51 protein-coding genes, 1 pseudogene and 1 riboswitch (1 of these 53 running past the window's edge) are annotated in these 57671 nt (G+C 46.1%); of the genes and pseudogenes, 13 read left to right on the top strand and 39 right to left on the bottom strand.

Translation table 11 applies throughout. The features are described from left to right. The coding region (locus ACNAZ4_RS10025; RefSeq protein ID WP_415813528.1) for an IS3 family transposase at positions 1-76 on the top strand (76 nt) is incomplete at its 5' end. A gap of 66 nt (positions 77-142) precedes the next feature. On the opposite strand, the gene ACNAZ4_RS10030 is transcribed toward ACNAZ4_RS10025, so the two are convergent. From ACNAZ4_RS10030 to ACNAZ4_RS10055, 6 genes are all read right to left on the bottom strand, one after another. Next, a complete protein-coding gene (locus tag ACNAZ4_RS10030) occupies positions 143-796 on the bottom strand; it encodes a DsbA family oxidoreductase (protein ID WP_415814486.1) in 654 nt (217 codons plus the stop codon). 150 nt (positions 797-946) lie between these two features. Beyond that, entirely contained in the window at positions 947-1399 is a 453-nt protein-coding gene (locus ACNAZ4_RS10035) for a GNAT family N-acetyltransferase (RefSeq protein WP_415814203.1), read from the bottom strand. 115 nt (positions 1400-1514) lie between these two features. Further along, complete coding sequence (locus tag ACNAZ4_RS10040; protein WP_415814204.1) at positions 1515-2363, bottom strand: STAS domain-containing protein; 849 nt, start codon at positions 2361-2363, stop codon at positions 1515-1517. A gap of 180 nt (positions 2364-2543) precedes the next feature. Then, entirely contained in the window at positions 2544-3158 is a 615-nt protein-coding gene (locus tag ACNAZ4_RS10045) for a serine/threonine-protein kinase (RefSeq protein ID WP_415814205.1), read from the bottom strand. A 54-nt stretch (positions 3159-3212) separates the two neighbouring features. Further along, entirely contained in the window at positions 3213-3605 is a 393-nt protein-coding gene (locus ACNAZ4_RS10050) for a sporulation protein (RefSeq protein WP_415814206.1), read from the bottom strand. Positions 3606-4379: 774 nt separating this feature from the next. After that, the gene (locus ACNAZ4_RS10055) at positions 4380-5225 is read right to left on the bottom strand and encodes a pirin family protein (protein WP_415814208.1); all 846 of its coding nucleotides are present in this window, start codon (positions 5223-5225) and stop codon (positions 4380-4382) included. 193 nt (positions 5226-5418) lie between these two features. After that, positions 5419-5463: riboswitch (PreQ1 riboswitch) on the top strand. Between the two features lie 5 nt (positions 5464-5468). On the opposite strand from ACNAZ4_RS10055, the gene ACNAZ4_RS10060 reads away from it, so the two are divergent. Continuing rightward, entirely contained in the window at positions 5469-5954 is a 486-nt protein-coding gene (locus ACNAZ4_RS10060) for a QueT transporter family protein (protein WP_415814209.1), read from the top strand. 248 nt (positions 5955-6202) lie between these two features. Here the strand turns inward: ACNAZ4_RS10060 and ACNAZ4_RS10065 are convergent, their stop codons facing one another. Further along, positions 6203-6514 (bottom strand): PAS domain-containing protein, encoded by a 312-nt coding sequence (locus tag ACNAZ4_RS10065; RefSeq protein WP_415814211.1) that lies wholly within the window; start codon positions 6512-6514, stop codon positions 6203-6205. Beyond that, positions 6489-6647, bottom strand: a complete 159-nt coding sequence (locus tag ACNAZ4_RS10070) for a hypothetical protein (RefSeq protein WP_415814212.1) — start codon at positions 6645-6647, stop codon at positions 6489-6491. Before ACNAZ4_RS10070 ends, ACNAZ4_RS10065 begins: the two co-directional genes overlap by 26 nt. 397 nt (positions 6648-7044) lie before the next feature. On the opposite strand from ACNAZ4_RS10070, the gene ACNAZ4_RS10075 reads away from it, so the two are divergent. Further along, the gene (locus ACNAZ4_RS10075) at positions 7045-10107 is read left to right on the top strand and encodes an efflux RND transporter permease subunit (RefSeq protein ID WP_415814214.1); all 3063 of its coding nucleotides are present in this window, start codon (positions 7045-7047) and stop codon (positions 10105-10107) included. Between the two features lie 76 nt (positions 10108-10183). Here the strand turns inward: ACNAZ4_RS10075 and ACNAZ4_RS10080 are convergent, their stop codons facing one another. From ACNAZ4_RS10080 to ACNAZ4_RS10090, 3 genes are all read right to left on the bottom strand, one after another. Beyond that, positions 10184-12202, bottom strand: a complete 2019-nt coding sequence (locus ACNAZ4_RS10080) for a phospholipase D-like domain-containing protein (protein WP_415814215.1) — start codon at positions 12200-12202, stop codon at positions 10184-10186. Positions 12203-12436: 234 nt separating this feature from the next. Continuing rightward, positions 12437-13543 carry an MBL fold metallo-hydrolase gene (locus tag ACNAZ4_RS10085; protein ID WP_415814217.1) on the bottom strand — a complete coding sequence of 369 codons (1107 nt, stop codon included), beginning with the start codon at positions 13541-13543 and terminating at the stop codon, positions 12437-12439. Between the two features lie 27 nt (positions 13544-13570). Next, positions 13571-14227, bottom strand: a complete 657-nt coding sequence (locus ACNAZ4_RS10090; RefSeq protein ID WP_415814219.1) for an oxidoreductase — start codon at positions 14225-14227, stop codon at positions 13571-13573. 174 nt (positions 14228-14401) lie between these two features. Here ACNAZ4_RS10090 and ACNAZ4_RS10095 point away from each other — a divergent pair, with 174 nt between their 5' ends. Further along, positions 14402-16180 (top strand): DegV family protein, encoded by a 1779-nt coding sequence (locus ACNAZ4_RS10095; protein WP_415814220.1) that lies wholly within the window; start codon positions 14402-14404, stop codon positions 16178-16180. 2 nt (positions 16181-16182) lie between these two features. Further along, positions 16183-16965 (top strand): DUF1295 domain-containing protein, encoded by a 783-nt coding sequence (locus ACNAZ4_RS10100; protein WP_415814221.1) that lies wholly within the window; start codon positions 16183-16185, stop codon positions 16963-16965. Between the two features lie 123 nt (positions 16966-17088). On the opposite strand, the gene ACNAZ4_RS10105 is transcribed toward ACNAZ4_RS10100, so the two are convergent. From ACNAZ4_RS10105 to ACNAZ4_RS10135, 7 genes are all read right to left on the bottom strand, one after another. Next, positions 17089-17481 (bottom strand): DUF2177 family protein, encoded by a 393-nt coding sequence (locus ACNAZ4_RS10105; protein WP_415814222.1) that lies wholly within the window; start codon positions 17479-17481, stop codon positions 17089-17091. A 142-nt stretch (positions 17482-17623) separates the two neighbouring features. Then, on the bottom strand, positions 17624-19231 hold the full coding sequence (locus ACNAZ4_RS10110; RefSeq protein WP_415814223.1) for an FMN-binding glutamate synthase family protein: 1608 nt from the start codon (positions 19229-19231) through the stop codon (positions 17624-17626). Positions 19232-19246: 15 nt separating this feature from the next. After that, entirely contained in the window at positions 19247-19876 is a 630-nt protein-coding gene (locus ACNAZ4_RS10115) for an NAD(P)H-binding protein (protein WP_415814224.1), read from the bottom strand. 121 nt (positions 19877-19997) lie between these two features. Next, positions 19998-22073 carry a catalase gene (locus ACNAZ4_RS10120; RefSeq protein ID WP_415814225.1) on the bottom strand — a complete coding sequence of 692 codons (2076 nt, stop codon included), beginning with the start codon at positions 22071-22073 and terminating at the stop codon, positions 19998-20000. 456 nt (positions 22074-22529) lie between these two features. Further along, positions 22530-23033, bottom strand: coding sequence for a ferritin (locus ACNAZ4_RS10125; RefSeq protein WP_415814226.1), 504 nt, complete (start codon positions 23031-23033; stop codon positions 22530-22532). 179 nt (positions 23034-23212) lie between these two features. Then, the gene (locus ACNAZ4_RS10130) at positions 23213-25000 is read right to left on the bottom strand and encodes a YhgE/Pip domain-containing protein (protein WP_415814227.1); all 1788 of its coding nucleotides are present in this window, start codon (positions 24998-25000) and stop codon (positions 23213-23215) included. 2 nt (positions 25001-25002) lie between these two features. Beyond that, positions 25003-27060 carry an efflux RND transporter permease subunit gene (locus tag ACNAZ4_RS10135; protein ID WP_415814228.1) on the bottom strand — a complete coding sequence of 686 codons (2058 nt, stop codon included), beginning with the start codon at positions 27058-27060 and terminating at the stop codon, positions 25003-25005. A gap of 154 nt (positions 27061-27214) precedes the next feature. Here ACNAZ4_RS10135 and ACNAZ4_RS10140 point away from each other — a divergent pair, with 154 nt between their 5' ends. Continuing rightward, on the top strand, positions 27215-27769 hold the full coding sequence (locus ACNAZ4_RS10140) for a TetR/AcrR family transcriptional regulator (RefSeq protein WP_415814229.1): 555 nt from the start codon (positions 27215-27217) through the stop codon (positions 27767-27769). Positions 27770-27801: 32 nt separating this feature from the next. On the opposite strand, the gene rlmD is transcribed toward ACNAZ4_RS10140, so the two are convergent. Both rlmD and ACNAZ4_RS10150 read right to left on the bottom strand, forming a co-directional pair. Next, a complete protein-coding gene (gene rlmD / locus ACNAZ4_RS10145) occupies positions 27802-29277 on the bottom strand; it encodes a 23S rRNA (uracil(1939)-C(5))-methyltransferase RlmD (protein ID WP_415814231.1) in 1476 nt (491 codons plus the stop codon). Positions 29278-29292: 15 nt separating this feature from the next. Next, positions 29293-30153, bottom strand: a complete 861-nt coding sequence (locus ACNAZ4_RS10150; RefSeq protein ID WP_415814232.1) for a DNA-3-methyladenine glycosylase family protein — start codon at positions 30151-30153, stop codon at positions 29293-29295. Positions 30154-30258: 105 nt separating this feature from the next. Here ACNAZ4_RS10150 and ACNAZ4_RS10155 point away from each other — a divergent pair, with 105 nt between their 5' ends. Then, on the top strand, positions 30259-30513 hold the full coding sequence (locus tag ACNAZ4_RS10155) for a hypothetical protein (RefSeq protein ID WP_415814233.1): 255 nt from the start codon (positions 30259-30261) through the stop codon (positions 30511-30513). A 19-nt stretch (positions 30514-30532) separates the two neighbouring features. On the opposite strand, the gene pdaA is transcribed toward ACNAZ4_RS10155, so the two are convergent. From pdaA to ACNAZ4_RS10170, 3 genes are all read right to left on the bottom strand, one after another. Beyond that, positions 30533-31342 carry a delta-lactam-biosynthetic de-N-acetylase gene (gene pdaA / locus ACNAZ4_RS10160; protein WP_415814234.1) on the bottom strand — a complete coding sequence of 270 codons (810 nt, stop codon included), beginning with the start codon at positions 31340-31342 and terminating at the stop codon, positions 30533-30535. 160 nt (positions 31343-31502) lie between these two features. Beyond that, positions 31503-33056, bottom strand: coding sequence for a fumarate hydratase (locus tag ACNAZ4_RS10165; RefSeq protein WP_415814235.1), 1554 nt, complete (start codon positions 33054-33056; stop codon positions 31503-31505). A gap of 500 nt (positions 33057-33556) precedes the next feature. After that, positions 33557-33742 (bottom strand): SE1561 family protein, encoded by a 186-nt coding sequence (locus ACNAZ4_RS10170; RefSeq protein ID WP_415814237.1) that lies wholly within the window; start codon positions 33740-33742, stop codon positions 33557-33559. A gap of 183 nt (positions 33743-33925) precedes the next feature. Between ACNAZ4_RS10170 and ACNAZ4_RS10175 the strand changes: the two genes are divergently transcribed. Then, positions 33926-34429: a DUF421 domain-containing protein gene (locus ACNAZ4_RS10175; RefSeq protein ID WP_415814238.1), complete on the top strand. Its 504-nt coding sequence runs from the start codon at positions 33926-33928 to the stop codon at positions 34427-34429. 40 nt (positions 34430-34469) lie between these two features. On the opposite strand, the gene ggt is transcribed toward ACNAZ4_RS10175, so the two are convergent. From ggt to ACNAZ4_RS10205, 6 genes and pseudogenes are all read right to left on the bottom strand, one after another. Beyond that, positions 34470-36155 (bottom strand): gamma-glutamyltransferase, encoded by a 1686-nt coding sequence (ggt, locus tag ACNAZ4_RS10180; RefSeq protein ID WP_415814240.1) that lies wholly within the window; start codon positions 36153-36155, stop codon positions 34470-34472. Between the two features lie 135 nt (positions 36156-36290). After that, a complete protein-coding gene (locus tag ACNAZ4_RS10185) occupies positions 36291-37067 on the bottom strand; it encodes a YtxH domain-containing protein (protein WP_415814242.1) in 777 nt (258 codons plus the stop codon). 410 nt (positions 37068-37477) lie between these two features. Further along, entirely contained in the window at positions 37478-38311 is an 834-nt protein-coding gene (locus ACNAZ4_RS10190) for a YfkD famly protein (protein ID WP_415814243.1), read from the bottom strand. A 126-nt stretch (positions 38312-38437) separates the two neighbouring features. Continuing rightward, the gene (locus tag ACNAZ4_RS10195; RefSeq protein ID WP_415814244.1) at positions 38438-39055 is read right to left on the bottom strand and encodes a YczE/YyaS/YitT family protein; all 618 of its coding nucleotides are present in this window, start codon (positions 39053-39055) and stop codon (positions 38438-38440) included. A 335-nt stretch (positions 39056-39390) separates the two neighbouring features. Further along, positions 39391-40458: pseudogene (cax, locus tag ACNAZ4_RS10200) on the bottom strand (calcium/proton exchanger); the annotation flags it as partial. Positions 40459-40551: 93 nt separating this feature from the next. Further along, a complete protein-coding gene (locus tag ACNAZ4_RS10205) occupies positions 40552-40935 on the bottom strand; it encodes an OsmC family protein (protein WP_415814245.1) in 384 nt (127 codons plus the stop codon). A gap of 148 nt (positions 40936-41083) precedes the next feature. Between ACNAZ4_RS10205 and ACNAZ4_RS10210 the strand changes: the two genes are divergently transcribed. Continuing rightward, positions 41084-42262, top strand: a complete 1179-nt coding sequence (locus ACNAZ4_RS10210; protein WP_415814246.1) for an MFS transporter — start codon at positions 41084-41086, stop codon at positions 42260-42262. 15 nt (positions 42263-42277) lie between these two features. On the opposite strand, the gene ACNAZ4_RS10215 is transcribed toward ACNAZ4_RS10210, so the two are convergent. Continuing rightward, a complete protein-coding gene (locus tag ACNAZ4_RS10215) occupies positions 42278-43216 on the bottom strand; it encodes a DMT family transporter (RefSeq protein ID WP_415814248.1) in 939 nt (312 codons plus the stop codon). A gap of 171 nt (positions 43217-43387) precedes the next feature. Between ACNAZ4_RS10215 and ACNAZ4_RS10220 the strand changes: the two genes are divergently transcribed. Further along, entirely contained in the window at positions 43388-45328 is a 1941-nt protein-coding gene (locus tag ACNAZ4_RS10220) for a heavy metal translocating P-type ATPase (protein ID WP_415814249.1), read from the top strand. 451 nt (positions 45329-45779) lie between these two features. Here the strand turns inward: ACNAZ4_RS10220 and ACNAZ4_RS10225 are convergent, their stop codons facing one another. Together ACNAZ4_RS10225 and ACNAZ4_RS10230 are read right to left on the bottom strand one after the other, a co-directional pair. Beyond that, positions 45780-46595, bottom strand: coding sequence for a YihY/virulence factor BrkB family protein (locus ACNAZ4_RS10225; RefSeq protein ID WP_415814250.1), 816 nt, complete (start codon positions 46593-46595; stop codon positions 45780-45782). Between the two features lie 41 nt (positions 46596-46636). Continuing rightward, positions 46637-46999 (bottom strand): YtxH domain-containing protein, encoded by a 363-nt coding sequence (locus tag ACNAZ4_RS10230; protein WP_415814251.1) that lies wholly within the window; start codon positions 46997-46999, stop codon positions 46637-46639. Between the two features lie 292 nt (positions 47000-47291). Between ACNAZ4_RS10230 and ACNAZ4_RS10235 the strand changes: the two genes are divergently transcribed. From ACNAZ4_RS10235 to ACNAZ4_RS10245, 3 genes are all read left to right on the top strand, one after another. Beyond that, entirely contained in the window at positions 47292-48647 is a 1356-nt protein-coding gene (locus ACNAZ4_RS10235) for an alanine/glycine:cation symporter family protein (protein ID WP_415814252.1), read from the top strand. 95 nt (positions 48648-48742) lie between these two features. Then, entirely contained in the window at positions 48743-48967 is a 225-nt protein-coding gene (locus tag ACNAZ4_RS10240; protein ID WP_214707596.1) for a DUF1128 domain-containing protein, read from the top strand. Between the two features lie 134 nt (positions 48968-49101). Then, positions 49102-49416: a hypothetical protein gene (locus ACNAZ4_RS10245; protein WP_415814253.1), complete on the top strand. Its 315-nt coding sequence runs from the start codon at positions 49102-49104 to the stop codon at positions 49414-49416. A gap of 388 nt (positions 49417-49804) precedes the next feature. Here the strand turns inward: ACNAZ4_RS10245 and ACNAZ4_RS10250 are convergent, their stop codons facing one another. The 7 genes from ACNAZ4_RS10250 to ACNAZ4_RS10280 all read right to left on the bottom strand — a co-directional run. Further along, positions 49805-50386, bottom strand: a complete 582-nt coding sequence (locus ACNAZ4_RS10250) for a molecular chaperone TorD family protein (protein WP_415814254.1) — start codon at positions 50384-50386, stop codon at positions 49805-49807. Positions 50387-50438: 52 nt separating this feature from the next. Next, positions 50439-53537: a molybdopterin-dependent oxidoreductase gene (locus tag ACNAZ4_RS10255; protein ID WP_415814255.1), complete on the bottom strand. Its 3099-nt coding sequence runs from the start codon at positions 53535-53537 to the stop codon at positions 50439-50441. Next, on the bottom strand, positions 53527-54819 hold the full coding sequence (nrfD, locus tag ACNAZ4_RS10260; protein WP_415814256.1) for an NrfD/PsrC family molybdoenzyme membrane anchor subunit: 1293 nt from the start codon (positions 54817-54819) through the stop codon (positions 53527-53529). Before nrfD ends, ACNAZ4_RS10255 begins: the two co-directional genes overlap by 11 nt. A 12-nt stretch (positions 54820-54831) precedes the next feature. Beyond that, positions 54832-55719, bottom strand: a complete 888-nt coding sequence (locus ACNAZ4_RS10265) for a 4Fe-4S dicluster domain-containing protein (RefSeq protein ID WP_415814258.1) — start codon at positions 55717-55719, stop codon at positions 54832-54834. A 24-nt stretch (positions 55720-55743) separates the two neighbouring features. Beyond that, a complete protein-coding gene (gene tatA / locus ACNAZ4_RS10270) occupies positions 55744-55944 on the bottom strand; it encodes a twin-arginine translocase TatA/TatE family subunit (protein WP_125480352.1) in 201 nt (66 codons plus the stop codon). A 374-nt stretch (positions 55945-56318) separates the two neighbouring features. Continuing rightward, positions 56319-57296: an NERD domain-containing protein gene (locus ACNAZ4_RS10275; protein WP_415814259.1), complete on the bottom strand. Its 978-nt coding sequence runs from the start codon at positions 57294-57296 to the stop codon at positions 56319-56321. A gap of 237 nt (positions 57297-57533) precedes the next feature. Next, on the bottom strand, positions 57534-57671 hold the final stretch of the coding sequence (locus ACNAZ4_RS10280; protein ID WP_415814260.1) for a sigma-54-dependent transcriptional regulator. It continues 1203 nt past the right edge of the window; only the last 138 of its 1341 coding nucleotides appear in the window; its start codon lies beyond the right edge, outside the window; it ends in the stop codon at positions 57534-57536.

A 57671-nucleotide genomic window follows, 5' to 3' on the forward strand; every position in this document is an offset into this window, starting at 1 on the left:
CTTTTATAATCATGAACGTTACCAAAAAAGATTAAACGGCCTTAGCCCTTTAGAATACAGGGCTAAAGCCGCTTAGATTGTTTTTATTATTTCCACTGTCTACTTGACGGGGAGCAGTTCACACCGACTAGTTCTTTTTTGACTATTTCTTTGGAATTTCACAACCATCGTCATCACAAATCATACCATCATCGTTGTTCAGAACGGTGATTTCGCTCTCGGTGATGACTTTTTTCAATGACTGGACGATGACATCAGTTGATTGTGCGCCAGTAATCGCATACTTCTTATTAATCAGGAAGAATGGCACACCTGTGATGCCGTACTGCTGGCCAGTGCTTTCATCGGCGCGGACTTCTTCGGCCATTTCATCGCTGGCAAGCATTTTGGCTGCAGCGCTCCCGTCGAGCCCAACTTCCGCTGCGAGTTCCGCCAATGTTCCATGGTCACCAATATGCCTGGATTCGGTAAAGTAGGCACGCAATAGCCTTTCCGTCATCTCAGCCATTAACCCATACTTTTTCGCGAACATCGTCAGGCGATGGGCATCGAAGGTATTTGTTAGTACCAGCGTATCGATATTATATTCCAGACCGGATTCCTTCGCCATCTGCACCATATTTTGCGTACTTGCTTTTGCCTGGGCAATGCTCATCCCGTATTTCTTCGAGAGAGCTTCATACATGTTATAATCTATATCCCGCTTCATGTTCGGATCAAGCTCGAAGCAGCGGTACGTTACTTCTATCGGGTGGTCGATCTGTTTAATAGCGTCATCCAGACGCCTTTTGCCAATATAGCAGAATGGTCAAGCAAAGTCCGTCCACATTTCAATCTGCATTCCGGATCCCTCCTGTTGTTTAATTCACACTATAGTATAGGTGTTAATCTAGCAAAAAACACGAAATAAGACTCGGCAAAATAAAAACCATACCACTGCCGGCCCTTATTCGATTTCATATACCAGCCAGTCAGACTGCTTCCCGCCCATTTTATCGTACAACCCCTGGGCAGCAAGGTTATCCTTACCCGTTTCCCATGTCATATAGGCAAAATCATTCTCCCTTATAAAGGCCAGGCATTTTTTAAAAAGCTGCTCACCCGCTTTCTCTCCTCTGGCAGTTTCTTTGATGAACAAATCATTCAGGATCGCTGCGCGTTTAACCTGCAACGTGCTGAAAGTAAAATACAAGGTGGCAAACCCCAGCAGTTGTCCTTCTTTCTCCGCAACAAACTGCAATCCCGTTTCAGGATGCTCTAACAGGTGACGAATCAGGTTTTTCAGTTCAGTTTCATCAGGCATTGGTTTTTTGTAAAAATCGACAATGTATTGAACCATCAGATCGAATAACTCTGGTGTATCTTTTTCTTCCGCATTACGTAAAATCAGCTCAGCCATATTCTATTCCCCCAGTCACACTTTTTCTCAAGGCTACTTTCCATTTCTCTTTTTGAAGAGGAAAATCCTTCTATCTGATTCAACAAAAAAAGCTGCCGAGGCAGCTTTTCAATCATTATACATTCTGTAAGTGCTGGATTTCCTTGAAGGCCTGATGAAGATTTGATTTCACCATGATTCCTTCTAAATTCAATCCTAGTGTCACCATCGTATGGGCGACTTCAGGGCGAATGCCGGTCATAATCGTTTTTACGCCAACAAGGGCAAGGGCGCTGATGACTTTAAACAGCTGATCAGCAACCATTGTATCGACGATCATGACACCGGAGACATCAAAAATCAGGTGGGTCAGCTTTAACTTTACAGCCTGCTCCAGTGTCTCTTCCATCAATAGCTGAGCTCTTTCTGTGTCAACATTCCCGACAAGAGGCAGTACCCCTACGCCAGGCATTAATGGGACAACTGGCACTGAAAGCTCAAGCAAAGCCGTTTTTGCATTCTCAAGGCTCTGTTGATGTGCTTCAACAAATGTGAGGCTGAAGCTGTAGATCGCATGATCCATCAATGGGTCAATAACATCCAATACCTCAAAGAAGACAGCAGCAGGCATATCCTTGGCTTCTTCTCTAATCGCTTTCCAGATATGTTCCCGATAATAGGTTGTATCTTTTAACGCTTCATCAAGAGAGGCACCCAGCTTGTAAATATATTCACCGGTTTCTTGTCCCCAGTTTGTCAGTTTATCGAATACTCTCTTAGGCTCTTCATGCTCGATCAAAGCTTCGCCGAACAGTTCAACGAAATTTGCCCTGACTTCAAGGATTTGCTGTTCAATTCTACCAAGATCATATTTCTGCGCTTCCGTCAAAACGGCATCAGAATACCTGTCTTCGTGAACAGACTTTGCGATTTGATGCTTCCTGCTGATAATGGCTTCCCCTAATGCTTGCAGTTCTTTAGTCATTACGATTCCTCCATATGTTCTATGACGATGATCGTCTATATATCCAAACTCATATAATTTAAATTACACTGTTATAAACCATCATAACGCAGGATAGGAAAACAGGACAAGTTTTTGAGCCTGCAGCTGATGCCGGTATATTTCCTTTATGTAATTTTTAAAAAAGGATTACAGCCACGATTAGTTAATAGATGGAAGCAATCCTTTTTTGTAGAAGAAAGCAATCAAATCCATGGCTCGTTGCGGCAATTTCCGAGGAAAGCGTTCATGCATGTAAAATTTATAAAATGCCGTCTTCAAGTCCTTCCACTGTGAACAGTCCTTCGATTGCCGAAATCGCGCCACATCAATGAGCTTGATATTATTATCTGGCGTGATGATGATGTTCCTCAGATGGATATCGGACGGGTTGAGGCCATTTTCCCGTGCAACTTTCAGGGCGTGGTCAACTTCCTCAATATGATCTGGAGAGATGGTCCTTCCATTTACCAGACATTGATAGAGCGTCAAGCCACGAACATAATCGATGACCAGATAATTACTCCCTGAACCATGAAGATTAGGGAAAAACCTGCTTCCAGCAAGCTGCTCATACACTGCTGCCTCTTCTGCCGCAACTCTGTGGAACTCCGGAAAGAAAACCTTCAAGACCAAGTCCGTTCCGCTGATCAAGAATGCGAAAGCACTTCGACCCTCCCCGATCAGCTTAAGTCTTGGGTCCTTATGAACCAAAACTGTTTTTGATCCCCGCACTAAATAAACAACACTATTTGCAAGATATTCGTATTGGTTCATTCTTTCTGCTCCTTCCTTAAAATCCTGTGTTGTCCTGAATTCCCGTGTTTCCGTTCATTTTTTCACAACCTTAATCATATCTTCATCCCAGCTTTCTATTCCCTGCTTGAAAACGAGCTTTGTCTTGAAGTGATAAGAAATATGCTTATTCGAGAGGGGAACATCTGTTGGGAGCTGGAATGTGAATGGAACCTCATCATCCCCGTCAGGTTGGATTCTCGTCTTTACATCGATAAATATTTTATCCAATACAGCTTCTTGTTCTGTCTTCAAATCCACCATGACAAGACCGCATTCAATTTGCTGCAGTTCCTGGGCAACCGTCCCGCCCTTGATCAAAAACTTCCCATGCACAGGATCGCCCGGGGTTAGGACATCCTTCTTCAAAACCAGATCAATCTGGGCGGATCCTACTCCAAACAGTGACATATACTTTCTTAATAACATTCTGTTCCTCCCTATTGGTAACTTTTTTGATTCATCGTGCGTTGACTCAGTTCTGATCAACTGGCTGCCTGGATATTCACTCCAATACAATTACACTCCGATATTTCACTTTATGTTAAAAGACAGCAATTGCGTCCAGATGCTTTATAAAAAGGTTCCTATCATCAAAATTTTTCGCCTCTACTACCTTATGTGACCGAACTTTTCCCATTGGTGCTTTTTCGGTCACATATTCCCTTTTTATGTGACCGAACTCTTCCCGCGGCACTTTTTCGGGCACATATTCCCTCTTTATGTGACCGAACTCTTCCCGTTGGTGCTTTTACGGGCACATATTCCTTCTTTATGTGACCGAACTCTTCCCGTTGGTGCTTTTTCGGGCACATATTCCTTCTTTATGTGACCGAACTCTTCCCGTCGGCACTTTTTCGGGCACATATTCCCTCTTTATGTGACCGAACTCTTCCACTCGGCGGCTTTTCGGGCACATATAAGACGGAATCGCTTTAGCTCAACCAAAAAACCAATAAAAAAACCTTCACCTGATTTGGTGAAGGTAATAAAACAATAAAAGACCTTCACCATGTTTGGCAAAGGTCTTGCTAACAACGATTGTTGCCAACAAAGCCGGGAGTGACCTCCGTAATGACGACTCTGTTGTAAAAGCTACTCCCCTTTAGGAGAACTATTCATTTGTATGTCTTCATGATACACGACAAATCGGGCTGCCGTCAAAAGATATCAGACGGAAAACGGATCTTCCTCCTGTCAAACTCACTTCGCCTCCACGCCGAATTTGCCTTCCTGGTAATCGCGGTATGCCTGGCGGATTTCCTCCATTGAATTCATGACGAATGGGCCGGAGGCAACGACTTCCTCTTTGATTGGCTTGCCGGAGTAGACCAAAACTCTTGAGCGCTTATTCGCTTTCAAAGTCAACCCGCTTAAGCCCTCCCCGCCATCATTGAAGGTCAAGATTGCTGCTGAGGATTTTTTTAGGTTGACCTCGCTTTCACCAGCTATCAGATCACCTGAAAGAATATACAGGAAAGCATTATGTCCTTCTGGCAGTTCATAGGTGAACTCTGCACCCTCTGTCAGGCGAATTTCAGATAAAGCAAAAGGCACCAATGGTTCCAGCGGTCCCTTTACATCGGCTGTTTCTCCTGAGTAAACCTTTAGCGTGCCACCCTCGAATGCAACAACAGGCGCCTCTTCGGTATAAACATTCTGATAGGAGGTGGTGGTCCCCTTCAGCTCTCCTGGCAAATTCAGCCATAATTGCAGTGTATGGGCAATATCTTGATCCACCGCCTCTTCAGCATGTCTTGCTCCGCTGCCGGCGTTCATGTACTGGATGTCCCCAGCTTCAAGAATGCTGTGGCCTCCATGATTGTCGATATGTTCCAGTCTTCCGTCGATGACATACGTAATCGTCTGGAAGCCGCGATGTGGATGATCAGAAAAGGTTCCGCGCTTGAACCAGTCCTCCGCCATTAGAATGAACGGATCCAATTCCCGCCAGTCCTGCGGGTTCAGCACGAGCCCTGCCTGCACATGCGGCATGCCCCTCTCTTCATATTGAACGGTCCAATGCTTCTTTATATCTCTTTTAAACACGACTAACAACCCCTTTGCAGTTTACCTTCCCAGTTTCATTAAATTATACCAACCCAATGAAATATTTTAAAACAAAGATACTTTAAATCGAGATAATTCTATCCTTACCTTAGCACAAGTCTCAAACTAGTATTCTAGAAAAATTCTATTGTGAGAAGGTTTTTCATCCTATATAATATACAATTGGCTTTTAAATATCGTGGTTCGTAACCATCCCACGTAAAAAAACTAGGAGAGATGAAAATGAATACGAGAACGATTGTCCGAAACGGGATTCTGGCTGCGTTGTATATCGCCGTTTCTGCTGTCATCCAGCCATTCGGCTTTACGAATGTACAATTCCGCGTATCGGAAATGTTCAACCACCTGATTGTTTTTAACAGAAAGTATTTCTTCGGAATTGTATTAGGTGTGTTTCTAACTAACCTGCTTTTTTCCCCGTTGATCGCCTATGACCTTGTGTTTGGCGTTGGCCAGTCAGTGATTTCTTTATTGATTACGATTTTCACTGCTAAATATATCAAAAATATCATCGGCCGGATGATTGTGAATACATTGGTGTTCACCTTCACGATGTTCCTGATTGCGCTTGAATTGAATCTCGCTTTCCAGATGCCGTTCTGGTTCACATGGCTGACAACAGCCGCAGGTGAATTCACCGTAATGGCTGTCGGCATTCCTGTGATGCTTGCCATCCATAAGCGCGTCAACCTGGGAAAATTAGTATAACCGAACAAACCGCATGGGTTCAATCCATGCGGTTTTTATATGGATGCAGTCCATTCTTTCCTTTTAGTTATCCTTTGCACTGACCTGCTGTCTATATATGTACAAACTCTTTTTTTCGTCTTTTTTCCTTATACATTCTCGCATCAGCCATCGCCATCATCTCTTCCATCCTGCCCGCAGATGCACTAGTGCATGCATAACCAATCGATAAGCCAATTGGGCTATTTCGGTTTTGCTTATTATACAGGTCAATCGAGGATCGAATTCCCCTGGACGGCGATCAGCTGGCCATCGTGGTAAACCGGGCTAGCGTATTCTTCAAACCAGAGGTATTCTCCTCCTGGGCCGCTCCAGTGCTGAAGAATTGGCTGGGAATAATCAAGCTTGCCAGTCACTTTATCATGCAGCTGCTCCACATCATCCGGATGAGATCGTTCGAAGCAGTCATACGGATTATCCATCGCCGCCTCAACAACCCCTAATCCCAGATATGTGTCCAGAGACGGACTTATATACTTGAATTTAAATTCCGGCTCAACCTGGTAATAGCAAAATGACATCCGTTGAATTCTCGACTAGTATGGCAATCCGCTGTATCTCGTCCAGTCCCTCATCTTGTTTCGAAATTTCCGCCTTTGAACGCAGAAGGAAACCTATAGCCAAGCCAGCAGCTGCTCCTAAAATGAACTCCATTCATCCATCCATCCGTTGTTTGTACTTGGTCTCACTTCCCATATTATGGATTTTATCATAAGTCACGGTATAGAAATATATTTAAATGTTGAATCCTTTTTTTTTCCTATGAACCATCCACCTCCCTGTCTATTTCGAATCAGCCCTGAGCCCTATATGAAAATCTGTCTCTGGCTCATTATGACTTTTGCATCCAAGGGATAAAATGGAAATATTACAGAGAAGATTTCTATTAAAGCACTGTGATTACCAGAGCATGTATTTATAAGGAGAAATATTTATATTCTTACAAAATTATAGTTATTTTTTCCTATAAATATGTGTATAATCTGTTTTTGGGTGTATAAAATAGAAATTTTTTACAATCTTATTTTAAGATAATATTAGGGAGGATTTTATGGGATTATTGAAGTTTATTGTCCAAAGAAAGATTCTAGTCAGTTTGATGGTCGTGTTAGTTTTATTGATTGGCAGCTTTTCAGTTTTGAAACTGGATAAAGAGCTGCTGCCATCGATCCAGATGGATGGAGCATATGTGGAAATCAACGCGGGTGAGATGCCGGCAATCGAAGTAGAAAGAAACATCACCACCCCGCTCGAAAAAAAGATCCTTGGTATTGAAGGTGTCGAGAAAATCGAATCGACCAGCAATATCGGCAGAAGCTCAATGCAAATGACGATTGAACGCGGAAAAGGCGATGAGGTTTTCAAGGAAGTAGAATCGGTCGTTAACAACGCAACCTCCGAACTGACTGGTGTCAAAGATGTAACGGCTGCCCAATACGGCACAAGCCAGGCATACGATTTCTTCATGGATGTATCCGGTCCTGATATGGAGAAAATGACTGCTTTCGCAAAGAACATCCTGGAACCACGGTTAGAAGCTCTTCCGGAAGTCCGTGATGTATCGCTTTCAGGCAGCCTGGAAAAAGAAGTGACTGTAAAACTTAAAAGGGAAGAACTCACGAAAAAAGGACTGGATGCAGCACAGGTAATTGGCGCGATCCAGCAGGCAAACACGGAAGCCACTCTAGGCCAGCTGAAAAACGAAACGAACTCACCCTCTTTGAGGTGGAACACCCAGCTTGAATCAGTCGAAAAAATCAAGAGTCTTCATTTAGCTACATCTAATGGCAATATCAAGCTTTCCGAGGTGGCTGATATTTCGGTACAGCCGCTGGAAAACGCCTCTCTTGTCTGGAAAAACGGTTCGAAAGATTTCATCTTTGTCCAGGTTGGCCGGGTTGCTGATGCGACACAGATTGAAATGGCAGATGCTGTTCGCAAGGAAATCAAGAAAATCCGCGAAGAAGGCTTGATCACCGGCGGGCTTGAACTGAATGAGATGGTTGCCCAGGCGGATTATGTGAAAGACTCCATCGATGGGGTCACAGGCAATATATTAATCGGTGCTGCTATTGCAGTTGCCATCCTAATGCTTTTTTTGAGGAACATCCGTGCCACTATGATTGTCGGACTTTCCATTCCAACATCGGTACTGCTTACCTTCGCTGCCATGTGGATGTTCGGATACAGCTTCAATATCCTGACGCTGATCGGGCTCGGATTAGGGATCGGCATGATGGTAGACTCATCCATCGTAATCCTGGAATCCATCTATCGTAAAAAAGAACTTGGCCTGAAGAACATGGATGCAGTCATTGAAGGGACAAAAGAAGTCGCTACAGCAGTACTTGCATCGATGCTGACGACCATTGTCGTATTCCTCCCAATCGGCCTTTTAGGCGGTGAGATGGGCTCATTCATGATCATTCTTTCAGTCGTTGTCGCGATTACGCTGATCAGCTCGGTCATCGTTTCCTTCACACTGATCCCATCTTTATCAGAGAAGTTTTTAAAGCTGAAAAAGAAAGAAAAAGTGAAGAAGGATGGTCCGCTCCTTCGTTCCTACAGCAGTGTAATCTCATGGACCATCGGGAAAAAGCGCCACAGTTTTGCCATCATCGGCCTGTTCTTCCTCATGCTTGCGGGATCGATGATGCTGGTGACGAAAATTCCGATGACGATCATGCCGGATATGCTGAATCGTTATGCTGAAATCATGGTCCCAGTTGAACCAGGTTTGAGTCTCGAAGAAAAGCAGGAAATCGTTACCGAAATGAATAAAGCCCTCGAAGGCATCAAGGATGTCGAGACAAATTATGTGATGGATTCAGGGACCATGATGTATACCATCATCAACATGACAAAAGGCGATGATATTACCCGGGACCAAAAAGAAGTGAATGAAGAGATTCTTAAGTCACTGAGGAATCTAGAAAAGACGGTTCCAGTCAAGGGAGCTCAGGCTGCCATGTCAGCTGGAGGCGGATCCCCTGTCCAAATCAACATTTCCGGGGAAAGTTTTGAGGAGCTCCAGAAAATTGCCGATGGTTTTACAAAAGAGCTGGCTGAAATCGACGGAATTGTCGGGATTGAGAATTCGATTGAACGCACATCTGTGGAACAGATTGTCCAGCTGAAGGAAACCGAAATTGAAGAAGCTGGATTATCCCAGCTGCAAATCAAGCAATACATCGAACAGTCCTTAATGCAAATGCCAATTGGTGAAATGAAAATTAATGATGAAAATATTCCTCTGAAACTGAAATGGGATGAAGAAACAGCCACTAAGTCAGCTTTGCTTGACCTGAATGTGCCAACTCCAGCTGGCGAGAAAAAGCTGTCAAACTTCATTTCATTAAAAAGTGAGGAAAATCCAAACGAGATCAAGCATAAAGACGGGGACCGCTTCATTTCCATCTCTGCTGATATTGAGGGCAAGGACCTTGGGGCCATCAACCGTGATGTCCAGAAACTGATGGACCGCTATGATGTGCCAGCTGGTTACAGCATCACTCCTGCAGCAGACCTCCAGCAGCAGCAGGAAATGATCCAGGACATGATTTTGATTTTGGCGATTTCCATCTTCCTTGTCTATCTGGTCATGGCCGTCCAGTTCAATCACCTCGGCCATCCGCTGATCGTGATGTCGGTCATTCCAATGACGATCGTCGGCGTAATCCTTGGATTGTTCCTGACCCAGCGTGAACTGAGTGTCATGTCAGGCATGGGAATCATCATGCTGATCGGAATTGTCCTGAATAACGCGATTTTACTGATCGACCGTACCAACCAGCTGCGAAGCGAAGGTTATACTGTCCAGGAAGCGCTCGTCGAGGCAGGCAAAAACCGCATCCGCCCTATTTTAATGACGACACTGACAACTATTGGCGGCATGCTCCCATTAGCCCTGGCAACAGGAGAATCTGGAAACTACCAGGCACCCATGGCAACTGCCATCATCGCCGGATTGAGTTTCGCGACGCTTATCACCCTGCTGTTGATTCCGGCTGTATACCGCATCTTCACAAGAAGTACCGAGAAGAGAAGCTGGTTCAGCAAAAAAGCCAGGAAAAGCAAAAATTCCATCACTCCTGCTCCCGAAGCAGTGAACTAAAAAAAAGAAGGCAAAACGAGTTTACAAGTTTTGCCTTCTTTTTTGATGTAAATCTTACAAGCTCATGTTATTCAAACTACTGCAATATTCCCCCAGACTGGACGTAGCGGGCATTGAATTCCTGGAGAAATTGGTTCGTAACTGCTGGATCATGGATGATCAGCATGTTCTCGTCGTTAACATTGTTTCCATTGTTGCTCCAGTTCGTCGATCCGACAATGACAGTAGGGTCACTGTCTGTATCGGCGTCAATCAGCATCGTTTTGCTGTGGAGCTTGCGTGTCTCTGCATCTGCATAGACAGGAGCGGGATTGTTCCAGCGTGTGTTAGGATTGTTGACACTGGTTTGTGAAGCAGTCCTCCCTGTCATGTCAACACTAGCGGACCACCACTGGTTCCAGAAATCTGAATCGAACAAACCTTTCACATCAAATCCAGTCAAAGTTCCTTCCATATCATTATAGGAACCTTCCCACTTATTCTTTAATTCATCCGCCAACGCCTGGTCGCTCCATGCAAAAATAGAGAAGTATGTATTAAATTCAGCTTCATTCCGGATCAAATCAGCCATTTTGCCGACAGCGTTATCCCCTGCTGAAAAATAAATCTCAACCTTCTTACCATTGATATCTAAAATATGTGTGGTGTTATCGCTTTTGCGCGTGCTGAAGTTTGAAGCCGCTGGATCTGGATTAAATGCATTGCTTCCCCACATCTCATTGAATTCCGTTTCATAGATGCCAGCAAGCTGTGGCCAGTTGATTTCGACAATTTGGTTCTGGTTGCCGTCAAGGATGCCCTGCTGCATGTTTTCATCAGTACCATAAAGGCCTGTCACAGTAAAATTCCAGGTCCCTGTGAATACCCAGCGGTCATCCACAATTGCGAATTTATTATGCATCTGGTTTCCTGGCCCATAGTAGCTTCCTGCAGATTTTTCCTCTGCTTCAACAAAAAGCCGACCAGTAGTATCACTGTTTCCGACTGTAACAGTTATTTGTTCAATATCAGTAACGCCGGCAGGCAATCCCTTTTCTGTTCGTTTGGCACTGTCTTCAACGGCAAACATGGGTGAATCTGAAAAAATGACAATATCATCATCAGTTCCAATGATCGCATCCTGCCCGCGCTTCATTTTTTCGAGGTATAGCCGCATTGTTTCAAATCGTTCTGCGTAATGCGGGTCTGCTGCATCCTTGGAATCTGCAATCACCCGCACATCCACACCCTGTGCCGCCTTCTGGATCAACGTATCAACCACTCTCGGGAGATTGATTTCATAGGTAGCTAAGTCAATGCTCTTTGTTGCTGAATTTAATCTTTTGATTAAAATATCTTCAAAGTTTACATTATAGTTCGCTTCGTTCCCAGCAGAAGCATATTGAGGAAAAGCACATTTGTTAAAATACACATTCATCGCGCCCTCTGCCTCAGAAACATTATTCAGGCGCTGTGTCCTGTCATCACAAACGCTTGGCGAATCAGGAGGAGTTGTATTTCCGCCGGCATCGCCACCCGAACCGCCGCCATCAGTGACCGTTGAATTGAGAGCCTTTGGAGTCCCCCGGCCATCGGCATAACTTCCATTGGCTGTCGCCCAGTTTGTCGAATCAAGCCCGGCAACCGCTGGATCAATCCGTTCCATTGACGCTTTAGCCGTGTTATCACCTGCATACCAGGAGTCAACCTCATCTATAACAGCACCTGTTGCATCCATTAATTTGAGATATTCAGCTGAATTGCCTAGCGAGCCGCTGTAAATCTGATCAGCCTGAATTCCTGTAACGGATTGGTCATCTGTCTTTTCAAGCAAAAAATAGCCATTTGCCGGAATCGTCCCGCTCAAAGTGATTGCCGGAGCACCGTCCGTTGCATTGAGCTGCCAGCCATCGAGCGCCACATCTGAACCTGAGTTGTTGTATAGCTCAATCCACTCATCGCTATAGCTGTTGTTCGTTCCCATCCAGGCAATTTCATTGATGACGACATTCTCAGTCCCTGCTGCCTCCACTCTTGGTACATTGGTCATGAATGATGGGGAAAGTGTTGAAAAGAATAAAATAATTGCGGGAAAAACAGAAATTAACTTCTTCAACTTTGACTACCTCCTCTAATATAAATCCAAGATAATCATAATGTAAAAAAGTTGTCGAAATATGATGAAAATGTAAATTTTGCGAAAAATGATTCCATATGAGGAGTTTAAAATTGTGAAGGGTATCACAACGGAAACGAATGACCCATGTACCTTCCAGTCTCATGCCATTTATTAAAAAATGCCATTCTCCAAGTCAAAAAGCCATGTTATCACCAACATGACTTTTTCAAATCAATATGAATCTGTCCGCTTCCACCAGGCTGACTTCGGAATCTTGTACTCAGCCAAAGCGATGGTCTCCCCAATCCTCGGCGTTGCAATACGGACTCCTGCTTCTTCCGCTGACCGGACTGCCCTCTCGATGGGATCATGCCATGCATGAAGAGAAAGCGTGAAGGCTCCCCAATGTACTGGTATCATCACCTTTCCCTGCACATCCTGATGTGCCTGGACCGTCTCTTCAGGGAGCATATGGATCGCTGCCCAGCGTGCGTCATACTGGCCGCATTCCATCACCGTCAGGTCAAATGGTCCATATTTCTCGCCAATTTCTTTAAAATGCGGACCGTAGCCGCCATCACCGCTGTAAAAGATGTTGGCACCCTGGCCCTTGATGACCCAGGAACACCAGAGGGTGGCATTCCTGTCGGTAAGACTCCGGCCAGAAAAATGGCGGGCAGGGTTGCAGGCAAGCTGGAGTCCCTCAAAGGAGAATTCATCCCACCAGTCATGCTCCTGGATGATATCAGGGGAAATTCCCCATCGCTGCAAATGCGCTCCAACACCCAGCGGAGCGATAAAATTCTTCACCTTGCCCTTTAGCTTAATGATCGTGCCATAATCAAGATGATCATAATGATCGTGTGAAAGCACAACTGCATCCACAACCGGCAGTTCTTCTATCTTAAAAGGCAGTTCCCTGCTATAGCGCTGATTTCTTAGCGGGAATGGAGTCGGTGCTTTCCCGAACATCGGATCGAATAAAATAGTCTTTCCTTCTATTTCAAGCAGGAAGGCAGAGTGCCCAAACCAGGTGATCTTCGTTGCCGAATCTTTTTCTGCCAAAGGTGTGAATGTGTCCATCGGAAGCGGTGCTGCCGGCCTTCTCTCTGGATTCCCTTTAATAAAGTCCTTCATCATCGAAATCATTGAACTAAAGCTTGTATCCCATGAAGTTTCAATCTGGTTGACAAACTTCCCGTTCCGGTATTGCCGAGACTTTGCGTATATGGATTTTCTTTCATCAGTGTGCTTTCCGCCAAATGCCGGATAGAGATTCAATACAGCATAAACTGCCAATAAAAATAACGCCAAGAATATTAATAGAGTGAACATCATATATACCTCACAAGATTTGATTGATCATCATCCAAATTCATGTATTGTCTCGGAAGGATATACCGTAAGTCCCGGCGCATCCTTCTGCGCTGCTTTATACATGGCGGATGCTACCGTCCTGCCCTCTATGGCTTTGTATTTCCTGAATGGCCCAGCAAACAGGAATGGCAGCTTCATAGCAATTGCAGCGGCCGTTCTTTCACCAAGCCTGAATTCATCCCGCTCCCCCAATAACAAAGATGGACGGAAGATGGCTGTTGTCTCAAATGGAATTTGCTTGATTTCTTCTTCAAGCTTTCCTTTCATTTTCGAGTAGAAGATTGGGGAATCTGGATCGGCATTCATCGAACTGACCAGCAGGAATTTCTTTGCTCCGTGTGAACTGGCCAATCTGGCAATCGCCACTGGATAATCGACATCTATTTTCCACATCGCTTCCTTCGTCTTCGCCTTTTTGATTGTCGTGCCGAGGCAGCAGAATACATCGCCGACAGCAAATAGTTCTTGGTACTCATTCAGCCGGTTGAAATCGACGACCTTCTCTTCTAACTTAGAATGTTTGACTTCAAGCGGTCTTCTGACGATTGCCACTACCTGTTCATATTCCTCCCCGTTCAATAAAAACTGCAGCAATTCATTCCCGATCAAACCAGTGGAACCAGCAATCAAAGCTTTTTTTCCCATAATCCAAAAGACCTCCCTGTAAAATACCTGCTTTCATTATTCCATAAATATTGGCTTATAGAAAAACTCAAACAAAAAAATTTCACCTCTGGGAAGATAAAGTTTTACAAATACCTAAACTTTGTATAACATATGTATAAGTTATGTATAACTTCAGCGGAGGCTAACCTTACTATGCTTGATCATAAATTGTTGTTAAACATGCTTTTTTCCGGCTCGAGAAAAGTGATTGAACATCAGGACGAATTGAATGCCATCAATGTTTTCCCTGTACCTGACGGGGATACCGGCAGCAATTTATCCTATCTGATGAGGACGATTTTACAAGATGCTTATATTACCGAAGATGCCGCAGAATCGCTCACTTCTTTGAAAAAGGCTGCTTTGAGAGGTTCGCGCGGAAATTCCGGAATGATTTTTTCACAGTTCCTGATCCATCTTGCCAATGGAATAAAGGATCGAGATGTCGATAGCACAACTGAATTCATCTCTGTTTGCGAACTGGCAGCGGGCAAAACGTATGATGCTGTCATGTCACCTGAGGAAGGTACTGTTTTGACTGTAATGAAAGAGTGGGTGCTCGCAATGAAGCAATCATCAGCAGCACACGCGGATATCCTCTCATTAATTGGTGATTCACTTCCCCATGTCTATCAATCTCTCGATAAAACGAAGCTGAAAATGGAGAGCGTCAGCGGCAGAAAAGTAGTTGATTCAGGGGCGAAAGGGTTTGTCTATTTTCTCGAAGGGCTCATCCAGCCTGAAGAACACTTCGAGAAAATCATGAAGGACTACCAAATCCAACCTCTTGAGGACCATATCATTTCTGCGGAAGATATGCTTACTTACCGTTATTGCACAGAATTCATGATCCAGGGAATCTCTGATTCTTCGAAAATAAAAGAAGCTATAGGAAAGCTTGGCGATTCGGTGGTGATAGCCGGGGATGAGCAGCAGCTGAAGGTGCACTTCCATACAAATCAACCGGAAACCGCTGTCGATCTTTTATCCCAGCTGGGAACGATCAGCTTCCAGAAGGTCGAAGATATGAGGCGCCAGTATGAGAGTATCCATGCAAGGAAATCCAGGATCGCTCTTGTCGTCGACTCAGCCTGCGACCTCCCAGAGGATTTCATGGATCACCACCAGATCCATTTGCTCCCGGCGACAATCGAAATGGATGGATCCCCCTATCTGGATAAGGTAACGATGAAGCCTGATAACTTCTACAATCGATTGGAAGTCGCTGAGAATGCACCAAAAACCTCCCAGCCAGGCCTTGAGCAAATCTTCCGGTTATATGAACAGCTGGCAAAACATTATGACCATATTCTTTCGATCCATGTTTCCAAAGAGTTGAGCGGGACATATGAATCCTGCAGGCTCGCAGCTGACCAGGTCAACGATGAGAAAATTACCGTGCTGAATACTAAAACACTTTCTGGTGCCTATGGCCTGCTCATCCATCAAGTCGCTGAAAAGCTTGAACAGGGGGCATCATTGACTGAGTTAATTGAATTCACGGAGGAAATGACCGCCAAAACGGAAATCCTCGTGAGCGTTCCAACGTTAAAGCATATGATCCGGGGCGGCAGAGTCACTCCTCTGCAAGGGAAAATTGCCACGATGTTAAAAATGAAGCCGATCGTTTCGGTGGATGAGCAGGGAAAATCAAAGCTTTATGGCAAAACCTTTTTCCGGAAATCCAATCTTAAAAAGATGTTCAGCATGATTCAGCAATTGGATAAAGCACATCAAATCAGCCATTACGTTGTGCTTCACGCAAATGATCCTGAAAAAGCAGCCCTCTGTGCCAATGAAATGACAAACCAGACAGGAAAACACCCCTTATATACCGCCAATGTTTCACCTGTCATCGGTGCGCATGCAGGCAAAGGATCTGTCAGCGTAGCCATGCTGTTCAATAAACCAAAATATGAAAGGAGAATATAATAATGTGGGATTTATATTTACTTAATATCGGCGCAATTTTTATCTTTATGGTGTCGATGTTCATCATTGCGCAGTTGATAAAAGATAACTCAATTGTCGATATCGGCTGGGGGCTTGGATTTGTCATCATCGCATTTGTCAGCTATTTCGCATCGGAAGGAGAAAATACGATCAGGCAGACGATTGTCTTAACACTTGTTTCACTATGGGGAATCCGTCTTTTCCTTCATCTTCTGATCCGCTCCATCGGCAGAGGCGAGGATTTCCGCTATGCCAATTTCCGAAAGCAATGGGGCAAGAACGTCAGAGTGATCGCTTTCTTCCGAGTCTTCATGATGCAGGGCGCGATCATGCTGCTATTAGCCTATCCAATTGTACTGGTGAATGTTGCCGACGCAAGCGGCTTGGATATTTTCGCCGGAATCGGAATCCTTTTATGGTCCATCGGATTCCTATTCCAAAGTATCGGGGATTATCAGCTAGAACGATTCAAGAAGCGGAAGAAACATAAAGAGGAAGTGCTAAAATCCGGTTTATGGCGCTACAGCAGACATCCGAACTATTTTGGAGAAGCCGCAATGTGGTGGGGAATCTTCTTGATTGTCCTTGGAGTCCAGAACGGCTGGACCGCATTCTTCAGTGCAGCATTCATCAATTTATTGCTGTTGAAGGTATCGGGCGTCCCATTCCTTGACAAACGTTATGCTGGAAACGCAGAGTACCAGCTATACAAACAGGAAACCAATTTGTTCATCCCGTGGTTCCCTAAAAAGTTCAGCTCCTGATCGGAACGGCGCAAGCAGCTTGTGCAATCTTGAATAGAGCTGCACGCATAGCAGCAATCGTCTTGTAAAGTATGAATCTATCAACAAAGCCTGCCCAAAAATGATTGGGCAGGCTTTTGCTTTTCACTTCTTGAATTTCCGGCCGATAAAAAAGCTTACCAAAGATGAACTACCACAGATGAAGGTTCCCCACACCAAGTCGATCGCTGTGATCAACAGCGGCCAATCCATTAGTGTCGCCTGGTTGGTCAAGTCGAATGTGGCGTAGCACACAAGGCCAAAGAACCCACCATTCCCGAGAGCCGACTTCCAGCTGTTTTGCTGAATCGACGGTTTTACAGCAAAATACACAAGCCCTGCGATGAACAGGATATAAAACAAAGCAGCAGCAATCCAGTTCACCTCTGGCGCCAGTAAATGGCCGATCTGCTCCTTATAGAGAGCTGGAGAAATGACTCCAAGCCACACACTATCAAGCAATAAAAAGACAACAAATGTAACAGAATAGATTCTCACTATAATCAAGGCCCCCTTCTGGTTGACTTTATTATATTAAAGCTTAGGGGGGTTTTAGAAATTTGGATATGTACTGCTTACAGTTTTTTCTCCCGTTAATAAAAATGCCTGACCTTACAATCATTAAGGCCAGGCATCACGATTATGCTTTCTTTTGCATTTGCGTCCTTCTCGCTGCAATAATCAAATCTTCTACAGGGGATACACGGCCAAGTTCATCCTTATGGACGATATGTTTCCGTTCAAACTGTGTCGGGCTGTCCAAGCCGGCCGCGGCCGCCAGATTGTACAGGCCTTCCCGCAAGGAAATGAGATAGTTTGCGACCCGGTACATTTTCTCGTCGACAACCAGGCCATCCTGAAGCTTCTTGTCCGTGGTCGCTACACCTGCTGGGCATGTATTCGTGTGGCATACCTGGGCCATGATGCAGCCAACGCTGATCATCATCCCGCGTGCGATATTCACAAGATCAGCTCCCATCGCCAGAGCGATCGCGACTTTATCAGGAGTGATCAGTTTACCTGAAGCAATCAGCTTCACACGGTCTCTTATCCCATACTGTCGGAGCATTTCATCTAATACCGGCAGCGCTGAATGAATCGGAAGGCCAACCGAATCGGCCAACTCCTGATAGGTTGCCCCTGTACCGCCTTCCCCGCCATCGACAGTAATGAAATCAGGCCCTTTGCCGCTTTCTTTCATATAAGAAACCATGTTTTCAAGTGCATCCATATCACCGACGACAATCTTCATTCCTACTGGCTTGCCGCCAACCGAGCGCAATTCCTCGATCCAGTCGAACATGGATGGCACATCGCTGAATTCATGGAATCTGTTCGGACTGTTAATCGTCTTTCCGACTTCAACGAGACGGATTTTGGCGATTTCCTCGGTGACCTTCGCCCCTTCAACATGGCCGCCTCGAGTCTTGGCCCCCTGAGCCAGCTTGATTTCAAATGCTTTTACCTGAGGCATCTCGCTTTTCTTCTTGAATTCTTCCCAGGAAAATTCGCCGTTCGGCTTGCGGACGCCAAATAAATCGGGACCGATCTGCATGATGATATCTGGGTTCCCGGCGAGGTGGTGGTCGGACAATCCACCTTCCCCCGTATTCATCCACGTCCCGCCTGCAAGGCCGAGACCTTTTGACAACGCCTGGATCGCTTTCTCGCCAAGCGCTCCATAACTCATTGCCGACTGGCCAACCTGGCCTTGCACCCTGAAAGGATAGCGGCAAGTATTTTCGCCAAGGACGACCGCATCCTCATCCTGCAGGTAATAAGGATCAGCAAGTTTTTCCTCGTTATGCTCCTTCCTGGTGAACAGGCCCTCGCCATCAATCTTGTAAACTCTTGTTTTGATTTTTCCGGCGTTATCAACCTTCATTTCTTCAGTCAACCTTGGAAAAAGCGTGTTTCGGATATAAAATCCTTCTGCCTCAAAATCGCGTAACGATCCGAAACCAATCAATCTTTCCTTATATTTCCCTGCCTTGACGACATCCTGGTATTCTTTACGCGAAAAAGGCTTCCCTTCATTGTCTGCGTTAAACAAATACTGTCTCAGTTCGGGACCGACTTGTTCGGTAAAATACCGCACTTTCCCGATGACCGGGAAGTTCCTCAGAATCGAATGCTGCTTTTGTCTGTCGTCTTTTATATATAAATAGATAAATAGCAGGATCGGCACTAGGATGATCAAAGCGATGAATGCAATCAGTATGATCACCAAATAATCTGTCAAACCCATCTGTATCCTCCTTTCCTATAATGAAGAGAATGCTTTTGTTATCACTGTATGCCCATCAGCTACCTCAAATGTCTTATTAAAGGTTGTTTCCGCCTCAAGCGACATGACAAGCACCTCAGCCAGGTCCTCGCGTGAAATTTCGGCCTCATTTCCCTCGAGTGTCACTGCGGCCGATATTTTTCCATCACCCGGTTTGTCTGTCAATGCTCCTGGCTGCACAACCGTATAGGTCAATTTTGACTGCCTTAGCATTTCATCAGGCATCTCTTTGGCCCCGATGTCCCGGCTTTCATCGCCTTCCGCTTCATTGGCTGTGATGGCACTCATCATCACGAAGCGCTGAACCCCCTGCTTCTCAGCTTCCTTTACCGTCTCAATGACTGACTCATGGTCCACCATCACCGTTCTGCCTCCCTTGGCCCTTGGATTGATGCCCGTCAGATAAATGGCCGCATCATAGCCACGGAATAAGGTTGGCAGCATTTTCTCCTCATATACCACCAATTCATTGGCGCCAAGTTTTTTCAACGTCTCGATTTGATTTTCATTGCTGATGACCGCGCATGAAGGATATCCGTTTTTCATAAGCTTGCTGACAACCAATTCCCCCACGCTGCTGTGCGCACCGAAGACAATTACCTTCATCGTTTTCCCTCCTTTGGACTTAATTACGTTCACACCCAACGCCTCACAGCCTGGTAAAAAAGAGAAACAGATAGAATCCGTTTCTCTTTATTAAAGGCTGTTTACTCATTTTCGAACTTCATTAAATCATTCGATTCCAGTGGCGGTGTTCAGCTATTGCCTTGATGAATGCCTGGCCCTCTCCTGTCACTTCTTTGCTGTTTTCAAAAACGATGACACCCGGGGCATCTTCTACGCCAATTCCTGCAGCGGCCAGAAGTTCCGCCGCTTCTTTTCCAGCACCTACTGCTTTTAAGTGGCTGAACGCCTCATCCACAAAATAAAGTGCTTCCTTTTTCTGCTTCAGGCTGTCGACACTCTGCTGGCCTCCGGCAACGTATAAAGCGTCAAAAAGAACTGAGCTTCCTGTCAGGAGCGTGTGCTGGGCTTCAAGCTCAGTCCCGTCATCGGCCTTGATCATGCCGAGCTGTTTGCTGACGATTTCTGCTGTGATCCCGCTCTTTTTAAGCATGTCCATCACACCGGAAACTTCTGCACCGCTAAAGCCATGGTCAGCAAGGATCGCAACCTTTCTCGTATTCGGGAGCTTTGCGGTATTCATCTGGCTTAACGCTGGCGAAGATAAGGTCACTTCTGCCGGTTTGCTTTCCGGGTTTTTCGCTCCCAGGCTTTCTGCCACCTGCTCTGCCAGGAAATTATCAATATTGCCAAGCATCTCGACAACCTGCTGCTGAATATCCTTGCTTTTCACTTTTCCAAGCTCAAAGCTGAAGGCCTGGATCATATGCTGCTTTTCAACATCAGACATGCTGTTCCAGAAAAGAATCGCCTGTGAATAGTGGTCCTTGAAGCTGTCGCTTCGTGCCTGGACCTTTCGTCCATCCACTTTCTCCTGATAATGCTCATATCCGCCTTCGCTCGGAGACACAGGTTTTGGATCGTTATTCTGCATCGAGTTTTTATGGTAGGCAACCGGGCCGCGGTCAATAGTCATTCGGTGCATACCATCGCGCTGATTGTTATGGAACGGACATACCGGCCTGTTGATCGGGATTTCATGGAAGTTCGGACCGCCGAGACGGGAAAGCTGTGTGTCGGTATAGGAGAACAAACGCCCTTGAAGCAGCGGGTCATTTGAAAAATCGATTCCCGGCACGACATGTCCCGGATGGAAAGCGACCTGTTCTGTTTCCGCAAAATAGTTGGTCACATTCTGGTTCAGCGTCATTTTTCCAATGATCTTGACTGGCACCTGTTCTTCTGGCCAGAGTTTTGTTGGATCCAGGACATCGAAATCGAATTTGAATTCATCTTCTTCGTCAATCATCTGGACGCCAAGCTCGTACTCCGGATAATTCCCCATCTCGATCGCATCAAAAAGATCACGACGATGGAAATCAGGGTCCTTTCCGGCAAGCTTCTGTGCCTCATCCCATACTAAAGAATGGACACCCAGTACTGGTTTCCAGTGGAATTTAATAAAACGGGCCTTGCCTTGTTCATTGACGAACCTGAATGTATGGACACCGAAGCCCTCCATCATTCGCAGACTCCGCGGAATCGCCCGGTCTGAGATATGCCACATGATCATATGTGCGGACTCGGTATTGTTCGCGATGAAATCCCAGAACGTGTCATGCGCTGACTGCGCCTGCGGGATTTCATTATGCGGTTCCGGTTTGACTGCGTGAATCAAATCAGGGAACTTGATCGCATCCTGGATGAAGAAGACCGGGATGTTGTTGCCGACAAGATCGTAATTTCCCTCTTCTGTATAAAATTTAGTCGAAAACCCGCGGACATCACGGACGGTATCGCCCGATCCTCGTGAACCCGCGACCGTGGAAAAGCGCACAAAGACTGGAGTCTTTTTTGCCGGATCCTGCAGGAATCCTGCTTTCGTATATTCAGCCATTGGCTCGTACACCTGGAAGTAGCCATGAGCCGCAAATCCCCTTGCATGGACTATACGCTCAGGAATGCGCTCATGATCAAAATGGGTCATCTTCTCACGGAAATGGAAATCCTCCATCAATGTCGGACCGCGCTCCCCCGCCTTCAAGGAATGTTCATCTTCAGAAACACGCAGTCCCTGGTTCGTTGTCAATGCTTCACCGTCATGACCAGACCTGAACTGTTCCAGCTGCTGATCTTTTGAATTTTCGTTCACAGATTGATGGTTATCATTTTTCTTCACTGATTCATTCCTCCATTTACGATGTGGGAGCACATTATGTAACCGTTCACAAGATGAAATAACAGACCAGAACACCAGGCCTTTGTACGTACATGCTCCTCTATGACGTATACCACAAGGAAAAGCCCGCTAAACGAATAGTTAGCAGGCTGTGATTTTATAGATTATTATTTGCATTTTCAGGAGAGGGGACAAATCTCTGCCAACCGGTAATAAAACTGCGCTAACCGGTAATATATTCAGCGAAACCGGTAATAAAACTGCACTAACCGGTAATATATTCAGCCCAACCGGGAATAAAATTCCTTCCATCCATATAAGGCAACAAAACAGGCGAATTTCTCTCTCTGGCTTGAGCCATTTTAGCCTTTAACACCTATTTTTCAGGTCAGCTTTTCTTTTTGGGGATAAAAAAACAGGATTCCGGCCAGGAGTCCTGTTTTTCTGAATTTATTTTCACTCTGGTGCCGTGAATGAACGCTGGGCGAGTTCGTTTTCAAGCATGAAGAATGCGTTGCTGTCCTGGTCAATCCGGCGCAGCTTCTGGATGAGGCTGTCGAACAGGGCCTCTTCTTCGACTTGTTCCTCGATGAACCATTTCAGGAATGTCATTGTTGCGTGCTCCCGTTCGTCGAGAGCGATATCTGCCAGGTTATAGATACGACGAGTGACTTCCTTCTCGTGTGCAAGTCCTTTTTCGAATACATCAAGGACAGATTCGAAATCGTTTGATGGCGCATTGAAGCCATCGAATGTCACACGCTCACCCATATCATTGATGAAATTGTAAAACTTCATCGCGTGGAAGCGTTCTTCTTCGGCTTGTACCATAAAGAAGTTTGCAAAACCATCTAAATTCTCCGCCGAGCAATACGCAGCCATCGCCATGTAAGCATGCGCGGAATAAAATTCATAATTCATTTGTTCAACCAATTCATTTACCAGCTTGTCACTGATCATACTAATTCCTCCTCAGTCCATGCAGCTCTTTTCTTTTTACGCTAACATAGTTATTTTGCCTTCACTATTGAATTTTACCCTTTTCCTCATGTTAAAACCATCTTTATCCAAAGGAAAAGGAAACAAAAAAAGAACAGTCCTGAAGGGCAAAGTTCATGCCGCCAGACTGTTCTTATCCGTTAAAACAATTCCATCAAAAGCGCCCAGAAACCTTTCTTTTTCTCTGGCTTTGCTTTTTTCTCTGCTTGCTCTTCTTTTTCGATCGCTTTTGTTTTGATGACGAATTGAACGGAAGCCACTTTTTCATTTTTGGCGGAAACAAAGGAAACTGGTTCAAAGTCTGACTTATCATATTCCTTAATCATCTCATTGATTTTCTGCTTCATTTGATCGGGCAGGTCCTTCGTTTCATCATTCAACTTGCTTGTTCCATCGTGCAGTTTGCCGACTCCATTATTCAGTTCGCCTGTGCCGTCAGCCAGACCTGTGATTCCTGTGTGCAGATCATTATAGGAAGTGGCAAGCTTGCTTACTCCCCCTGTATAGCCCACGAGGCCGGAATGGAACTGACCGTATTTAGAGGACAATTCCTTGATCCCTTTTTGCAGCTGGTCCAGGCCGCTCATATCTGTGTTCTTTAAGGAGGCAGAAAGTTCACCTGCAATCCCATTAAGCGCAGTGCCCATTTCTGTTACTGATCCGCTAATCTGGCTCAATGTCGGGTCTACGGCTGCAAAAGCTTTCTGTACCTGTGAATAGGTTCCTTTGACTGTCTGGGCAGCTGCATAGGAATCGACCAATTTCTTGACTACACTGGCGTCTGCGCCGCTCTTGTATAAGACCGCTATTTCTTCCTCAGAAACTTGTTGGTCCGGAATTCCCTTAACCGCCCCATCAAGTGCACCATAAGCCGCTGCGTAATTTTCCCGCAACACTGTCAGGGCATTCGCGGTCTGTTTCATCCCATCCGCCAATTGAGTCAGTCCTTCTGGCAATTCGCTCAGGCTCCTCATGTCCATTTGCGCAGTATCACTTGAAAGGGATGTACTGATTTTTTTCAAGGCATCGCCAATTGAATTCGATGCACCTACAATTTGCGAGGACGATCCGTTGAGTTGACTGATGCCATTTTTATATTTTGCCGAGCCATCACGGAGACTTGCTGCTCCATCATTCAATTGCGAAACACCTTTGTTCAAGTCGGCAACACCTTTATTCAGTTCGCTGATTGCATCTGACAATGTCGACATGTCATCAGTCATGTTCTCCATCTCGGAAGTATCAATTGGCAATGTGGATGGAACTGCGGCGATATTGATGCCGGTGAATTCAAAATCATCGACGTCTGCCTTGAGGCTGAGATCTTCCTCCTTGCCTGGCATGACCGTAAAGGTGATTTGCTTGTTCTTTCCGGCGTTCGCAAGCATGCCTCCTTCTGCTTCCAAATTTTGATAGCTGTTTGAGAGCTGCAGCGAGATTTGCAATAAGTAATTTTCAAAGTAGATTGCGTCTGCTTTTTCATTGGCCGCAGTATGGATCCTGATCTCCAGCTGTCCATTTTTACCAGCCAGCTCAGAGGCTTCTATCTTGCTTCCATCCAGCAAATAGGAAACATCTATTGACCAAGGCAATTCCGTATTGTCAGCCATGTTTCCCTGATAATAAAACTTTCCTTCGGGAGCATCAAATTGGACGGCCTCGCCATCCTGATCCAGTTTGGATAGATTTGTGAGATTCTTGACGCTGCTATATTCACCGTAGTCGACAGTCTTGCCGGCCTCCGCAACATTCAGCGTATTGACGACATAAATATCATCAAGTTTTCCATTGGCTTCTAACGTGGCATATACCACCTCATCCTTCGAGGTGATTTTGCCTTCTCCTTCTGCCGCAGCAGCTTGATCAAGAAATGAAGGCAAGACTATCATCAGAGCGAGAGCAGCAGGCAGTAACTTTTTTGTCCTCATCATCATTTCTCCTCATAAAAATTTGCTTTATAGGTCGTCTTTTTAATGAATCCATCGAATACCAGCAGCATAGCTGGCAAGAGGAACACGACCATCACGAACGCCAGCATTGCCCCCCTGCCCAACAGCAGGCCGATTGAGCCGACAATCGGATTCGATGATGTCAGCCATAAAATGAACCCGACGCTCGATAAAATCGCTGCAGAAATCGAAATCGAAAATGTCTTTTCATCCAATGTTTTTATGATTGCCTTCCTGGCGGGCATTTCCCGGCGGTTATGCTGGTAAGCTTCCGTTAAAAGAATCGCGTAGTCCACCGTTGCCGCCAGCTGGACTGTACTGATGATCAAATATCCAACAAATACCAGCGACGAACTCGTGAAATACGGAATCGACAGGTTGATCCAGACCGCGGACTGAATCGTGATCAGCAGCACGAGTGGAATCGAAATAGACTTAAATGTCACCAGCAGGACAATCGCGATCGTAACAACCGTCAATACATTCACGACGATATTATCCTTATTGACAACATTCTTGATATCATACAATGTCACGCTTTCCCCCAGGCCAAGGGCTTTGTCGCCATAATACTTCGCAGCCGTTTTTTCCACCTTCTGGACGATGGAAAAAGGGACATCCCCTTTTGTTCCCTGATTCGTATTGATGATGATCCTGCTGTAATTTTCCGAGTAAAACTCTTTGGTGATCGATTCATCCAGATATTCAGGGGGGATGACAGAACCTACCATATTTACATAAGCGATAACGCTTGTGACATAATCAAGGTTCTCCAGCTCCTCGACTAATTCCGATTCCTTCGCGCGGTCTCCCTTAGGAACCAGAAGGACAATCGGTGTTGTTTCGCCAAAGGCTTCCTTAATCTCGGTAAAATCACTGCCCGCACGCGTCGTTTCCGGCTGCACGCCAAGCCCGTATGTAAAGGCAGTATTGCTCTGTGCCAGGAAGCTTGGAATGATAATCGCAAAAACTAGCAGCAAGCTAGGAATTTTCAGCTTGACGACAAAATCCCCTATACCTGTAAAACTCGGGACAAAGCTTCTGTGCTCTGTCTTATCCATCCATTTATAAAACAGCAGGGTGAGCGCTGGCAAAAACACCATGACACTGATGAAGCTGAGGATGATTCCTTTTACAAGATTGATCCCGAGATCGGAGCCGATTTCGAACTTCATGAAGGTCAGGGCGATAAAGCCAAAAAAGGTTGTCGCAGCACTGGCTGTAATTGCCGGGAATGACTTCTTCATCGCCAGCTGCATTGCTTCCGCAGGATTACTCGTTGTCTTTCGATAATCAGAGAAGCTGTGAAGCAAAAAGACAGCATAATCGAGGGAAACCGCCAGCTGCAGGATCGGTGAAACCGACTGGGTGACGAAGGAGACCTCTCCGATGAAGATGTTCGTTCCCAGGTTGATCAGCACTGAGACCCCGATAGCTGTCAGGAAGAACAGCGGCTCAATCCATGAGTTCGTCGAAACCACGAGAATGAAGATAATGATCGGGACGAGCAGCATTCCTGCATACATCGATTCCTTACCTGCCATTTTTTGGGATGAAGCCGTATTGATGGCTTCTCCGGCAATCGCTCCATCTTCACCGATCAACTCATAAATTTCATCGGTAATCCTGACCTCATCACCAGAACGGACACTGATCGAGAACAGCGCGTTCCCATCTTTATAATAATTCTCAACCGTTCCTTCATCTGCCATTTCAATTGGGGTTTTCAAATCGATGACATCATCGAGCCAAATCACTTCTCCCACACCATCGATGGCAGACAACTTTTCCTTGTAGGCTATGGCTTCCTGCAAGGTAATATCCTTGATCATGACCCTTGTATCAGGGACATCGGCGGTGAATTCCTGCTCCATAATTTCCATCGCCCTTGTTGACTGGGCATCTTCCGGCAGATAATCCACCATATTATAATTGACGGACACAAAAAACTGCGCCACTATTGAAATCAGCGCAAATAAAGCAAATGCGATGACAACTGCTTTTTTATGCTTAATGATTTTTTCTGTAATGCTGTTCATATTTAACCTCACTTGAGTCTTTTACATTTTCACTTTATCATTATATAAACACGGTGTTGGCTATTCAACAAACAGTTGTGTACATAACGTACATTACACAACATAAAATTATTTTCTGTTGGGAAACGATAAAAAAGGACGCTGATTTTTAAAAATGGACAGAAGAAAAAAATATACCAGGATGGTTTTAAAGGAAAGCCTGATGGCATTGCTGAAAGAAAAGCCCATTTCGAGCCTTACGATCAAGGAAATCTGTGAGCTGGCTGATATCAACCGATCCACTTTTTATGCCCATTTTTCCAGTCAATATGATCTGCTGAACGCGATCGAAGAGGAATTCATTGAAGATATGGTTTCGACACTGAATCAATATAATTTCTCCAAAGCAGAAGAGGCTTTGAAAATGACCGAGAAGATTCTAGAGTATATTGCCAGGAACAGCGATGTATGCAAAATGCTGCTAAGCGAAAACAGCGATATACACTTCCAGAAAAAAGGGATGAAAATCACCCAGGAATTCATTTTCAAAAACTGGATTACCGACAGCCAGTTTGACCAGGAAACATTCGAATATATCAATATCTTTGTTGTCAGCGGCAGTATCTATGTGATCAAAAATTGGGTGGAAAACGGCATGGACAAGACACCAGGGGAAATGGCCGAAATCATTAACAACTTCATCAATCATGGATTGTCAAATATACGATAAAGCGCCAGCCCCAATCCGGGCCGGCGCTTTCATCATTTTAATACCAGTCTCGTGACACTCTCAATCTGTGAGGTGTGAGGGAACATGTCGACTGGCTGGATGTATTCAACTTTGTATTTTCCTCCAAGTGTCTGGATGTCTTTTGCCAGCGTAGAAGGATTGCAGGAAACGTAAACAAAGGTTTTCGGCTTGATTTTCAGGACGGTCTTCAGGAATTCGTCATCGCAGCCTGTGCGCGGCGGATCGACGACGATCACATCCGGGCGCCAGCCTTCCTCCAGCCATTTCGGAAGCAATTCCTCAGCCTTGCCAACATAGAATCTGGCATAGCTGACATCATGCTTCAGCGCATTCTTCCTGGCATCTTCTATCGATTCCGGAATGAGATCCATCCCGCGAACCTCGCCTGCCTGATCTGCCATCCACAAACCAATCGTCCCAACTCCGCAATACGCATCCACCAGCTTCTCCCTGCCTGTCAGCCTGGCCGCAGCTTTTGCTTCATTGTAAAGCTTTACCGTCTGCTCAGGATTCAGCTGGAAGAAGGTCCTTGCTGAAAGTTCGAATTGCAGGTCACCCAGGGTTTCCTGGATAAAATCACTGCCCTCTAACGTAGCGGTTTCGCTGCCAAAAATGACCGACGTTTTTTCTCCGTTGACGTTCTGAACAATCGAGTTGACCTCAGGAAGACGCTTCTTGATTTCCGCGATGATCAGGTCTTTTTTCGGAAGTTTTTTTTTCGCCGTGATTAGGACAATCTGCAGCTCGCCAGTCTGGACTCCTGTCCTGGCAACGATTGTCCGCACAAGACCCTTATGTTTTTTCTCATTGTAGATTGGTATTTTCAAGTCCTGAAGTATCCCTTTTACAACCTCGGTAGCCTTGGTCGTAGCCGGATGCTGGACCGCACACTGCTCGATATTGATCAGATTATGAGAATTGAGACCGTACAGGCCGGCAAGCACCTTTCCGTCCTTTTCGCCAACCTGGAACTGGCTTTTGTTCCGGTAACCCCATGGATTTTCCATGCCGATTGTCGGACGGATTTCAAGCTGCTCGATTTTCAGTCTTGTATGGCGTTCCAATGCCTGGATGACGATGTCACGCTTTTCATTCAGCTGCTGATCATAGCGCAAATGCTGCAGCTGGCAGCCGCCGCACTGGTCGTATACCGGACAGAGCGGCTTGATCCGATGCTCGGAATGTTTGCGGATTTTCTTGATTTTTGCCTCTGCGAACTTCGGGTGGACCTTTGTCGCTTCAGCAACGATCTCCTCGCCTGGCAGCGCACCGGGCACGAACACGACCTGGCGCTTGAAATAGCCGACACCCTCTCCATTGATACCCAGGCGCTTGATCGTTAGCGGGAACGTTTGCTTCAGCTCCAGCTTTGGTGCTTGCTGGTCTTTATTCGCTGGCCCTTTTGAAAATTTTCTGGCAGGTTGACCATTATTCTTTTGCGGGGATTTTTTCACTTGCTGACCTTTATTCACTTGCTCGTTTTTCATAAAACTTCACTCCAATTATTCAATGCTTCTCCATAAATAGAGCGAAGCATAGCTTAAATAAGGATTCCATGGCTCCTTGTATTTTTCCATCTGTGGAAGGTCCGGCTTGTCGTCCAGCTTAAAATATTTCTTCAGCGCATTCTGGATGCCGATGTCACCCATCGGGAATAAATTCGGCCTGCCAAGCGCGAACATCAGGAAATTTTCCACCGTCCACGGACCGACACCGCGAATCTTGATCAATTCCTTGGACACTTCAACATCAGCCATGGTTTTCAATTTTTCAAAATCAAGCTGGCAGGATGCAGTCAGCTCTCCGATTCCGATCACATACTCCGCCTTGCGACCGCTGAATTGCAATTCGCGCAGCTCCTCAACCTTCAGTTTGGCGACTCTTTCCGGTGAGGGATAGAACCAGACTCCATCGACCTGTTCGCCGAAAGCCTGCACGAACCGTTCCGTCAGCGTAAAAGCAAACTTCAGGTTCACCTGCTGGTGGATGATGCTCTTGATCAAGCTGGAAAAAGGATCGAATTCCAGCACAAGAGGTGTTCCTAAATGGTCGTTGAACAAGCCTTTTAATTCAGTACTTTGAAAATGCTCATGGACCTGGAGCAATTCCACATCCCATTGAAAAATTTCCGTCAGACGATTCAGCGTTTTTTCTTTTTCATCACTGGCACGGACCACGAATTCAGGCTTTTCCAGCGTACCCGTCGCAATTACATCCGCAACGATTTTTTTATCATCAAAAGCAAGCGGCACCCTGACAAGCCGCTGCTCGATATCAACAGCGTTCAAAGGATCAAGCGCCAGCCTGCTCAAAGCCAGGTCAAAATTATACGGCCCAGTAATGGCTACCTTCTCTTCCCACATAAACAAACCGCCCTCATCTATTTTCCCCGTATTATAGCATTTCCGTGCTGTTTTTACGAAAATAGTGCTGAGCTTCTGAGCGGTAATTGATATTTATAGGGGGAATTGCGGTATTTTTGGCGAATTGCACCTTTTATTAAGATGATTCCTGTCTTTACGGCTGAGTCTCACCTTTTTAAGCAGGCCCATTTCCGTTTTATTGGCGGAGTTCACAACTTTATTGGCGATAATAGATGTTTTATTGGCGATTTTTTTATTTTATTGGCGAAAATCACTGGTTTATTGGCGAAAATTAATTTTTATTGGCGAACTGGTAAATACGCGCCTTTTTTTCCAATTGAAATATCCCGGCAACCATAAAATTGCCGGGATCAAACCATCAGTACATCATTGGATCCTTCATGCCGCCTTTTTTGAGCATCAGTTCATCCAGGTTTTTGAATTGATAGCCCTGTTCTTTCAAATCCCTGATGACTTTTCCAAGAGCGTCCGCATTGTCCTTCGAAACTGTGTGTAAAAGCAGGACGGCACCTGGATGGACCTGGGTCATTATTTTATCGTAGGCATATTGCGCGCCTTTTTGCTGGTCGGTGTTCCAGTCGACGAAAGCGAGTGACCAGAATACATGGGTATAGCCGGCTTCTTTCGCGACCGCCATTGTCCTTTCGCTGAAAATCCCTCTTGGAGGCCGCAGATAGCTCATATGCTTTTTGCCGGTGATCCGTTCGGTTTCAGCGCGGACCATCTCCAGTTCCTTCTTGATTTTTTCATCGCTGATTTGGGTCATGTCAGGATGATGCCAGGAGTGGTTGCCGATGATATGGCCTTCATTCGCCATCCGGACCACAAGCTCGGGGGCACTCTCGAGATAATGACCCGTGATGAAAAAGGCTGCAGGAACCTGCTCTTCTTTTAACACATCGAGAATTTTTGGAGTATAGCCATTTTCATAGCCATTATCGAAGGTCAGGTACAAATCCTTGGTGTTTTTGTCTCCTTTATAGACCGCTCCATGGTCTTCAAGAATGACCTCGAACATCCTTCCGGCATCGGCCTGCCTACCGTTCCGGCCCTTTTTGAATCCCCAGTGCAATGGTGAGTTCGAATTTTCCTCCGCGCCTGTCGCTGCCGGCAGGGCAATCAACAGCAGCATTGCGGACGCAAGCAGTATCTTCACTAACGTTTTCATGATGTTCCTCCATTGATGTTTTTCTTTATTGTTTGCCTGGAGGTGAAAAAAATTCTACAAACGGGGAACTTTTGCAGCGGTATCAATGGTAAGGGGACATTATCAGCAATCGAATAAAAAGGAGCCTCGCTGTAAATCCAGCACGAGACTCCTTTTTTTCTTACTTATAAACTCGATCGGCGAATTGCGCCAATTTTTCGAGGGATGATTTCTCAACATCTTCGTGCAGGCTGTTTCCGTGCGAATCCATCGTGACGACTGCGGTAAAGCCTTCGACATTGAGGTGCCACATTGCTTCAGGAATACCGAAGTTCATCAGGTCCACGCCTTCTACAGACTTGATGCAGTCCGCATAATACTGGGCTGCACCGCCGATGGCATTCAGGTAAACTCCGCCATGCTCTTGCAAAGCAGCAAGCGTCTTCTTACCCATTCCGCCTTTTCCGATGACCGCGCGGATGCCGAATTTTTTCATGATATCCCCCTGGTAAGGCTCCTCACGAATGCTTGTTGTCGGGCCAGCAGCCTTCACATGCCAGTTACCTTCTTCATCCTTCAGCATGACCGGGCCGCAATGGTAGATGACCTGGCCATTCAAGTCGACAGGAGAATCGTGGTCTGACAGATACTTATGAATCGCGTCACGGCCAGTGTACATCATGCCATTGATCTGGACGACATCTCCGACTTTGAGCTCACGTATTTGCTCTTCTGTGATAGGAGCGGTTAATGTGACGACATTCTGTTCTGCCGGTGCTTCGGCAGCTGCCGCGATTTCCTGTGCAGCAGGCTGGGCGAAATCGATCTTCTCACCCTCCTGGTACATCCATTCCTGGATTTCACCGGTTTCAGGGTTCACCGCTACACCTAGGCGGCGGTATGCCCAGCAGTTATACGCAACAGATACGTAGAAGCTTGCCGGAATACGGTTCATAACACCGACTTTGCATCCAAGGAGCGTCGTTTCGCCGCCAAAACCCATCGTTCCGATCCCAAGCTTGTTGGCATTTTCCATGACATATTCTTCAAGCTCACGGAGTTCCGGCAGCGGATTGACATCATCTACAGTACGGAATAATTGCTCTTTCGCAAGGTCATAGCCTGAAGAACGGTCGCCGCCAATGCCCACGCCGATGAAGCCTGCGCTGCAGCCTTGTCCTTGTGCCTGGTAGACTGAGTGCATGATGCACTTGCGGATTCCGTCAAGGTCTCGTCCAGCACGTCCTAGTCCTTCCAATTCAGCAGGAAGGCTGTACTGGATATTTTTATTTTCACAGCCGCCGCCTTTTAAAATCAGGCGGGCGTCAATATAGTCTTTTTCCCATTGCTCGAACTTGATGACAGGAGTGCCGCCGCCAAGATTGTCACCGCTGTTCTCACCTGTCAATGAATCAACAGAGTTCGGCCGCAGCTTGCCATCCTTCGTTGCCTGGGCAATCGCATTGTAAATCGCTTTTTTCATCTCAAGCTGGTTTGCACCTACAGGAGTTTTGATCTTAAAGGTTGGAAGACCAGTATCCTGGCAAATTGGCGATACATTGTCATCAGCCATTTTGATGTTGTTCGTGATCGTATCAAGGCTCATTGCTGAACGGGTTCCCGCGTTCTCGCGCTCCGCCGCTGCTTTGATCGCCCTGCGCACATCCTTAGGAAGGTTCGTGGATGTTTCAACAACCAACTGGTACATGCTTTCCTGGAACTTTTCGATATTCATTCGTCTACCCCTCTCCCCATGTTTGCTATCTCTTTATATGTGAAAATTTTATAACAATTTCTCCGATATCATTATACTCCTATCACCCAGCTATTTAAAGATAGAATGTGGAATCGTTTACAAACAGAAAAGCGGAAGCGCCTTGGTCAGCCCCGACAAGCGTTGGAGGGCCGACCAGTGAAGTCGTACTTTGACTTCATTGGGCGGACCGAAACCGAAATGCGGAGGCGACTGTCCAACTCCGACAAGCGCTGGAGGGCCTGACAGTGAAGTCGGTCTTTGACTTCATTGGCAGGACCGAAGCGACTCGAGGAGTTAGGAGCCGCAGCTAGACACGTCTCGAGCTGCTCAAAGCTAACGCTTCTCGCAAGATAATCGCGGAAGCCAATTCAGGGATGAAAACTGGCTAGGCGCTGGGGCTGGACAAAGAAAAGCGGAAGCGCCTTGGTCAGCCCCGACAAGCTGGCTAAATAAAAAAGAGACCTCATAAAAAAGGTCCCTTACAAATCACGATTCTTGAATTCGCGGCATTTGGCATCCATTTCTTCGACGATCTGGATCATGCGGTCGATATCTTCCAGGTCCGCTTCTACTGGATCAATTGCTTCAAGCAATTCAGCGAACATATCCAGACGCTGCTTCAGGAATACAACCTGTGTATTTTTATCATTTATCTGACTTCCCACTATTATCGCTCCTTTCACTACCGTTAACATCCTACCGAAAAATGGACGATTGTGCAATATTTATCAAAATGCACCCTATCCTTTTGGGGTTATTATAATCGCCCACTGCTATTGGATAGTATTCCCCCTTCACAATATGTTTGCACAGACTTTTTAAGGAAAAAACATATATGAGGTGATTAAATGCTATTTAATTCTTGGGATGCCGTCTGGCGCACCCTTATTGTCGGGATTCTTGCTTATGCTGCCCTTGTCCTTTTATTGCGTATTTCCGGAAAACGGACGCTGTCTAAAATGAATGCCTTCGACTTGATTGTCACAGTCGCATTAGGTTCTACCCTAGCGACAATCCTTTTGAATAAAAAAGTTGCCCTTGTTGAAGGAGTTTCTGCATTTTTTATTTTAATTGCCCTGCAATATATAGTGGCATGGCTGTCGATACGTTCAGACGGTTTCAAAAAGCTGGTCAAATCTGATCCGCAATTATTATTTTACCGTGGGAATTACTTAAAGGAAAAAATCATCAAAGAACGGGTTTTGGAGGTGGAAATCCTCCAGGCAGCGCGTTCCAGCGGCATTAATTCTATGAACCAGGTGGAAGCGGTTGTCTTGGAAACAGACGGCAGCATTTCCGTGATCAAAAAATCGGACTCAGAAACGGACACGCTTTCCAGTGTGGATAAATAAAAGAAGCAGGCTGAAAGAATTTCAGCCTGCTTTTTGGTTCTTATTCATCCAGTCCCGTCGCTTTGCCTTCCCTGCTGGAATCGGCAGCTCCATGAAGGACACCTTTTTCACGATCGAATTTGATAGCCTGGACATTTCCAAGCGGGAATGGACCATCGGCGAATTCAAAGCCCTTAGATTCCATTTCACCTTTTGCTTCCATGCTGATCCCCGACTCCCAGCCAATTAACGGGCCGGTACTATTGAAGATTCTCGGCTCCTCGATGGCCTCTTTCAGGTCCATGCCGAAATCAAGTACATTGACAATCGTCTGGAATACGGAGCCGATGATTGTTGGCCCGCCAGGTGATCCCAATGTCAATACAGGGTCATCGTCCTTGAAGACAATCGTCGGCGTCTTGCAGCTGACAGGCCTCTTTCCTGGCTGGATTTCATTCAGGCCACCCGGAACAGCATCAAAGTCGGTCATTTCGTTATTTAAAACGAAGCCATGATCCTTGACCATGATTCCAGAGCCGAACGGGTGCTCAACGGTAGAAGTACAGGCAACGATATTGCCCCACTTGTCTGTAACCGTGAAATGAGTCGTTTCGCTTCTTTCTCTTTCAGGCTCGAAAGGCTGGCGGACGATGTTGATTTCAGTGCCGTCTCCATAAGCCCATGGATTTCCGAAATCGACCGAATCATTTCTGCGTTCCCAATTGATCAATTTCCGGCGTTCTGCAAGGTACTCCTCACTCAGCATTCCTTTTAACGGAATTTCACCAAACTCCGGATCACCGGAAAAGGCAATCTTATCGGAAAAAGCGATCCTCATCGCTTCTGTGAACAGGTAATACTTTTCCCATGATTTCACATCATATTTGCTGAGGTCAAAGCCTTCGAGAATCTTCAAGATTTGCAGCATCGTCGTTCCGCCTGCACTTGGCATATTGGATGAAGCAATCTTGTATCCTCTGTAGCTTCCCCATACCGGTTCATCAATCGAAATTTGATAATTTTTCAGGTCGGACATCTCCATGATGCCGCCAAGCTCTTTTAGCGTCGAGATAATGGCTTCCCCAATCTCGCCTTCATAAAATGCTTCGATCCCGTCTCGCTGTAGGATGCGGAACGTTTTTGCCAGGTGTTCCTTCTGGTAGACATCTCCCTCTTTAAGCGACTTCCCTCCTGGCATGAACAGTTCCCTCGCATGGTCGCCAAGTCGATAATCGAAGGTATTAAGACTTTCTTCCATGATCCAGTTGACCTCTATCCCTTTTTCGGCAGCCTGGGCAGCTGGTTCGATCAATTCGGCAAGCGGTTTTGTTCCATATTCCTTCCTAGCCGCTTCCATTGCTTTCAAAATCCCCGGCACCCCAACTCCAATTGCATGCGTGGATCTCTCTTTGAATGGAATGACCTCGCCTTTTTCATCTAAAAATAGTTCAGGGTGTGCTGCTTTCGGTGCTCTTGTATGGCCATCAAATATCTTCGTTGTTTTGCTTTCCGCGTGATAAACCATGAAAAAACCGCTGCCGCCAATACCTGTCATCATCGGTTCACCGACGTTCAGGCCGAATTGGATGGCGATTGCGGCATCGATTGCATTCCCGCCGTCACGCAGTATTTTTTCCGCTGCATTCGTTGCAATCGGGTGTGCTGAAGCGGCCATCGCGATTTTTCCTGTTGCTGTTTCTCTATCATAATCACACCTGTTAGAGCGTGGTTTGAATTCCTTATCCATTGACATTGCCTCCTAAATTAACTGACTGTACTAGTTAATACCCTTCTGACTAACTAAAGAAACAAGCAAATATATGGGAAGGCAGACAGCAAAAAGCCAGCCCTTTTCCAGGACTGGCTTTAGTATTTACTACTATTAGCGATTGTTATCATTTTTTTGGTTTTCCGGTGTTACCGTGAAGGCGTTCGAAGTATTTCCGAGCCCTGTTGTATCAGAAGGTTTGCTTTCCATGCCAGTTGCATACGCATCAGCAGCATGATTGGATCCGGAGTTAGAAGAACCAGTTTCAGAAGCAGTGTTGACTACCGGGTTATCCATTGCAGTTGTTCCCGCTTCCTTCACTTTCGACCCAACTTCCTTAAGGTCGTCCTTTGCATCCATCACGGTCTGCATCGCTTCAGAAGAATTGGACTTCGCCTCGTTCATCTTGCTGAAGACATCATCATTCAGGCGCTGGTAAAGGTTCTGAGCATCACTGATCGCTTCTTTTAAAATGGTTGAAGCTTCCCTGAAGCTGCTCATCATCTGCTCCTTCACATCAGAAGGATTGTTCTTGACTTCGCTGAATACATTCATTGACGTATCTTTCGCATTGACTGCTTTGTCCTTTACCTTTGTGCGGGTATTGGAATCAAGCATCGCCATTGCTCCGCCGATTGCAGCTCCGATCAGCAAGCCCTTCATCAGCTTTCCGTTCGAAGACGCAGAGCTGCTAGAGCTATCATATGAATAGCCGCCGCCCATTGATGGATTGTTTGAATATGAATTACCTGAATTCGTGCTTGCGTAAGTTGTTGTTCCAGTCGTTGGATCGTATGAGGCGTTTTCCATTGAAGAAGTATAGGTATTGTTATTCATAGTTGAATTGTTGCCCATTGGATTTTGGTTGTTAGAAAACATATTGTTAGACATAATCTATTTCCTCCTTAGTTTTGGTGAGTGAATTTGTTATGTCTATCTAATTCCCGGCATGTACAGGCGTTAAACAGGATATATCTGCCTTTTGTCAAGAGGAAAAAATTACTAGCTACCGCACCATAAAAACAGCCAGGGTTCTTTTTTTAGAGAAACCTGGCTGTTTTGCTGCCTGGTTCGCTTTAGATACCAGGCTTATTTGTTTTTTCGTAAGGCTCTTTTCTCAAACTTTGTTGCTATTGCTTACAAAATAGGATTGGATTACCTAAGATTAGTCACGCAATTAACGCTTATTATGAGAAAAGAGCTTGCAAACTTAGTACCGACATACACAATGGCTATTATTACGTTAAAATCGGCTTTTGGATTTTAACAACAATCTTTACGAAAACAGCCTTTCGTATAAATTATCTCGGCCGTTCACTCGAAACGAATCCAAAGCTGACATGGTCCTGAACCGGGATCCATGCTCCGATTCCCTGCGAAACTACATTTTTGACAACGATGAATTTCTTGCTGCCTTTTAGCATTAGGTAGACTTCGCCATATGTGACCTTGCCTTTTTCATTGATGGCTGGTGCATAGGCATACAGATACCCGAGACGCTTCGGCTGGATATTGTAAATATGGTCTTTTTTCGTACCGGCTCCGACAATGGTTTCGAACGCAAGCGGCAGACCTGATTTCTTGGCTGCTTGTAACAGCATCATTTTCTGTACATCTTCGGCATTCTTGATTTTTGCCGTCAAACCGCCCTTCACGACTTTTTGCTGTTCCTGTACATAATGAATTTGATAAATAGCATTTCCGCCACGATTGTCGAAATAATTCGTATTGATCTTCTGGAATTCCCAGTTCGGTGAGGTTTCTTGCGACTCATAATTCAACGGCCACTCACCGAGATAAACAATCGCCCGGTAGCCGATTGCAAATGGCGTGCTGCTGATGGATGTTTCATTCAGCATCCGGATCAAATCAGGGTTCTCGATCTTCACCTTAGAGGTTTTAATCAAATTCTTTGTCAGCTCACTTGGCTGAAGGAAAGGCAGGTCTTCAGTCGGGTTCGGATACGTATTATCCTTCGTGATATTCATGACTGAATTCGGAATCACATACTTCGAATTTTCCGCCTGCTTTGGCTGAGGAGCTTTTTTCGCCTTCCCTTCCTCAGCAAAACCAACTGCTAAAATGGACATCATGAAAACCAACGTCATAACAAGGATTGCTGCTGCTTTTTTCATCGGTGTGATACTCCTTTCACTACAGGAAACTTATAAGTTTGTTCATAGTGTTTTCGGAGTTAGGCCACTTTATCCAAACTTCCATAAAAAAGAGGCACTGCTAAAGCGCAGAACCTCAATTTTTCATTACCGTGCTGATGTGAGAAGCTTATTATACAATTTTTCACACGAAGGATAGAACAATTGGATCAGCGGCCCAATTGCGAAGGTCACAATCAATGTCCCGATCCCAATCGGCCCTTTGAAGATGAAGGCCGCCGACAAGGCGATCACTTCCCCAAGCGTCTTTGCAGCCATTAAATTCAGATTGAACCGTTCCCTTAAAGCCATCATGAAATTGTCGATCGGAATCAGCGGGAACCTCGGCTGCAGATAGACCGCCAGCCCGAAGCTCAGTGCCACCATTCCGAGTAAGAAGACCCCGACTTGCTTCACATACCCGGTGACAATCATGGTATCGAACACGCGCAATAACCAGAAATCAATCAGCACACCCGTGATGAGCAGAGTGATAATCGCAGCAAAATCAGGGCGTCTTTTTACCAGGGAGGCATTGAGGAAAATCATGATGATCCCGACAATGACAACCCAGCTGCCAGGTGTCAGCCCCACCGTCTTCGAAAGCCCCACATTAAGCGCATCCCACGCCCCAGTCCCCAAATTCGCTTTAATGGTCATCGATATTCCGAAAGACAGAATCGTTAACCCGATGATAAAAAAAAGAGTGCGATAAACAAAAGCCATATTCCATATTCTCCTTTTTCTGAACCTGCTATTGGACATTTTGATAGCTCTTTGCCTCTGAATTGTCCTTTAAACTGCTTTTCTTGGACATTTTGATCACACCAACGGCNNGAAATGTCCTTTAAACCGCTTTTCTTGGACATTTTGATCACACCNACGGCNNGAAATGTCCTTTAAACTGCATCTCCTGGACATATCGACCGTATGCCGGCTTCAAAATGTCCATTAACTCTCTCTATGATGATCAATCCAGGCAGCGCAGGTGATGCTTGTTCTTTTTTACAGCGAAAAAAGAACCCTGTCCTCTCGGAACAGAGTTCATTAGTTCTATTATATTAAAGCAGGTAAAATCCAATTCCCATTATAACATAGGCGCCTAAAAGTGTAAGCCCCTCGAACCAGTTTGTTTCGCCGTCGTTTGCGATGCTGATGGCGAGGAGCACGGCAACTACCATTGACACCATTTCAGGCATTGAGAATACCAGCGGCATACTCTTTTCGAACAGCAATGAAATTAACACAAGAACGGGGGCCACAAACATGGCAACCTGCAATGTCGAGCCGACAGCAATTTCAACAGCGATGTCCATTTTGTTTTTATAGGCCATGATGACAGCAGAAGCGTGTTCAGCTGCATTGCCGACTATCGCGACAATGATGATCCCGATAAAAAGTTCGGACCAGCCGAAGGATTCTCCCACTTCCTCGAAAGTATGGACAAGATTCTCTGCCACATAGGCCACAGCAACGGTTGCCGCCAGCAGGATCGCCATCGCTTTCCCTTTTCCCCATTCCGGTTCTTCATCATGATGTCCGGCTCCACCTTCAGCTTTGGACTGGTATACCCCTCTGTGGGTGACTAGCTTGAAAAATAACGCAGCAAGATAAAGCGCAATCAAGATCACCGAGATGCCGACACTCAGGCTGAGAGTCTTGCTATCGTTCATATCCATCGCAAATACTTCTGGAATAACGAAGGCGACAATGACTGCAAAAATCAATAGCGCAGAATTGTGTCGGGCGTCATGCACATTGAAGTGCTGGCGTTTAAACTTCAGGCCGCCGACGAAAAAGGATAAGCCTGCTACAAGCAGGAGGTTGCCTAAAACGGAGCCTGTCAAAGAAGCAAGCACGACTCCGACCAGCCCGGCTTTTAAGGCAAAAATGGAAATGATCAATTCGACCGCATTGCCGAAGGTCGCATTCAATAACCCGCCAATCCTCGGCCCTGTTACAATTGCCAGGCTTTCTGTTGCCCGGCCCATGTAGCTTGCCAGCGCCACGATCGTCACACAATAGATGATGAATAACAGTGTACTCGACCAATGCATCAGCGTCCCGATGACAGATAACGGAACACCGGCGAATGTTAAAATCATGAAAATCTTCTTTGCCATAGTCTGATCCTTTCTGCTAAAACACTTATGTTTTTTTCAATATCTCTACCCTTTATACAGCATTCTTAGTCACCAAATCAGCAGTGGTAAAAAAATTTATTATACGATTTCAAACGTTTCTTCGACCTCGATGCTGCCGACCACAGACTGGACCATCGAGCAGTTCTTCCTTGTCAGCACCATTGCCTTCTCGATCTTCTTTTCATCGAGATCGCTTCCGGCTATGCGGAAATGGACAGTAATCTTGCTGACTCGGTTCGCTTCCTCGTCCTCTCGTTCAGCATCCGCCTGGATGTGGATATCCTGAATTTCCATCCTCATTTTCTCCAGCACCTTGCGCAGGACTCCGCCGCTGCAGACCGCAACCGAAGAAACGAGCAACTGGTAAGGCCTGAACCCATATTCCTCATCCCCGGCAATATCCAGTCTTCCAAAACCTGTTTCTGTATAAAAACCAACATCTGGCTTCATTTTAAATTCCATTAGATTCTCTCCTTTTCAACTAGAAATATTTCCCTGATAAAAGAAGATTACACTATTTTACCTTCAATTAAAAATAAAAAATCATTGCACATAAAATTTTATATCGTTAACATCAGAAGAGTATCAATACTCAGGGAGATTTTTAATCATGAATATAAGCATAAAACTTCGTTTCTGGATACTCGTCAGCATCGTTGCCATCTCGGGATTTTCCCAGGGGATGCTGCTGCCATTGATTGCGATCATCTTTGAACAGGATGGCGTGTCATCCTCGATGAATGGCTTGCACGCGACAGGATTGTATATTGGCATCTTGATTGCTTCACCACTGATGGAAGCGCCGCTGCGAAGATTCGGCTACAAGCCGATCATTCTTATCGGCGGCTTACTCGTTGCGGTTTCGCTGGCATTCTTTCCGTTATGGAAATCGTTCTGGTTCTGGTTCATATTGAGGCTCGCCATCGGGATTGGCGACCATATGCTCCACTTTGCCACCCAGACATGGATTACCTCTTTTTCGCGAAAGGACCGGATCGGAAGGAACATTTCAATCTATGGATTATTTTTCGGGCTGGGATTCGCAGCTGGTCCGTTGATGATCGGGCTTGTAAAAATAAATACCGCTCTGCCATTCATCCTTTCCTCGGCCATCAGCCTCGCTGCCTGGCTGACGGTTTGGCTGCTGAAAAACGAACGGCCTGAACACGATACCGACAGCACTTCTTTCTTTGGTACGATGAAAAGGTTTGGAAAAGTGTTCAAATACGCCTGGGTCGCCTTCCTGCCTCCATTCGGCTACGGCTTTTTGGAAGCCAGCCTTAACGGGAACTTCCCGGTCTATGCAATGAGGACCGGTATCGGTGTCGACGCGGTCGCTCTTCTGCTGCCGGCATTTGCTGTCGGGGGAATTATCTCGCAGCTTCCACTCGGAATCTTGAGCGATAAGCTTGGGCGGCGTAATGTTTTGATTGCCGTTACCCTGTCAGGCTTCATTTCTTTCACTGCAGCTGGTTTGCTTGAAAGTTCGACTGTCGGCCTGCTGGTCTGCTTCTTTTTAGCCGGGACGCTTGTCGGATCGACTTTCTCACTTGGAATCAGTTATATGGCGGACCTGCTGCCAAAACAGCTTCTTCCCGCAGGCAACCTGATGTGCGGCATTTTCTTCAGTTTCGGCAGCATCAGCGGACCGTTCATTGGTGGTCTGGCAATTCAATGGCTGAAGGGCATTAGCTTCTTTTATGTCATCAGCACAATGCTGCTGTTGATTTTCATCGCTCTTGTCGCCGTCCGCCATGACACATCCGAACAGCAGGCAAAATCTGCTTAATGAGAAACAGCCTCCCTATTTGGCAGGGAGGCTGTTTCTTTTTCGTGCCGGCCGGTTGACGAGGACAATTCCCGCAACCACCAGAATTAATCCGGCAATGACAAAATAATGTAACGCTTCACCGAGGAGCATTGATGACAAAAGGACACCGAATACCGGCACCAGGAACAGGTACAGCGACACTTTCCCGACCTGATTGTACTTCATGACATTGTTCCATAAGATGAATCCCGTAGCAGACAGGAACGCCAGATAGATGAGCATCAAACCGGACTTGAGGTCAAAATGGAATGGCACCAGTCCGACATTGAAGGCACCGATCGCAATCAATCCCAAAGAACCGAGGATCATCTGGTAGGCGGTCATGTAAATGACCTCCATTTTCGCGCTTCCCTGTTTGGCTAGGATATTGCCGTATGCACCAGCCAACATCGCGCCCATGAGGAGGATTTCCCCGATCCCGAAGTGGATTTCATATTCACCATTCGGCCAGTTCGCAAAAATGACGCCAGTGAAGCCGATCATTAAACCGGCAACCTTCAAACGGCTCATCCTGTCGTCGGGATACAGGAAATGCGCCAGCAGGATCTGGAAGAAGGAAGTTGTCCCGGCGATGATGGAACCCTGGATTCCTGTTGAATAGCTGAGACCGATATAAAACAGGACATATTGAAGGAATGTCTGGAACAGACCTATTTTTAAAAGAGGCATGGTTGTCTCTGTCCTGAATCTCATATTCCTTTTCAAAAATAGGAACAATATCAGGATGAGCAGCCCCGCCAGCAGAAAACGGTAGCCTGCAAACAGCATTTGTTCACCGATTTCATCCGGCTTGATGTCCAGGCTTGCGTAGCTCAACTTTATAAAAGGGAACGCGCTTCCCCAGAGGAAGGTTGCCCCTGCTGCCGACACCACAATGCCAAGCGGGTGGGTAAAAAATTCTTTAGTTGTCATCCATCTTTCTCCTTAGACTATTGCATAATTCTTTCAAAAGCATATATTGTATGGTAACATAATAGTGAACACAATATGTATCTTTTGCTCAGGCTTTCCGCTGTCACCGTTCCGGTGGCAGCTTTCGTGTTTTTTAAGGGTAATGATGGTGATTATTAATATCAATTAGAGATGTTAAAGGAGGAGAAAAGGGTGGCACAGGGAGCTAATGCAATCGCAAAACAAAACAGTGTTCCTGAAGGGGATTTCCTTGGGAAAATCAAGCCGCACGCAGAGCTGATCGCGGCCAGCATCAGCGGGGTCCTGATTGCAGCCGGCTGGATCCTAAGCAAGGGAGATTCACAGACAGCGTCGGTCATCGCTTTTATCCTGGCCTATGCAATCGGCGGTTTCGCAAAAGCAAAGGAAGGCATCGAAGCGACAATCGAAGAGAAAGAATTGAATGTCGAAATGCTGATGATTTTCGCTGCGATCGGATCGGCCATCATCGGCTATTGGACAGAAGGCGCGATCCTGATTTTCATTTTTGCGATGAGCGGAGCGCTTGAAACGTATACGATGAATAAAAGCCATAAGGAAATTTCCTCACTGATGGAACTGCAGCCTGAGGAAGCATTGAGAATCACAAATGGCGTGGAAACGAAGGTCCATGTCTCTGAATTGGAAATTGGTGATTTGATTTTGGTCAAACCGGGCGAAAGGATCCCGTCTGACGGTAAAATTTCCAGGGGCCAGACAACGATTGACCAGGCTGCGATCACCGGGGAATCCATACCTGTATCGAAGGATGCCGGAGATGATGTATTCGGAGGCACAGTAAACCTGACGGGCTCATTGACAGTTGAAATCACCAAGGCAAATGATGAAACACTATTTCAGAAAATCATCCAGCTTGTCCAGAATGCGCAAAGCGAAAAATCCCCGTCACAGCTGTTCATTGAACGTTTTGAAGGGACATATGTCAAAGTCGTTCTCGCTGTCGTTGTGCTGATGATGTTTGTTCCCCACTTCCTGCTGGGCTGGAGCTGGACAGAAACGTTTTACAGGGCGATGATCCTGCTTGTAGTCGCGTCGCCATGTGCCCTCGTGGCCTCGATCATGCCAGCGACTTTGTCGGCGATTTCGAACGGGGCAAAGCACGGGATATTGTTCAAAGGCGGCATCCATCTGGAGAACCTTAGCCATCTGAAAGCCATTGCCTTTGATAAAACTGGCACACTGACGAAGGGTAAGCCGGAAGTGACGGATGTGATTGTGGCTGAAGGTTTGGAGCGTGATGAAGTATTGCTGAAAGCTGCATCGATCGAAAGCCACTCCAACCACCCGCTGGCAAATGCGATCGTGAAGTTCGCGCGGGAGAGCCTTGGCAGGGAGCTTGTGCATCCGGAAAGCATTGAGGACGTGTCCGGCTGGGGCGTCAAAGCTCACTTCGAAAACGAAGATTGGAAGATCGGGAAAGCGGACTTTGTCGGCAGGCCAGCCGCTGAAGCCTTCTCTAACGGAGCAGCAGTGGAACTGGCATCCGAAGGCAAAACGATCGTCTTCATTGAACGGAACAACCAGCTTGCCGGCCTGATCGCCCTGAAGGATGTTGTCAGGGAAGAAACGAAACAGGCAATCGACCTGCTCAAGTCAGAAGGCATCTACACCGTCATGCTGACAGGCGACAGCAAAAATACCGCGAAGGCCATTGCTGCTGAAAGCCATGTTGACGGCTATATCGCGGAATGCCTGCCTGAAACAAAGGTTCAGCAATTGAAGAAACTGAAAGAGGATCACGGCCAGGTGGCCATGGTCGGCGATGGCATCAATGATGCTCCCGCGCTTGCAACTGCCAACGTCGGGATTGCCATGGGTGAAGGCTCAGATGTCGCCCTAGAAACCGCAGACGTCGTCCTAATGAAGAACGACCTGCCAAAAATTGCAGAAGCCATCAACCTGTCACGACGGATGAACCGGATCGTTAAACAAAATATCGTGTTCTCAATTTTGGTGATCATGGCCCTGATTGCATCGAACTTCCTGCAGTTCCTCGACCTGCCATACGGCGTCATCGGGCACGAAGGAAGCACGATCCTTGTGATATTGAATAGTTTGAGGTTGTTGAAATAAAAATGACTCCCGCACGAATTAAATCCGGCGGGAGTTTTTTTGATGCCTTGTTTGTACACTTTTCCTTACATTTCACCGATTTCTGTCCGTCATCACCTTCATGACGGACACTTTTCCTTCCATTTCACCGATTTCTGTCCGTCATCTCCCTCATGACGGACATGGTCCCAGCAACTCGACCGCCTGCTGTCAATCACTTCCCACTTAAACCAAAGACAAAGCGCCCTCCGAGTGGGGGCGCTTGGTGTTAGTGATATCCGTTTGATCCGTTCGCTGAGCCTGATGTTTTTTGGCTGTGGTTGCTTTTGCCTTTTTGCTTGGTGCTTCCGTCTTTTTTCGTCTTCTTTGTCATCCTGTATTCCCCCTGTCTTAAAAAATGAGGAGCATGCCTCATCTTTATCATTTGCTAAAACAGTGAACGTTACAGAGGTAATTTCAGGAGTCCCTAACATCAGCAGCCGGCTTTTTTTTCACTGTAATAGGCATTGATTTCACCGCCGATGATAATGATGTATGCGGACAAATAGAGCCAGATCATCAGGACGATGATGGCACCGATGCTGCCGTATGTGGCTGTGTAGGAAGCGAAGTTGCTGACATAGTAGGAGAATCCGAGTGATACAAGCACCCATCCGCCGGTGGCAAAAAGTGATCCAGGCAATCCGCTGATGCAAGTCAGCTTTTTATTTGGCGCGATCCAATATAATCCAAGAAACACTATAAAAAGGATCAAAATACTGATCAGCCAGCGCAACATATTCCAGACGTGGACAAACTCTTCCTTCAGTCCGAAATTTGCGAACAGCCAGCTGCCGATTTCTTTGCCGAATACCGGCAAAATCAACGCGACGAGGAAGACAAAAATCATCCCGAACGTCAAAAAAATGGCCATTAACCTGCTGACGATGAAGGATCTTGTCTCCTCTACCCGATAGGCACGGTTAAAGGCCCTTACAATCGCATTGATTCCGTTCGAAGCAGACCAAATCGTCGCAAGCAATCCAAAAGACAGCAGCTTTCCGTCTTTTTTCATGATGTCCGCGAGGCTGTTTTTGATCAGGTCCATCGATTCGCCTGGCGCATAGGCATCAAAAAAACCGAGGATATCCATTTCGGAGATTGGCAAATACGGAACCAATGTGACCAGAAAGATCAGAAGCGGAAACAAGGAAAGCAAAAAGAAATACGCAAGCTGGGCAGCAAGTGCCGGAACATCGTCCTCTTGTATCCTGTGCCACATATGCCTGAAAAATGAAATATCAATCATTGATTCACCTCTTTTTTAACTTCCCTGCTTCTGCCTTTCCGTCATTCTTGTCCATCTATATGCTGGTTTGTACCGCCTGATGCTGCTATTTTCCTCAGAGACTCTTTCGTCCCTTTCACCAATTCGGTAATCTGGGGCGGCACATCCTTGATCTCTTCGACTTTTTCCGTGATAAATGCGACGTCCTCTGTTACTTGTTCCACTGTTGTCCGCACTTTATTCACCTTTTCTTTCATGTCTTCGATGAATTCATTCGGATTTTTTACGACATACGCAACTCCACTCGATACCTTACTGAAATCCTTTTTTACCGCCTCGCGGGTTGATTTTTCCAGAAGACTTACCGCACCCCCGGCTACTGCACCTAAAAACATCCCCATCCAAAACCTTTTCGAACTGCCCATCTTTCTCCTCCTCAAATCTTGCTTCTCATTTCGCAGACTCCTTGCCTGCCATCTACCTAACATTTTCCACGATAGCTGCCACTTCATGCAAGCCAGGAGAAATTTTTTTCATATCCAAAGAAAGCAATTCTGAAAATGAATAACTTTTTTTGCAGCATGAAATGCCTTTGGAACAGTAAATCCAGCGTTTATTCAAAGATTTACCTGATGGTTATCGCTTGACTCAGATTAATTATCAGAATATTCTTGTTAGAGAACATTTTACGAAGATAATTTTATAAGGGGGCACAACATGACATTTGAAGATTGGATTGGAAAAATAAGCGGCTGGGTTTGGGGTCCCCCTCTCTTGATTTTGCTTGTCGGGACTGGAATCTACCTGACCTTCCGCATTGGTTTTCTGCAGATGAGGCTGCTGCCTTATTCACTTAAGCTTGCTTTTTCGAAAAAACAGGATAAACGTTCTGAAGGAGATATTTCTCATTTTCAGGCGTTGATGACGGCACTTGCCGCAACAGTCGGCACAGGTAATATCGCCGGGGTGGCGACGGCGATTTTCACAGGCGGACCTGGCGCTGTCTTCTGGATGTGGATTACGGCCTTTTTTGGAATGGCCACGAAATATGCGGAAGCTGTCCTGGCTGTTAAATACCGTGTTGAGGACAAGGACGGCGAGATGTCCGGCGGCCCGATGTATTATCTTGAACGCGGGCTTGGGCAAAAATGGCTCGGGGTGTTATTCGCACTATTCGGCGCGATTGCGGCTTTTGGAATCGGAAACTTGGTTCAGTCGAACTCAGTAGCAAGCGTCGTACAGTCGACGTTTTCAGTGCCTACATGGGTTACCGGACTTGTGTTGACCATTTTTACTGCTCTTGTCCTGATTGGCGGAATCAAGAGCATCGGAAAGGTTACCGCGCTGTTTGTACCGGTGATGGCCGGGTTCTATCTGCTGGCGGGCCTAGTCGTCATGATTCTGAACTTTGACCTTGTTCCTGCAGCTATAGGACTTATTTTCAACGATGCATTCACAGGCGAAGCCGTTGCTGGCGGTGCACTCGGAACGGTCATCCGCATGGGTGTTGCCCGCGGTGTCTTCTCGAACGAAGCCGGGCTTGGATCCGCACCAATCGCTGCTGCTGCGGCCAAAACGGACTTGCCTGGACGCCAGGCACTCGTGTCGATGACCCAGGTGTTCATCGATACCATCGTCATCTGTTCCATCACTGGCATCACCATCGTCATGGGCGGCTTGTATACTGGCGATACGACGGCAGCTGACCTGACCTCAGCGACCTTTGGCAAGTTCCTAGGACAGTCAGGCTCTGTGATCGTCGCCGTTGGACTGTTGTTCTTCGCGTCATCGACGATCATCGGCTGGTCTTATTACGGAGAAAAGTGCTTCTCCTATTTATTCAGCAAGAATGTAATTTTTTACTACCGCATCGCATTTGTCGCTGCTGTGTTCGTCGGCGCGATTTCCCAGCTTGAAATTGTCTGGGGCGTCGCCGATGTGATGAATGGCTTGATGGCCTTCCCGAACCTGATCGGGCTCCTCGGTTTATCTGGTGTTGTTGTAGTGGAAACGAGGAAAATCCTGAATACGATTAAGGAAGAGAAAAAAGAGGATAAATCGTTAAGCGCGTAATGATAAATCCGGCGTAAACTGGCGCCGGATTTGTAATTGACTTTTTTTGACGGACGTGGAAAGATGGTTGTACAACCATTGAGAGGATGAACGGAGTGGACTTGACTAAAAATTCCCCTGAAAACGTTGATTACATGATTGAAAAGATTAAGGAAAAATTGAATGTCATGAACCTCGGCGCAATTAAATCGACACATTTTGACGGCGAGATGTATGAAGAACTGAAGGAAATCTACGATATGATCATGCGAAAAAACACTTTCAGCCCGAATGAAATGCAGGCAATCGCCGAAGAGCTGGGAAACTTGAGAAAGCAATAATGGGAACAGGCACAGGACATGATCCGGTGCCTGTTTTTTTATAATCTGAGAAAAATGTCAAAACTTTTTTGTTTCCACTACGCATATATTGTTATACGATAGTGTTATTAATTTTCGAAGGGGAGTGAGGAACCGTGAAAAAGCTGACTATGTCCGCGCTCAGCCTGTTCATCCTGATCTTACTTGCCCACGGAACCCTTCCTGCTGAAAAAACCTTAGCTGTTGGCGCCAAATCAAAAGTCATTCTTCCAATGGAACAAATCCATGAAGAACTGCCAGGTCCTGATTTGGATGATAAAAAAATCCCCTTCATTCAATATGCATTTGTCCTTCTTTTATCAACAGTAGCCTTCACACTGAAAATCCACAGGGTCATAAGGTTTGAAAGTTTATTTTCATTCTTGACGGCAGTCTTTTTCCAATCGAATTATGTGATTAAGTCTCCTTGATGATCAAAATTAAAAATCAAGGAGGAATGGATATGTGGTTTCGATTCTTAATGATTGGGTTCTTTTCCCTGACAGCGTTCAGCTTTATGTTTTATCAGGGTGTAGAGTTTTATCAGGCTTTCATCGATATCTTCAAACAGAATAAGTAATCTTTAATAAAGGTTGTTTTCGTAAAGATTGTTGTTAAAATCCTAAAGCCGATTTTAACGTGATAATAAGCCATTTTGTAGTTCGGAATTAAGTGTGCAGGCTCTTGTCTCTAAATTGGCTTTAATTTTATGAAGAATTATATCTTTCAATCCAATTTTGTAGCCAAAAACAACAAAGTTTGAGAAAAGAGCCTTAATAAAAGGAAACGGTCTCCCTTACGGAGGACCGTTTCTTCATTTTATGCTGCCTCCATCCAGTCTTCGCTCATCACTCCAGCATAAAAGCTGAGAAACTCCTTGAAGAATGGAAGGGTAATTTTCGTATCAGCATTGTCGAGCAATGGCTTCAGAACCGGCTTGATGAATCGTGCCAGCATCTCTGCTTCTATTTCTTCAAGCTGCTGCAGGTTATCCATGTCGCCTTCTTTCTCTGCCTTGATTTCTCCCTGTAAAATCGAATTCATGAAGGCGGTCATGCTGCCAAAGTGATCCGGCAGCCGATCCTGCTCGAGCGGGAAGTAAAAAGCTGTTTTCTCATAAAGGCCGATCAAGCACAGCAGCTCATGCCTGCGGGCTTCTTCATCTTCATTTTTCTTCGTATAGGATGAAAAGTAAGGGGAGACAAAGTGAGCTCCCGGTATGAAAAAGTGATTGTCATACCAGAGCTGCACTTCTTCCCGATTGTAAAAGGAATGAAATGAGAGCTCCCTCCGCATTCCTTCAGGGATTTCGTTCATGAATGCTTCATAGGTATCCCAGTCACCCAGCCAGATGCTTGTCATGATATTCGCAATCGCCAGCTTTCCATATCGTTCTTCCATTATTGTCTCCACCTTCGTTTTTCAAGAAATTTCGAAGCTGCCTCCGATGTTGTTACGCTTTCTCCACGTCCACGAATACGTCCTGTTGTGCCGGACCTCCGATCAGCAAGTCTGCGAGATACCCTTCGAAATAGCTGCCATCACGGTCAGACAAAGCGTTGACGGAGAATCCCTGTCCGCGAGGCTTTGCATATCCGGATTCTTCATGGAGCGGTTTATTGAATTGATATCCAGTGTGGCCATAGCTGCCAGCCGGCTCGATTGTTTTGCCGTCTACTTTCACTGCCTTAGATCCGTATGCATCATGGCCGAAGCTGAAGTTCGCTCCGACGACACCCGGCTTGATTCCCGGCGTCACAAGCGCACGGCCTTTGACTTTTGAGTTATTGGACGAAATGTAGATTTCATCATCTGTCTTGATGCCTTTTTTCTTCGCGTCGATCGGATTGATCCACAGATAGTTTTCTGGCTTCACTTCACGCAGCCATGCATTGCCTTCCGTACGATGCGTTGCCATATTCCTAGATTTCCAGTTGATGAACTGGAGCGGCTTGTTCGGCTTATAGACTTCACCGTCGTATGTCTTGATTTCCTCTGCTACCGGCACGCCTTCAAAGAACTTGCCTGTGTAGGCACTCTTGAAGCCTGCTGCCTTTTCATCGTAAAAATAAACCTGTTTTGCCCACTGATACTTGAGTTTGTTGCCGATATATTCATCGCCTGCTGCCTCAAAGCGCCCGCCGCGGTTCAATACGTAAACGACCTTTTTCCATTCTTCCGGTTTGACGGCACTTTTGAGTTTCTGGATGTCGAAATACTTGCCGAGCGCCTTCTGCCTTGCTTTTTCAAAAATTACCAGTTCTTCTGCATTCGCGTCCTTGACCGGTTTCTCACCGTCAAAGGCAATATTCGCAATTCGTTTTAAGTAATAGTCTTCAGGAGTGTGTATCGCCGATCCATCAGCAAGAGCATTGTCCCCAACACCTGGAAGACCCATTCCTTTTAAGAGATCGATATAGACCTGTTCCGTTGGACGTGCGTCAGGAACCACTCTCGTCACCGGCTGGATGACACCTGCGAATTTATGCTTCAGGATCGGGAAGATGTCCTCTGAATTCCAGCTTTCAAGATAAGCGAGATCAGGCAATATGAAGTCCGCATATTTGGAAGTCTCGCCGATTGTGACGTCAGAAGCGACGACCAGCTCTACCACTTTAGGGTCCCGGATGAATTTGGCCTGCATTTCCGATCTTGGCGCAGCCATTACCGGGGAAGTCCTGTTGATCAGCAATGCCCGGATTTTGTATGGATAGCCTTCCGCAGAACTTGGAAGGACATCGTGGATCAGTTTATTGCCAAACGGATACCATGGCCTCTTTGCAGGATAGCCATCTTTTTCAAATAGAGTTGTTTTTTCATATGGAACCTTATGTCTTGTGACCGGGATGCCCCAGCCTGGGTTGGCATTTGGCACCGATACAAGATCGTAGCTGCCTTCGGTTGCTTTATATTTGGCGCCAAGGACGGTGTCGCCGCCCTTCCAGTCATGGTTGCCGACAAGGTGGTTCAGCATATTGATGGCCCGCACGCTGTAGTAGCCATTCGTATGCATCGCTGGTCCGCGGTAGGCATGGATGCCGACCTTTTTGCCGTGTGATGTGAAGTCCCTGGCAATCTGGACAATCTGGTCGACTGGCACATCTGCCTGGTTGGCGTATTCTTCGATTGTTTTTTCCATGACTCTCTCTTTAAAAATCCTGAAGACAGATTTCACCTTGATGCCGTTGATGGTTGTATCGATATCCAGGTCGCCATTTCGGGCTTTCGTATGCAGCACAGGCTTGCCGTTTTCAATGACAACAAACTCCTCGCCGCCGATGCCAAGCTCCTCGGCACGGATGAACGGACGCTTCTTGTCCCCGACATTGACAAGGAAGGATGCATCACTCCATGTTGTTTCGCCATCCTCATTCGCTGCTTCCTGATTCGGATTGCGCAAGTAAATATCATCGTAACGGTTATTTTCAATGATCCAGCGGCACATCGCCATGGCTAGCGCTCCGTCCCCGCCCGGTTTTACCGGTACCCAGACATGTGCTTTCTCTGCTGTCTTGCTGAAGCGCGGGTCGATGACGACCATCTTCATTCCGCGATCGATTGCATTGGTAATCTGCGGAGCGAAAGTAGTCGGCCCGCGGTTTGCGACCATCGGGTTTGTTCCCCAGATGATGACCATTTCGGCGTTGTCGTAATCAGGGATCATCCGTTTTTTCGGTTTTTCGGCGTCATGTGAGCGGACATTTCCCATTACACTGGTAATCCCACAATAGCCGCCATGGTCATAAAAATTTGCCGTACCAAGGCTGTTGACGGCCAGGCGCTCGATGAACTCGCGCCTGTGGCCTGCCATGACCGCAATCTGGTTCGCCTTTGGACCAAGGTCAGGATGGTTCGTATCAATCAGGACTTCCTTGTATTTTTTATCGAATTCAGCCTTCGTCATTTCGCCTGCTTTTAACTTATCCCAGTCAGCCATGACGGCAGCTTCCGGCACGTATTTCCACAATTCCTTCAAACCTGGTGTGCGCAGGTCCTTGCTGCCCTCGAGGATTTCCTTGTATGCCTGTTCCCAGCTGACTGTTTTCCAGACACCGCTGCCACGCTCACCGACACGCTTGAGCGGCTTCTGAATCCTGAAAGCATCATAGTTGGTCTGGATGCCTGCTTGCCCTTTCAGACAGGTACGTCCGCCCCGGAGGCCCCGTCCCATCTTGGCAACATTCCCGGTTCCTTTTACCGCCTGTGATACCGGTGTGTCATAGTTGATATGGCCGATCTGCACCATATTGATCGGACTGTACTGGTTGCCGGCGATCTTGCGGACGATTGAAGAGTAGGCTCCGCCAGCTGCCCCCGCTGTGATGTAAGTCTTGATTGTACAGGTCGAATTGCATTGCTGGCATGATGTGAAAATGACATTTTCAGCTGTATAATCCTGATAATCCGTACCGGTTCCGTGCGGTTCATCTGTCCAGACGCCACCCATGACCTGCTTGATTGGCCCGACGAATGCAGGACCGACAAAAGCGACCGCACTCAGCGTACCGAGCGCTTTTAAAAATCCACGCCGTTTCATTGGTTTATTTTCCATTATGGCTCACCTCGTCAGAAGTTTCTTCGATTGGCAGCAGCAGCTCGCCGAATGAATAAATTAACAGTCCCATTGCGACGACGCCGACGCTGACCATCCATTCCTTGATTGTTGGCGCGTAATTGCCCCATGGGAGCTCATGGAATACAGGCACCACCAATGGCGGAACAACGATGTTGAAGCGGACGCCGATGATCCCGATGACGATCAGGACTGCAGCACCAAGCAGCGCATTGACATTCTGGCTTGTTTTTTTCCAGAAAACGATCGTGATCGGAATCACAGCTCCAAGGAACATTTGCACGAACCAGAACGACCAGGCTTTTTCACTTGCCATCATCGTTGCCAGCGTATCCAGGTGCTCTGTCTCAAGACCGTACCAGCCGATCAGATATTCATAGAATTGAAGACCAAGGTCGATGATCAGGAACCCGACCATCAATTTTGCAAGAGAAACGACCATTCCCTGGTCAACCGGCTGCTTCTGCACTTTTTTCTTGATGACATACATCGCTAAAAGAAGGGCCGTTCCCGATACCATTGCTGATACGACGAAGATGATCGGGAATAAAGCGGTATGCCATGCCGGTCTTGCTTTTACAACAGCGAAGATGGTTCCTGTTCCGCCGTGGACCCCGAGAATCGCAAGCGGAATCCCGATCGTTCCAAGGATTTTCATCCACATATGGTCACGCTTTTTCGTAGCAGCATTGATGGTCGCATTTTTGAAGGTGATGAACCTTGCGATAAAACCCTTCAATGAGTTCGTTCTTGCTGCGCGGACAAGGTCTTCCCTCATCGCGATGTAAAGTTCAACAGCCAGGAGCCCAATATACACGAGATAAAAATGGACTTCCCAGGCGAGCGGTGAAGTGACATTCCAGTAGATGATCGCATTGAGCATCCGCTCCGGACGGCCAAGGTCCATCAGCACGAAGGTCAGCGCGACGATCATACAGACAATCGCGGTGAAAAGTGCCGCCTTCCCGACTCTCTCGTATTCTTCCATCCCGAAAACGTAGATCAGAGTCGACAGCAGGAACGAACCCGCACTGAGGCCGACGAAGAAAATGTAAAAAGCGATCCATGCTCCCCAGGGAGTGATGCTTGATAGATTCGTAGCAGCAAGCCCGGTGAAGAAGCGCTCTACGATGAAATACCCGCCGATCAAAAAGGCTACAGTCAGGGCTGAAATCCATATTTTAAAAGCTTTCGACACAGTGACATCGATTTTCGTTTTTGATGTGCTTTTCTCTTTTAAATCAACAGCAAGATTGGCCATCGCCAGTCCCTCCTATCTTAAATAAATGACATTCGGATGTGTTCCAAGCTCTTCCTTCAGGCGGAAGGCTCTTGGACTTGCAGCAAGCTTCGATACCACACTGTTCGGATCGCTGATGTCACCGAAGAAACGGGCATCGCCAATGCACGTTTCCACACATGCCGGCTCTTCGCCTCTTTGCAGACGGTGGAAGCAGAAGCTGCATTTACGGACAGTACCAATCGGGGTCTTGCCTTTTTCACGATTGTTGCGCTCGACGCCGTATTCAGGGCTGGTCACATCGTTATATCCCTGCATTTCCTGTTCGTAGCTTTCTCCAAAGTCGAAGGATCTCGCACCGTACGGACAGGCAACGATGCAATAACGGCAGCCGATGCAGCGGTCATTGTCGATCGCGACAATTCCGTTTTCCATTTTATAAGTCGCCCTTGTCGGACAAACCTGGGCACATGCCGGTTTATCACACTGCATGCATGGTCTAGGCAGGTTGACAGCCTTGATGTTTGGGAACTCACCTTCAAGTGATTCCATGACGACATTATAGGAGATGCCCGGCGGCGTCCTGTTCTCAGCCTTGCAGCTGACCGTACAAGTATCACAGCCAACACATTTTTTCAGGTCGATGACCATTGCCCATTTCGGACCGTCACCCTTCCTGATATCAGGGCCATCACCTGAAGCATAGTAATTGCCGAATTCCCTTGTCAGTGATAAAGAATAAACTTTATGGAAGTCTTCGATCTTCAGTTTGCCGCTGATGACCTTTCTGGCATCGCGCGCCATGTTCAGGCCAAGCTCAGTATCATACTGTGATTCATCCATTTCCTTCTTTGCATCCGGCAGCATTTTGTCGACGATTTTATCGTAATCCACCTTTTTCTCATTTGAAAAAAGACCCATTTTACGTCACCTCTTTTTATGCGTTTAGATTTCTTTCTTGATTTCCTTGATGTCATCCGCAATGTCGTCAGTGATATCACTAGTCAGCTCACGCGTCGACTTCTTGAATTCCTTCAGCGTCTGGCCGAACGCCCTGCCGATTTCAGGCAGCTTCTTCGGACCGAAGATGATCAACGCCAGAGTAAGGATTAAAATCAAACCAGGTACACCAATATTGGATAGCATGTTGCCACTTCCTTTTTTATTTTTCTTGCTTATTTATAATGCAAGCTGCGTGCCAACTTTTATGGCATCGGGTGATTTTAGGTAGGGTGGCAGATGGAAACCATGTGGGAGTAAGGCTCGTGGATTCGTGACACTTTTGTGAACGCGAAAAAGCGACCGACATCGAATTTTAGGTTCGATCTTGGCCGCTCTTTATGTGACATTTTGACATGGTGGTGCAATTTTGGCATGTGACATTTTGGCATGGTTTGCGGGAATGACATGGAACATTTTAGCGTGGCAATTCCCATTCTGGCATGTGATATATGGGATGGCAGTGCAATTTTTGCATGGTGATGAGGAAATGGCATACATTTTCGTGAGTTTGAGTTTGATTAATCCCATAGAGGGAAGTTCTTGCCCGGGGTGTAGATTCTTCCTTTTTTGCATCCAGTGCTATCAAGGTCCAGCGCCGAAAGCAGCCTTTTTGACTGGTGGATGGATGAAATGTGGAGGAAATCGGTGAATTGTCTGCTCGTAATTGCAGGACCAAAAATGATGAAGAAATCTCTAAGTGCATCTATTTGGGCATCCTTTGATAAATGACCGCATTTCCCACAAATCCAGCTGCCATAAATTTTTTTCATGCCGATCTGCTGGCACTCCGGACACTGAACTCCTGTCTGCACTTGATCCATTGGCAAGTTCATTGAAGGAATGTCAGGAATGTACGGTTCATGGCTTTTCAATAACAGCTTGGTGATTTTTCTGATATCTTTTACTGATAAAATCTCGTTATGATATTTGTCGCTAAAAGACTGAACCTTATAGGCGACAGCAGGAGTTTTACAAACCCTTATTCTTACATCCTGATTGTTCCCAGGATTCCTGATTATAGCCTGAGAGTTGCTGATAGAAACTAGGAATTCAATAGGAGGTGGGGAAAAATGATGTTTGATTAGGAAGGATTTCAATTGGGACGCCTGAGTTCTCGTTTGGAGGATGGGATCAGGATAGACTTTCTCAATTCCATTGAATGTTTGAAGCAAATAGTTAAATTCCGGATAGAAATCCAAAGTGCCAGCATAATTTTTCGAGTCAATGATAAGCATGAAGGTGTCTGATATCAAAAGGGAATCAATCTGGAAGTGGGTTTTATTATGGGGAATCCTTAAATCGTGTAAAATATAGAATCTTGTGTGGTCAAATTGCGATAAATGGTAATCTAGTTCTCTTTCTCCTTTATAACCTGCTAATTTTCTTGACAATTTGCTCTCAAGTTCTGATTGCAGCTGCGGATTCAAGGTGAATCTCCTTAAAATCGCCTTCAAAACAGTAATTTCTCTTGGAAAATCCCGATATTTTTCAATCAAGCACATCACTCCCTTTTATTTTTCCTCTATAATAATTCTCTTTTCGCATTTTAAATCCCTTTTCTCTGTTCTATAAAATTTTTATAGCGAGTTTTTTGTTTTTATAGCGAGTTTCTATGTTTTATAGCGACTTTTTCATTTTTATAGCGAGTTTTCAATTTTTATAGCGACTTTTTCATTTTTATAGCGAACTGGAAATTCCGCACGTTTTTTCCCAGTTCGCCGCCCCCATAAAAACTACTCTTTCAAACCATATTGATCAATTTTACGATAAAGGTTACGCACGCTGATGCCAAGCACGTCTGCTGCCTTTGTTTTGTTCCAATTCATCTGTTTCAGGGCATTTTCGATGTGTACTTTCTCGACTTCTTCCAG

Origin of the sequence: Mesobacillus thioparans (genome assembly GCF_965138835.1) — a bacterium.
Classification (GTDB): domain Bacteria; phylum Bacillota; class Bacilli; order Bacillales; family Cytobacillaceae; genus Mesobacillus; species Mesobacillus thioparans.

Excerpts from the sequence above, each read along its gene's own strand:
- ACNAZ4_RS10215 (WP_415814248.1), bottom strand. The coding sequence starts at position 43,216 with ATGACAACTAAAGAATTTTTTACCCACCCGCTTGGCATTGTGGTGTCG.
- ACNAZ4_RS10185 (WP_415814242.1), bottom strand. The coding sequence starts at position 37,067 with ATGTCTAACAATATGTTTTCTAACAACCAAAATCCAATGGGCAACAAT.
- ACNAZ4_RS10100 (WP_415814221.1), top strand. The coding sequence starts at position 16,183 with ATGTGGGATTTATATTTACTTAATATCGGCGCAATTTTTATCTTTATG.
- ACNAZ4_RS10205 (WP_415814245.1), bottom strand. The coding sequence starts at position 40,935 with ATGGAATTTAAAATGAAGCCAGATGTTGGTTTTTATACAGAAACAGGT.
- ACNAZ4_RS10070 (WP_415814212.1), bottom strand. The coding sequence starts at position 6,647 with ATGGAGTTCATTTTAGGAGCAGCTGCTGGCTTGGCTATAGGTTTCCTT.
- ACNAZ4_RS10085 (WP_415814217.1), bottom strand. The coding sequence starts at position 13,543 with ATGATGTTCACTCTATTAATATTCTTGGCGTTATTTTTATTGGCAGTT.
- ACNAZ4_RS10060 (WP_415814209.1), top strand. The coding sequence starts at position 5,469 with ATGAATACGAGAACGATTGTCCGAAACGGGATTCTGGCTGCGTTGTAT.
- ACNAZ4_RS10255 (WP_415814255.1), bottom strand. The coding sequence starts at position 53,537 with ATGGAAAATAAACCAATGAAACGGCGTGGATTTTTAAAAGCGCTCGGT.
- ACNAZ4_RS10040 (WP_415814204.1), bottom strand. The coding sequence starts at position 2,363 with ATGACTAAAGAACTGCAAGCATTAGGGGAAGCCATTATCAGCAGGAAG.
- ACNAZ4_RS10090 (WP_415814219.1), bottom strand. The coding sequence starts at position 14,227 with ATGGGAAAAAAAGCTTTGATTGCTGGTTCCACTGGTTTGATCGGGAAT.
- tatA (WP_125480352.1), bottom strand. The coding sequence starts at position 55,944 with ATGCTATCCAATATTGGTGTACCTGGTTTGATTTTAATCCTTACTCTG.
- ggt (WP_415814240.1), bottom strand. The coding sequence starts at position 36,155 with ATGGATAAGGAATTCAAACCACGCTCTAACAGGTGTGATTATGATAGA.
- ACNAZ4_RS10075 (WP_415814214.1), top strand. The coding sequence starts at position 7,045 with ATGGGATTATTGAAGTTTATTGTCCAAAGAAAGATTCTAGTCAGTTTG.
- ACNAZ4_RS10115 (WP_415814224.1), bottom strand. The coding sequence starts at position 19,876 with ATGAAGGTAATTGTCTTCGGTGCGCACAGCAGCGTGGGGGAATTGGTT.
- ACNAZ4_RS10210 (WP_415814246.1), top strand. The coding sequence starts at position 41,084 with ATGAATATAAGCATAAAACTTCGTTTCTGGATACTCGTCAGCATCGTT.
- ACNAZ4_RS10220 (WP_415814249.1), top strand. The coding sequence starts at position 43,388 with ATGTTAAAGGAGGAGAAAAGGGTGGCACAGGGAGCTAATGCAATCGCA.
- ACNAZ4_RS10035 (WP_415814203.1), bottom strand. The coding sequence starts at position 1,399 with ATGGCTGAGCTGATTTTACGTAATGCGGAAGAAAAAGATACACCAGAG.
- pdaA (WP_415814234.1), bottom strand. The coding sequence starts at position 31,342 with ATGAAAACGTTAGTGAAGATACTGCTTGCGTCCGCAATGCTGCTGTTG.
- ACNAZ4_RS10045 (WP_415814205.1), bottom strand. The coding sequence starts at position 3,158 with ATGAACCAATACGAATATCTTGCAAATAGTGTTGTTTATTTAGTGCGG.
- ACNAZ4_RS10130 (WP_415814227.1), bottom strand. The coding sequence starts at position 25,000 with ATGAGGACAAAAAAGTTACTGCCTGCTGCTCTCGCTCTGATGATAGTC.
- ACNAZ4_RS10140 (WP_415814229.1), top strand. The coding sequence starts at position 27,215 with ATGGACAGAAGAAAAAAATATACCAGGATGGTTTTAAAGGAAAGCCTG.
- ACNAZ4_RS10150 (WP_415814232.1), bottom strand. The coding sequence starts at position 30,153 with ATGTGGGAAGAGAAGGTAGCCATTACTGGGCCGTATAATTTTGACCTG.
- nrfD (WP_415814256.1), bottom strand. The coding sequence starts at position 54,819 with ATGGCCAATCTTGCTGTTGATTTAAAAGAGAAAAGCACATCAAAAACG.
- ACNAZ4_RS10095 (WP_415814220.1), top strand. The coding sequence starts at position 14,402 with ATGCTTGATCATAAATTGTTGTTAAACATGCTTTTTTCCGGCTCGAGA.
- ACNAZ4_RS10135 (WP_415814228.1), bottom strand. The coding sequence starts at position 27,060 with ATGAACAGCATTACAGAAAAAATCATTAAGCATAAAAAAGCAGTTGTC.
- ACNAZ4_RS10065 (WP_415814211.1), bottom strand. The coding sequence starts at position 6,514 with ATGTCATTTTGCTATTACCAGGTTGAGCCGGAATTTAAATTCAAGTAT.
- ACNAZ4_RS10230 (WP_415814251.1), bottom strand. The coding sequence starts at position 46,999 with ATGGGCAGTTCGAAAAGGTTTTGGATGGGGATGTTTTTAGGTGCAGTA.
- ACNAZ4_RS10225 (WP_415814250.1), bottom strand. The coding sequence starts at position 46,595 with ATGATTGATATTTCATTTTTCAGGCATATGTGGCACAGGATACAAGAG.
- ACNAZ4_RS10195 (WP_415814244.1), bottom strand. The coding sequence starts at position 39,055 with ATGGCTTTTGTTTATCGCACTCTTTTTTTTATCATCGGGTTAACGATT.
- ACNAZ4_RS10110 (WP_415814223.1), bottom strand. The coding sequence starts at position 19,231 with ATGGGTTTGACAGATTATTTGGTGATCATACTGATTGCATTCATCGCT.
- ACNAZ4_RS10050 (WP_415814206.1), bottom strand. The coding sequence starts at position 3,605 with ATGTTATTAAGAAAGTATATGTCACTGTTTGGAGTAGGATCCGCCCAG.
- ACNAZ4_RS10190 (WP_415814243.1), bottom strand. The coding sequence starts at position 38,311 with ATGAAAAAAGCAGCAGCAATCCTTGTTATGACGTTGGTTTTCATGATG.
- ACNAZ4_RS10265 (WP_415814258.1), bottom strand. The coding sequence starts at position 55,719 with ATGGGTCTTTTTTCAAATGAGAAAAAGGTGGATTACGATAAAATCGTC.
- rlmD (WP_415814231.1), bottom strand. The coding sequence starts at position 29,277 with ATGAAAAACGAGCAAGTGAATAAAGGTCAGCAAGTGAAAAAATCCCCG.
- ACNAZ4_RS10175 (WP_415814238.1), top strand. The coding sequence starts at position 33,926 with ATGCTATTTAATTCTTGGGATGCCGTCTGGCGCACCCTTATTGTCGGG.
- ACNAZ4_RS10125 (WP_415814226.1), bottom strand. The coding sequence starts at position 23,033 with ATGATCAGTGACAAGCTGGTAAATGAATTGGTTGAACAAATGAATTAT.
- ACNAZ4_RS10250 (WP_415814254.1), bottom strand. The coding sequence starts at position 50,386 with ATGGAAGAACGATATGGAAAGCTGGCGATTGCGAATATCATGACAAGC.
- ACNAZ4_RS10235 (WP_415814252.1), top strand. The coding sequence starts at position 47,292 with ATGACATTTGAAGATTGGATTGGAAAAATAAGCGGCTGGGTTTGGGGT.
- ACNAZ4_RS10165 (WP_415814235.1), bottom strand. The coding sequence starts at position 33,056 with ATGAATATCGAAAAGTTCCAGGAAAGCATGTACCAGTTGGTTGTTGAA.